37 protein-coding genes, 1 pseudogene and 2 riboswitches (1 of these 40 cut by a window edge) are annotated in these 41,412 nt (G+C 73.0%); of the genes and pseudogenes, 12 read left to right on the top strand and 26 right to left on the bottom strand.

The features are described from left to right. Positions 1 to 94 precede the first annotated feature (94 nt). Complete coding sequence (gene mnmA, locus ACFWMZ_RS15130; RefSeq protein ID WP_383176176.1) at positions 95 to 1,240, bottom strand: tRNA 2-thiouridine(34) synthase MnmA; 1,146 nt, start codon at positions 1,238 to 1,240, stop codon at positions 95 to 97. Between the two features lie 61 nt (positions 1,241 to 1,301). Here mnmA and ACFWMZ_RS15125 point away from each other — a divergent pair, with 61 nt between their 5' ends. After that, positions 1,302 to 2,024: an N-acetylmuramoyl-L-alanine amidase gene (locus ACFWMZ_RS15125; protein WP_383176173.1), complete on the top strand. Its 723-nt coding sequence runs from the start codon at positions 1,302 to 1,304 to the stop codon at positions 2,022 to 2,024. Between the two features lie 19 nt (positions 2,025 to 2,043). On the opposite strand, the gene ACFWMZ_RS15120 is transcribed toward ACFWMZ_RS15125, so the two are convergent. The 12 genes and pseudogenes from ACFWMZ_RS15120 to ACFWMZ_RS15065 all read right to left on the bottom strand — a co-directional run bounded on the left by ACFWMZ_RS15120 (position 2,044) and on the right by ACFWMZ_RS15065 (position 15,854). Next, positions 2,044 to 3,213 carry a cysteine desulfurase family protein gene (locus ACFWMZ_RS15120; protein ID WP_383176170.1) on the bottom strand — a complete coding sequence of 390 codons (1,170 nt, stop codon included), beginning with the start codon at positions 3,211 to 3,213 and terminating at the stop codon, positions 2,044 to 2,046. A 103-nt stretch (positions 3,214 to 3,316) separates the two neighbouring features. Further along, a complete protein-coding gene (locus ACFWMZ_RS15115) occupies positions 3,317 to 4,168 on the bottom strand; it encodes a thioesterase family protein (RefSeq protein ID WP_383176167.1) in 852 nt (283 codons plus the stop codon). Positions 4,169 to 4,321: 153 nt separating this feature from the next. Continuing rightward, positions 4,322 to 5,086 carry a D-Ala-D-Ala carboxypeptidase family metallohydrolase gene (locus ACFWMZ_RS15110; protein ID WP_383176165.1) on the bottom strand — a complete coding sequence of 255 codons (765 nt, stop codon included), beginning with the start codon at positions 5,084 to 5,086 and terminating at the stop codon, positions 4,322 to 4,324. A 126-nt stretch (positions 5,087 to 5,212) separates the two neighbouring features. Continuing rightward, a complete protein-coding gene (locus ACFWMZ_RS15105; protein ID WP_383176162.1) occupies positions 5,213 to 5,884 on the bottom strand; it encodes a trimeric intracellular cation channel family protein in 672 nt (223 codons plus the stop codon). 119 nt (positions 5,885 to 6,003) lie between these two features. Beyond that, positions 6,004 to 7,077 carry an ABC transporter ATP-binding protein gene (locus ACFWMZ_RS15100; protein ID WP_383201858.1) on the bottom strand — a complete coding sequence of 358 codons (1,074 nt, stop codon included), beginning with the start codon at positions 7,075 to 7,077 and terminating at the stop codon, positions 6,004 to 6,006. Positions 7,078 to 7,409: 332 nt separating this feature from the next. After that, positions 7,410 to 8,393: pseudogene (locus tag ACFWMZ_RS15095) on the bottom strand (ABC transporter ATP-binding protein); the annotation flags it as partial. A gap of 2 nt (positions 8,394 to 8,395) precedes the next feature. After that, complete coding sequence (locus ACFWMZ_RS15090; protein WP_383176156.1) at positions 8,396 to 9,349, bottom strand: ABC transporter permease; 954 nt, start codon at positions 9,347 to 9,349, stop codon at positions 8,396 to 8,398. A gap of 1 nt (position 9,350) precedes the next feature. After that, positions 9,351 to 10,355 (bottom strand): ABC transporter permease, encoded by a 1,005-nt coding sequence (locus tag ACFWMZ_RS15085; protein ID WP_383176153.1) that lies wholly within the window; start codon positions 10,353 to 10,355, stop codon positions 9,351 to 9,353. Positions 10,356 to 10,568: 213 nt separating this feature from the next. Next, positions 10,569 to 12,248 (bottom strand): ABC transporter substrate-binding protein, encoded by a 1,680-nt coding sequence (locus tag ACFWMZ_RS15080; RefSeq protein ID WP_383201855.1) that lies wholly within the window; start codon positions 12,246 to 12,248, stop codon positions 10,569 to 10,571. Positions 12,249 to 13,265: 1,017 nt separating this feature from the next. Next, the gene (locus tag ACFWMZ_RS15075; RefSeq protein WP_383176147.1) at positions 13,266 to 14,048 is read right to left on the bottom strand and encodes an enhanced serine sensitivity protein SseB C-terminal domain-containing protein; all 783 of its coding nucleotides are present in this window, start codon (positions 14,046 to 14,048) and stop codon (positions 13,266 to 13,268) included. Positions 14,049 to 14,226: 178 nt separating this feature from the next. Beyond that, positions 14,227 to 14,994: an enhanced serine sensitivity protein SseB gene (locus ACFWMZ_RS15070; protein ID WP_383176144.1), complete on the bottom strand. Its 768-nt coding sequence runs from the start codon at positions 14,992 to 14,994 to the stop codon at positions 14,227 to 14,229. A 125-nt stretch (positions 14,995 to 15,119) separates the two neighbouring features. Beyond that, positions 15,120 to 15,854: an AAA family ATPase gene (locus ACFWMZ_RS15065; RefSeq protein WP_383176190.1), complete on the bottom strand. Its 735-nt coding sequence runs from the start codon at positions 15,852 to 15,854 to the stop codon at positions 15,120 to 15,122. A 422-nt stretch (positions 15,855 to 16,276) separates the two neighbouring features. Continuing rightward, positions 16,277 to 16,384, top strand: a riboswitch (glycine riboswitch). Between the two features lie 157 nt (positions 16,385 to 16,541). On the opposite strand from ACFWMZ_RS15065, the gene gcvT reads away from it, so the two are divergent. The 4 genes from gcvT (at position 16,542) to ACFWMZ_RS15045 (ending at position 21,005) form a co-directional block, all read left to right on the top strand. Then, positions 16,542 to 17,654 carry a glycine cleavage system aminomethyltransferase GcvT gene (gene gcvT, locus ACFWMZ_RS15060; protein ID WP_383201852.1) on the top strand — a complete coding sequence of 371 codons (1,113 nt, stop codon included), beginning with the start codon at positions 16,542 to 16,544 and terminating at the stop codon, positions 17,652 to 17,654. Positions 17,655 to 17,787: 133 nt separating this feature from the next. Continuing rightward, positions 17,788 to 18,165: a glycine cleavage system protein GcvH gene (gcvH, locus tag ACFWMZ_RS15055; RefSeq protein WP_047467119.1), complete on the top strand. Its 378-nt coding sequence runs from the start codon at positions 17,788 to 17,790 to the stop codon at positions 18,163 to 18,165. Between the two features lie 19 nt (positions 18,166 to 18,184). After that, positions 18,185 to 19,453, top strand: a complete 1,269-nt coding sequence (glyA, locus tag ACFWMZ_RS15050) for a serine hydroxymethyltransferase (RefSeq protein WP_383176138.1) — start codon at positions 18,185 to 18,187, stop codon at positions 19,451 to 19,453. A gap of 169 nt (positions 19,454 to 19,622) precedes the next feature. Beyond that, positions 19,623 to 21,005, top strand: coding sequence for an L-serine ammonia-lyase (locus ACFWMZ_RS15045; RefSeq protein ID WP_383176136.1), 1,383 nt, complete (start codon positions 19,623 to 19,625; stop codon positions 21,003 to 21,005). A gap of 40 nt (positions 21,006 to 21,045) precedes the next feature. On the opposite strand, the gene ACFWMZ_RS15040 is transcribed toward ACFWMZ_RS15045, so the two are convergent. Beyond that, positions 21,046 to 22,299, bottom strand: a complete 1,254-nt coding sequence (locus ACFWMZ_RS15040; RefSeq protein WP_383201850.1) for an MFS transporter — start codon at positions 22,297 to 22,299, stop codon at positions 21,046 to 21,048. A 58-nt stretch (positions 22,300 to 22,357) separates the two neighbouring features. Then, complete coding sequence (locus ACFWMZ_RS15035; protein WP_383201848.1) at positions 22,358 to 22,762, bottom strand: phosphopantetheine-binding protein; 405 nt, start codon at positions 22,760 to 22,762, stop codon at positions 22,358 to 22,360. 1,453 nt (positions 22,763 to 24,215) lie between these two features. Here ACFWMZ_RS15035 and ACFWMZ_RS15030 point away from each other — a divergent pair. Both ACFWMZ_RS15030 and ACFWMZ_RS15025 read left to right on the top strand, forming a co-directional pair. Then, entirely contained in the window at positions 24,216 to 24,554 is a 339-nt protein-coding gene (locus ACFWMZ_RS15030; protein WP_383201845.1) for a hypothetical protein, read from the top strand. 10 nt (positions 24,555 to 24,564) lie between these two features. Next, positions 24,565 to 25,014: an Asp23/Gls24 family envelope stress response protein gene (locus tag ACFWMZ_RS15025; protein WP_383176125.1), complete on the top strand. Its 450-nt coding sequence runs from the start codon at positions 24,565 to 24,567 to the stop codon at positions 25,012 to 25,014. A 126-nt stretch (positions 25,015 to 25,140) separates the two neighbouring features. Here ACFWMZ_RS15025 and ACFWMZ_RS15020 read toward each other — a convergent pair whose 3' ends face one another. Beyond that, positions 25,141 to 25,905, bottom strand: coding sequence for a CbtA family protein (locus ACFWMZ_RS15020; RefSeq protein ID WP_383176122.1), 765 nt, complete (start codon positions 25,903 to 25,905; stop codon positions 25,141 to 25,143). Between the two features lie 21 nt (positions 25,906 to 25,926). Further along, positions 25,927 to 26,145 carry a CbtB-domain containing protein gene (locus ACFWMZ_RS15015; protein ID WP_383176119.1) on the bottom strand — a complete coding sequence of 73 codons (219 nt, stop codon included), beginning with the start codon at positions 26,143 to 26,145 and terminating at the stop codon, positions 25,927 to 25,929. Positions 26,146 to 26,197: 52 nt separating this feature from the next. Further along, positions 26,198 to 26,296, bottom strand: a riboswitch (cobalamin riboswitch). Between the two features lie 166 nt (positions 26,297 to 26,462). On the opposite strand from ACFWMZ_RS15015, the gene ACFWMZ_RS15010 reads away from it, so the two are divergent. Further along, positions 26,463 to 27,089, top strand: coding sequence for a histidine phosphatase family protein (locus ACFWMZ_RS15010; protein ID WP_383201861.1), 627 nt, complete (start codon positions 26,463 to 26,465; stop codon positions 27,087 to 27,089). A gap of 57 nt (positions 27,090 to 27,146) precedes the next feature. Here ACFWMZ_RS15010 and ACFWMZ_RS15005 read toward each other — a convergent pair whose 3' ends face one another. Then, positions 27,147 to 27,890: an NADPH-dependent F420 reductase gene (locus tag ACFWMZ_RS15005; protein WP_383201842.1), complete on the bottom strand. Its 744-nt coding sequence runs from the start codon at positions 27,888 to 27,890 to the stop codon at positions 27,147 to 27,149. A 172-nt stretch (positions 27,891 to 28,062) separates the two neighbouring features. Here ACFWMZ_RS15005 and ACFWMZ_RS15000 point away from each other — a divergent pair, with 172 nt between their 5' ends. Together ACFWMZ_RS15000 and ACFWMZ_RS14995 are read left to right on the top strand one after the other, a co-directional pair. Further along, positions 28,063 to 28,617 carry a glycoside hydrolase family 25 protein gene (locus tag ACFWMZ_RS15000; RefSeq protein ID WP_383176113.1) on the top strand — a complete coding sequence of 185 codons (555 nt, stop codon included), beginning with the start codon at positions 28,063 to 28,065 and terminating at the stop codon, positions 28,615 to 28,617. A 64-nt stretch (positions 28,618 to 28,681) separates the two neighbouring features. After that, positions 28,682 to 29,374 carry a GNAT family N-acetyltransferase gene (locus ACFWMZ_RS14995; protein WP_383176110.1) on the top strand — a complete coding sequence of 231 codons (693 nt, stop codon included), beginning with the start codon at positions 28,682 to 28,684 and terminating at the stop codon, positions 29,372 to 29,374. 26 nt (positions 29,375 to 29,400) lie between these two features. Here ACFWMZ_RS14995 and ACFWMZ_RS14990 read toward each other — a convergent pair whose 3' ends face one another. From ACFWMZ_RS14990 to ACFWMZ_RS14965, 6 genes are all read right to left on the bottom strand, one after another. Then, positions 29,401 to 30,015: an ADP-ribosyltransferase gene (locus ACFWMZ_RS14990; protein ID WP_383176185.1), complete on the bottom strand. Its 615-nt coding sequence runs from the start codon at positions 30,013 to 30,015 to the stop codon at positions 29,401 to 29,403. Positions 30,016 to 30,104: 89 nt separating this feature from the next. Further along, positions 30,105 to 30,863 (bottom strand): polysaccharide deacetylase family protein, encoded by a 759-nt coding sequence (locus tag ACFWMZ_RS14985; RefSeq protein ID WP_383201839.1) that lies wholly within the window; start codon positions 30,861 to 30,863, stop codon positions 30,105 to 30,107. A 471-nt stretch (positions 30,864 to 31,334) separates the two neighbouring features. Beyond that, on the bottom strand, positions 31,335 to 31,793 hold the full coding sequence (locus ACFWMZ_RS14980; RefSeq protein ID WP_383176182.1) for an ATP-binding protein: 459 nt from the start codon (positions 31,791 to 31,793) through the stop codon (positions 31,335 to 31,337). A gap of 850 nt (positions 31,794 to 32,643) precedes the next feature. Next, positions 32,644 to 33,411: an enoyl-CoA hydratase/isomerase family protein gene (locus ACFWMZ_RS14975; protein WP_383201836.1), complete on the bottom strand. Its 768-nt coding sequence runs from the start codon at positions 33,409 to 33,411 to the stop codon at positions 32,644 to 32,646. Between the two features lie 98 nt (positions 33,412 to 33,509). Then, entirely contained in the window at positions 33,510 to 34,766 is a 1,257-nt protein-coding gene (locus tag ACFWMZ_RS14970; protein ID WP_383176102.1) for an Ig-like domain-containing protein, read from the bottom strand. A 198-nt stretch (positions 34,767 to 34,964) separates the two neighbouring features. Then, positions 34,965 to 36,164 carry an Ig-like domain-containing protein gene (locus tag ACFWMZ_RS14965; RefSeq protein ID WP_383201833.1) on the bottom strand — a complete coding sequence of 400 codons (1,200 nt, stop codon included), beginning with the start codon at positions 36,162 to 36,164 and terminating at the stop codon, positions 34,965 to 34,967. 226 nt (positions 36,165 to 36,390) lie between these two features. Here ACFWMZ_RS14965 and glgX point away from each other — a divergent pair, with 226 nt between their 5' ends. After that, on the top strand, positions 36,391 to 38,667 hold the full coding sequence (glgX, locus tag ACFWMZ_RS14960; protein WP_383201830.1) for a glycogen debranching protein GlgX: 2,277 nt from the start codon (positions 36,391 to 36,393) through the stop codon (positions 38,665 to 38,667). Between the two features lie 24 nt (positions 38,668 to 38,691). Here the strand turns inward: glgX and ACFWMZ_RS14955 are convergent, their stop codons facing one another. Further along, positions 38,692 to 39,462 carry an ABC transporter permease gene (locus tag ACFWMZ_RS14955; RefSeq protein ID WP_383176093.1) on the bottom strand — a complete coding sequence of 257 codons (771 nt, stop codon included), beginning with the start codon at positions 39,460 to 39,462 and terminating at the stop codon, positions 38,692 to 38,694. Next, complete coding sequence (locus tag ACFWMZ_RS14950) at positions 39,459 to 40,361, bottom strand: ABC transporter ATP-binding protein (protein ID WP_383176090.1); 903 nt, start codon at positions 40,359 to 40,361, stop codon at positions 39,459 to 39,461. The genes ACFWMZ_RS14955 and ACFWMZ_RS14950 overlap by 4 nt, the downstream gene beginning before the upstream one ends. Positions 40,362 to 40,537: 176 nt before the next feature. On the opposite strand from ACFWMZ_RS14950, the gene ACFWMZ_RS14945 reads away from it, so the two are divergent. After that, positions 40,538 to 41,412, top strand: the 5' end (the start) of a protein-coding gene (locus tag ACFWMZ_RS14945; RefSeq protein WP_383201827.1) for an ABC transporter ATP-binding protein. It continues 1,018 nt past the right edge of the window; the window shows 875 of its 1,893 coding nt (coding positions 1–875); the start codon lies at positions 40,538 to 40,540; its stop codon lies beyond the right edge, outside the window.

Here is a 41,412-nt window from a genome sequence, read left to right as displayed (position 1 = left end):
GCGGGAGTTCCGAGACCCACCCGCTCGCGGCCGCGCCGTACGACGCGGCCCCGGACGGGCCCGCCGCACCCCTGCCCCAGCCTGCTCGAGAGACTCAGGCCGCCGAGGCGGCCCCGGCGCGCCGGGTGGCGGCGATGGTGGCGGAGCCGACGACGCGGCTGCCGTCGTAGAGGACGACGGCCTGGCCGGGGGCGACGCCGCGGACCGGGGTGTCGAAGTCGACGGTCAGCTCGCCGTCGCGCACCTCGGCCGTGACGGGGGTCTCCTCGCCGTGGGCGCGCAGCTGGGCGGTGTAGCGGCCGCTGCCCTCGGGCGGGGTGCCGCACCAGCGGGGGCGGATCGCGGTGAGCCCGGTGACGTCGAGGGCGGCGGCGGGGCCGACGGTGACGGTGTTGTCGACCGGGGAGATGTCCAGGACGTAGCGCGGCTTGCCGTCGGGGGCCGGGGTGCCGATGCGCAGCCCCTTGCGCTGGCCGATGGTGTAGCCGTACGCCCCCTCATGGGTGCCGACCTTCGCTCCGGCCTCGTCCACGATGTCGCCCTCGGCGGTGCCGAGGCGCCCGGCGAGGAAGCCGCGGGTGTCGCCGTCGGCGATGAAGCAGATGTCGTGGCTGTCGGGCTTCTTGGCGACGGCGAGGCCGCGCCGCTCGGCCTCGGCGCGGATCTCGTCCTTGGTGGTGAGGGTGTCGCCGAGCGGGAAGAGGGCGTGGGCGAGCTGCCGCTCGTCGAGGACGCCGAGGACGTAGCTCTGGTCCTTGGCCATGTCGGAGGCGCGGTGCAGCTCGCGGGAGCCGTCCTCGCGGGTGACGACGGTGGCGTAGTGGCCGGTGCAGACGGCGTCGAAGCCGAGGGCGAGCGCCTTGTCGAGGAGGGCGGCGAACTTGATCTTCTCGTTGCACCGCAGGCACGGGTTGGGGGTGCGCCCGGCCTCGTACTCGGCGACGAAGTCCTCCACCACGTCCTCGCGGAAGCGCTCGGCGAGGTCCCAGACGTAGAAGGGGATGCCGATCACGTCGGCGGCGCGGCGGGCGTCGCGGGAGTCCTCGATGGTGCAGCAGCCGCGCGCGCCGGTCCTGAACGATTGCGGGTTGGCGGAGAGCGCCAGGTGGACGCCGGTCACGTCGTGGCCTGCTTCGGCGGCGCGGGCGGCGGCGACGGCGGAGTCCACACCGCCGGACATCGCGGCGAGCACCCTCAGGGGGCGCGGCGGGTTCTCGGTGCGCGGGGAGGTCTCAGTCATAGCCCGACCAGGGTACGGGGGCGCGGGAACGAATGTCCCTCGCGTAGGCGTTGGGGCAGGCGTGGGCAACGGGAATCACAGCCAAGGCGCCGGTCAGGGCGCGGACGACGGATCGGGCGAGCGACGCCGCAAGCTCCGCCGGCGCTCCGTGCTGATCGGGGCCGGGGTGGCCGCGGCGACCGGCGGGGTGCTGGCGCGGGAACAGCTGGGGCGCCTGTGGTGGCAGGTGCCCGGGGTGGAGAAGCCCCGGGTGGAGGGGGCGGTGGACTACGCGCGGGCGGAGTGGGTGGCGGCCTCGGAGGCGAACTGGCGGCGCGCGGACCGTCCGGACGACTTCACCGTGGACCGCGTGATCATCCATGTGGTGCAGGGCAGCTACGCGGTGGCGCTCAAGGTCTTCCAGGACCCCTCGCACCGCGCGGCCACGCACTACGTGGTCCGCAAGGACGGGCACGTGGCGCAGTTGATCCGCGAGCTGGACGTGGGGTACCACGCGGGGAACCGGGAGTACAACGAGCGCAGCGTCGGCATCGAGCACGAGGGGTACGTCGACCGCCCGCAGGACTTCACCGGCCCGATGTACGAGAGCTCCGCGCGGCTGACCGCGGACATCTGCCTGCGCCACGGGATACCCGTCGACCGGACGCACGTCATCGGCCACATCGAGGTGCCGGGCGCCGACCACACCGACCCGGGGCCGCACTGGGACTGGGACCGCTATCTGCGGCTGGTCCGGACGGCCAAGAAGGAGCTGGAGCGGCAGCGCGAGCGCGGGCGGGCGTGACCCGCCGGGGCGGGCGCGGTCAGCTCAGTCCGGCGGTGCGGGCCCGCTCCACGGCCGGGCCGATCGCCCGGGCGACGGCGTCCACGTCGGCGCGGGTCGAGGTGTGGCCGAGCGAGAAGCGCAGCGTGCCGCGAGCCAGGTCGGGCGGGGTGCCGGTGGCGAGGAGGACGTGACTGGGCTGAGCGACCCCGGCGGTGCAGGCGGAGCCGGTGGAGCACTCGATGCCCTGGGCGTCCAGGAGCAGCAGCAGGGAGTCGCCCTCGCAGCCGGGGAAGGTGAAGTGGGCGTTGGCGGGGAGCCGCCCTGCGGGGTCGGGGTCGCCGCCGAGGATCGCGTCCGGGACGGCGTCCCGGACGGCCGCGACCAGGGCGTCGCGGAGCGCGCCGATCTCCTCGGCGAAGCGGGGGCGGCGCTCGGCGGCGAGCTGCCCGGCGACGGCGAAGGAGGCGATGGCGGGCACGTCGAGGGTGCCGGAGCGGACGTGCCGCTCCTGCCCGCCGCCGTGCAGGACGGGGACGGGCGTGTACTGGCGGCCGAGCAGCAGGGCGCCGATGCCGTACGGCCCGCCGATCTTGTGGCCGCTGACGGTGGCGGCGGCGAGGCCCGAGGCACCGAAGTCCAGCGGGAGCTGGCCGAAGGCCTGGACGGCGTCGGCGTGCAGCGGGACCTCGTACTCGGCGGCGACGGCGGCCAGTTCGGCGACGGGCTGGACGGTGCCGATCTCGTTGTTGGCCCACATGACGGTGGCCAGGGCGACGTCGTGCGGGTTCCGGGCGAGCGCCTCACGCAGGGCGTCCGGGTGGACCCGGCCGAGGGTGTCGACGGGCAGGTACTCGACCGTGGCGCCCTCGTGCTCGCCGAGCCAGTGCACCGCGTCGAGGACGGCGTGGTGCTCGACGGGGCTGGCCAGGACGCGGGTGCGGCGCGGGTCGGCGGCGCGGCGGGCCCAGTACAGGCCCTTGACGGCGAGGTTGTCGGCCTCCGTGCCGCCCGCGGTGAGGACCACCTCGCTGGGGCGGGCGCCGAGCGCCTCGGCGAGGGCTTCGCGGGCCTCCTCGGCGGTGCGGCGGGCCCGGCGGCCCGCGGCGTGCAGCGAGGAGGCGTTGCCGGTGCGGACGAGCTGGGCGGACAGCGCCTCGACGGCTTCGGGGAGCATCGGGGTCGTCGCGGCGTGGTCGAGGTAGGCCATGGTGGGCTCGATTCTACGAGCCCGTGCGGGCCGGTCCGCAGTCAGGCGTCGCGGCCCGGCCGTACCCGGGGGCGTACGGCCTCCCGGGCACGGGCGCGGCCGGTCAGCTCAGGCGGGCGCGGGCCAGCTGGCGGGACTGGGCGACGAGCCGGTCGGCGCTGTCCCAGACCTCGGCGTCCTCCTCCAGGAAGCCGCCGGCGAGGTTGCGGGTGGTGATGGCGACGCGCAGCGGTCCGGGGGCCGGGCGGCAGCGGATGTGGACGGTCAGCTCGACGGTGGGGACCCACCCCTTGAGCCCCATCTCGAAGGCGGTGGGCGGCAGCGCGTCCACGGCGAGGAGGAGGGAGAGCGGATCGGCGTCGCGGCCGTCGGCGAGGCCGAACCAGGAGCGCATCTCGCCCTTGCCGGTGGGCGCGCCGAGCGCCCAGCCGAGGGTGGCGGGGTCGATCTTCAGCCAGAGCCGGTCGGTGATGGCGGAACTGCCCTCGACGGGCCGGTGCTCGGGGGCGTCCTGCGGGCCGAAGCAGTGCTCGACCGGCGGGAAGCCGGGCGGCGTGGCGGTGGTGCGCACGTCGTCGGGGAGGGTGTCGAGGTCGCCGTAGGAGGCGAGGACGCGGATGCGCTCGACCTCGTTGCCGTCGGCGTCCGTCTGGTAGAGGGAGGCCTGGCCGGTGGAGAGGGTGCGGCCGGTGCGGACGGTCTCGGTGCGGATGACGGCCGGGCCCGCCTGGGAGGCCGTCAGGTAGTACGCGGAGATCGTGAACGGGTCCGGGTGCGGCAGGGCGTCGGCCAGGGCGCGGCCGAGGGTCGCCAGCAGGTAACCGCCGTTGACCGCGGAGATGATCGTCCAGCCCGCGGAGAGTTCCGTGTCGTAGACGCCGGGGGCGCGGAGGGTGACGGCCGTGTCGCGGTCGAACTCGCTGTCACCGATGGTTGCCTGTGCTGCCTGAGCCATGACGGCCACGCTACACAAAGAGGCTACTGAGCGGTAGCTTTCCGGTGTGACATCTGTGTGACGTGCACCGACCCGGGCGCGGGCCGGGCACGGCACGGCGCCCTCCACGGTCGAGGTGACCGCGAGGGCGCCGGATTCGGGGAGCCGGACGGCTCAGATGCCGCAGCTCGGGGCCGACCAGAAGCGGCCGTCGCCACCCGCGACGTGCGTGTGGTCGTCGTGGCCGGGGTAGCCCGGACCGAGGATCTCGGTGAAGCCGTGGTTGCGGGCGGCCTGGGCCAGCGCGCAGAAGCCCTGCGAACCGGCGCCGAGGTCGGCCGCGTGGCCGTACAGGTGGCGGCTGTTGGCCGCGCCGCCGACGTTGCTGTTGCAGGTGACGCTGCGGAAGCCGCCGTTGACGGTGATCGGCTTGTCGCCCATGGCGTGCCGCATGGCCTGGAGCTTCCACATGGTGACCAGGGCGTTGGCGCGGGCGGTGGCGGCGGAGACCTTGCCGCCGGACCAGTCCGAGTTGCAGCGGTTCAGCTCGGCGTAGGTGAAGTTGACGGGCGTGCAGTCGTCGTCCTGGAGCTGGTAGATCTTGTTGAAGGTCGCCGATCCGGCGACGCCGTCGGCGGCGAGGCCGTAGGCCGACTGGAAGCGCTGCACGGCTGCCTTGGTGGCCGGGCCGAACTGGCCGTCGATGGCGAGCTGGCTGCCGCTCCCGGGGTATCCGGCGACGCGGATCTGGAGCTGCCGCACCGCCTCGCCGGAGGAGCCCTCGCTGAGGGTCCCGCTCCAGGTGTAGCAGCCGTCGGCGGCGCCGACGTCGGCGGTGGGGGCCGTCGCGGTGGGGGCGGCGACGGCGGAGACGGGGGTGAACGCGAGGCCGGCCCCCATGAGGGCCGACAGCAGAAGTCTGATGGGGCGTGAGCGCATGGGGGGCCACCTTTTCTTGATCCGTGGTGCCGGACGAGCTCACGAGACTGTCCGCACCCCTCTCGATTGTCAAGAACGCGTCAAATTTTGGGCCCGGCGGCGACCCCCGGGCCCACGCCGGGCCCATCAGGCCGACGCCTCGTCCACCTCCACCCCGGCCGAGCGCCGGTTCCAGGCCCGCGGCGCCCGCCAGTGGTAGCGCATCGCCAGCAGCCGCAGCAGGAAGGCGGTCAGGACGGCGACCCCGGCCGTGAACGGGTTGAGCGAGTCGAAGCGGATGCAGAGCACCACCAGGGCGGCGCCGACCATGGCCGGTACGGCGTACAGGTCGCGGTCCCAGCGCAGCAGTGAGGGCACCTCGTTGGCGAGGACGTCGCGCAGGACTCCCCCGCCGACCGCCGTGGCGAGGCCGAGCGCGGCGGAGGCGGTGAGCCCGAGCCCGTAGGTGTACGCCTTGGTGGTGCCGGTCACGCAGAACAGCCCGAGCCCCGCCGCGTCGAAGACGTTGACCGCGCTCTGGATGCGTTCGACGTGCGGATGGAGGAAGAAGACCAGCAGGGCGGCGCCGAGCGGGGTGATGAAGTAGCCGAGGTCGGTGAAGGCGGCCGGGGGCAGCGCGCCGATGACCACGTCCCGGAAGAGCCCGCCGCCGAGCGCCGTCACCTCGGCCAGCATCGCGATGCCGAAGATGTCGAAGTTCTTCCGGACGGCGAGCAGCGCACCCGAGATCGCGAAGACGAAGATCCCGATGAGGTCGAGGGTGTGCTGGACGGTCGGGGTGAAGAATTGCTGGAACACCCTGTATTTCTACTGGGTCCCCGCGGGGCGCTCGCGACCCGGTCACGGAAGGCAGCGTGGCGCCGCCCCCGCCCGGTGGGGGCGGGGACGGCGCCACGGGTCGCGCGGACCGCCAGGGGTTACCCGGCCGGGGTCTCGACGACCCGGTCGGTCATCTCCTCACGGGTGGCGGGCACCACCGAGGCGGCGGTGCGCTCCACGGTGCCGGCCGCGATCTCCGCGGCGAAGTGGCAGGCCACCTTGTGGCCGCCGCCGACGTCCTTGAGCGCCGGGCGCTCGGTGGTGCAGAGCGTCTCCTGCGCCCACGGGCAGCGGGTGTGGAACCGGCAGCCCGCCGGGGGGTTGGCGGGCGAGGGCAGGTCGCCGGTGAGCAGGATGCGCTCGCGGCGGTCCTCCACCTCCGGGTCGGGCACCGGAACGGCCGACATGAGGGCCTTGGTGTACGGGTGCTTCGGCTCGGCGTAGAGGGCGTCGCTGGGCGCCTCCTCGACCAGGGAGCCGAGGTACATCACGCCGATGACGTCCGAGATGTGCCGGACCACGGCGAGGTCGTGGGCGATCACCAGGTAGGTGAGGCCCAGCGACTCCTGGAGCTCCTCCAGCAGGTTGATGACCTGCGCCTGGATGGAGACGTCCAGCGCCGAGACGGGCTCGTCGCAGATGATGACGTCGGGCTCCAGGACCAGCGCGCGGGCGATCCCGATGCGCTGGCGCTGACCGCCGGAGAACTCGTGCGGGTAGCGCGAGAGGGCGTTGGCCGGCAGGCCGACCTTGGCGAGGATGGACCGGATCTTCTCGCGCCGCTCCTCGCGGGTGCCGCCGATGCCGTGCGCGGCCATGCCCTCGGAGAGGATCGACTCGATGTTCTGCCGGGGGTTGAGGCTTCCCAGCGGGTCCTGGAAGACCATCTGGAGGCGCCGGCGGTAGGTCCGCATCTCCTCGGCGGGCAGCTTCGCGAGGTCGGTGCCGTCGAAGTTGACCGAGCCGTCGGTGATGTCGACCAGCCGCAGCACGGCGCGGCCCAGCGTGGTCTTGCCGCAGCCGGACTCGCCGACCAGGCCGTAGGTCTGGCCCTCCTCGACCGAGAGGGAGACGCCGTCGACCGCGTAGACGTGGCCGACGGTCCGGTCGAAGACCAAGCCCTTCTTGACCGGGAAGTGGACCTTCACATCGTCCAGTTCGAGCAGGCTCATGACGCGTCCTTCTTCTTCTCGGCCTCGGGCTTCGCCTCGGGCGCGGGCTGCGCCTCCGGCGCGGTAGCGGCCCCCTCGGTCTCCGCCGCCTCTTCCGCCCCGTCAGCCGCGGCGGACTGCTCGGCCGGTTCGGCGGCGGGTTCCGGCTCCTGCTCGGCCGACCCGGCCTGCGCGGGGACCTTCGCCCCGGCGGGCCCGGCGGCCGGCTCGGGCTTCTCCGCCGCCTCGGGCGCGGCCTGCGCCGGCGCCTCCGGCACCTCCGGCTCGGCGGGCTCGGGCGCCGTCGCCGCCTCGTCGTCCACGGCCTGTTCGGCCGGTACGCCGAGGCTCTTGACCTCGACGCCGGTCAGCACCGGGTTGACGCACCGTACGCCGTGGCCCGCGCCGACCGGCTCGGTCAGCCGCGGCGTACCGCTGAGGCACTCCAGGGTGTAGTGGTCGCAGCGGGGCGCGAAGGCGCAGCCGTCGGCCCAGTCGATCCGGTCGTTGATGGAGCCCCGGATCGGGCGCAGCGGCTCGCCCCGGGGGGCGTCCAGACGCGGGATCGAGCCGAGCAGGCCGTGCGCGTACGGGTGGGTGGGCTGCGCGAAGAGCTCGCGCCGCCCGGCCGACTCGACGGCCTTGCCCGCGTACAGGACGTTGACCTGGTCGCAGAGGCCGGCGACCACGCCGAGGTCGTGGGTGATCATCAGCAGCGCGGTGCCCTGCTGGTCGACGAGTTCCTTGAGGAGTTCGAGGATCTGCGCCTGGATGGTGACGTCGAGCGCGGTGGTCGGCTCGTCCGCGATCAGCATGCGGGGCGCGCACGCCACCGCCATGGCGATCAGCGCGCGCTGGCGCATACCGCCGGAGAGCTGGTGCGGGTACTCCTTGAGGCGCCGGGTCGGGTCGGGGATGCCGACACGGTCCAGCAGGTCGGCGGCCTCCTTGCGGGCGGCGGCGCCCTTCATGCCGCGGTGCCGCTCCAGGATCTCGGTGACCTGGAGGCCGACCGGGATGACCGGGTTCAGCGAGGAGAGCGGGTCCTGGAAGATCATCGCCAGGTGCTTGCCCCGCATGTCGCGCATGGCGTTCGGGGAGAGCGTCAGCAGGTCCTTGCCGTCGTACTCGGCACGGCCGCCCAGCTTGACGCCCTTCTTGGGCAGCAGGCCCATCAGGGCGAGCGAGGTCACGGACTTGCCGCAGCCGGACTCGCCGACCAGGCCCACGACCTGGCCCTGGTCGACGTCGAAGGAGACGCCGTCCACGGCCCGCACGTCACGCCGGCCGCGGCCGGTGAAGGTGATGGACAGTTCGTCCACGGAGAGCAGGGGCATGGTCAACCTCGCAGCTTCGGGTCGAGGGCTTCGCGCATCGCCTCGCCGAGCAGGGTGAAGCCGAGTGCCGTGATGATGATGGCCAGGGCCGGGTAGACCGCCATCATCGGCGCGGAGTCGGCGTAGTTCTGCGCCTGGGTGAGCATGACGCCCCATTCGGGGTTCTTGGCGCTGTCCGGGTTGCCGAGGCCCAGGAAGGACAGGGCGGCCGCCTCGATGATGGCGGTGGCCAGCGACAGGGTGGCCTGCACGATCACCGGGCTCAGCGAGTTCGGCATGATCTGGGTGAGCACGATGCGGCGCTTGCGGATGCCCAGCGAGTGGGCGGCCAGCACGTAGTCGGAACCGCCCTGGACCAGCATCGCGCCGCGCAGCAGGCGGGCGAAGACCGGGATCTGGACGACGCCGATGGCGATCATCACCGTGGTCATGGACTGGCCCAGCACGGCGGCCACCGAGACGGCGAGCAGCAGCGAGGGCAGCGCCAGCATGATGTCGATGCAGCGCATGATGAAGGAGTCGATGCGCTGGCCGACGCGGCCGCCGAGGGTGGCGCAGGCGCCGGAGAGGCTGCCGATGACGGCGCCGATGCTGAGGCCGATCAGGGTGGAGACGACGCCGAGGAGCAGGGTCTGCCGGGCGCCGACGAGCATCCGCGAGAAGATGTCGCGGCCGAGGTGGTCCAGACCGAACCAGTTCCCGGCGCGGGCGCCGACGAACTCGGCGCGGTTGACGAAGACCTCACCGCGCCACTGCTGCCCGGGGGCGTAGGGCGCGAACCAGGGGCCGACGATGGCCAGGAGCAGGAAGACGCCGATGATGCCGGCCCCGACCAGCGCCATCTTGCTGGCCCGGAGCCGCTTGAGGGCTTCCTTCCAGAGGCTGGCTCCGCTGGAGCTCTCCTGCTGGGCCGTGAGTTCCGCGAGGCGGTCGATCTTGTCCGTCTTGGTGCTCATGTCAGTGCACCCGCACTCTCGGGTCGATCAGGCTGTAGGCGAGGTCGACCAGGAGGTTGATCAGGACGTACGCCATCGCGATGAACATGATGAAGCCGACGAGGACCGGATAGTCCCGGCCGTCGATCGCGGTCCGGATGAAGGAGCCGATGCCGCCGAAGGTGAAGACCGACTCGGTGAGCACCGCGCCCGACAGGAGGGAGCCGGTGAGCAGGCCGACCGAGGTGATGACGGGCAGCAGCGCGTTGCGCAGGACGTGGCGGGTGCGGACGACGCCCTTGCGCAGGCCCTTGGACTCGGCGGTGCGGACATAGTCCTCGCCGAGCACCTCCAGGACGCTGGCCCGGGTCATGCGCACGATGACCGCCACCGGGATGGAGGCGAGGGCGATGGCGGGCAGGATCAGGTGGGTGAGCGCGTCCCAGGTCGCGTCGAACTCGCCGGTGAGCAAGCCGTCCAGGACGGCCAGTCCGGTCACCTCCGTGGCGTCGATCCCGGTGGTCAGCCGCCCGTAGCTGGGGAACCAGCCGAGGTTGACCGAGAAGATCGTCCGCAGCATGAAGGCGAGGAAGAAGACCGGGATGCAGATGCCGACCAGGGAGCTGGAGACGGCGGCCACGTCGAGCCAGCCGCCGCGCCGCTTGGCGGCGAAGTAGCCGAGCGGGACGCCGACGGCGATCGCGAGGAGGATGGCCATCAGCGACAGCTCGACCGTGGCGGGGAATCGCAGGAGGAACTCGTCCATGACCGGCTGGCCGGTCTGGGTGGACGTGCCGAGGTCGCCCTCGATCAGCCGCTTGATGAAGCGGCCGTACTGCACGTACACCGGCTGGTCGAGCCCCAGAGCCCGGTTGATACGTGCCACCTCGGCCTCGGTCGCTTTCTCTCCGAGAATCGCCGAGGCGGGTCCGCCGGGCAGCCGGTTCAGCCAGATGAAGAGCAGAACCGACAGGCCGAGCAGGGTGGGTATGAGTTGAAGCAGTCTTCGTACGACGAAACGCAACACCCCGCGATGCCCCTTTCTTGCGTAGTTCGTGGTGCGCCTGTGTTCGGACCGGGTCGCGGCCGGGCGCGTGGGGGGTGGTGGGAGGGGGCGGCCGGCGGTGGTGACCGCGGGCCGCCCCAGCCGTTCACACGGCGGGTCCGCCCGGCCGCGAACGTGCCGTGGCCGAGCGGACCCTGACGCACCGTGAGGTGCTGCTTCCGCGTGGTGCGGTGGTTACTTCTTGAACGTGACCTCGGCGAAGTTCTCCTGCGTCAGCGGGGAGACCAGCGGCGGGTTGACGTCCTTGGCGAAGGCGATCGCCGGCGGGGACGAGGAGACCGGGACGCCGGGCAGGAAGTCCATGACGACCTCGTTGGCGTGCTGGTAGAGCTTGACGCGCTTGGCGTGGTCGACCTCGGCGGAGGCCTCCTCCATCGCTTCGAAGACCTTCTTGTTCTTGAAGCCCCACTGCTTGTCGTACTCGGCGAACCAGGTACCGATGAAGTTGTAGGCGTCGTTGAAGTCACCGGTCCAGCCGAGCAGGTACAGCTCGCAGCCGCCGCCCTCGGTGGCGTCCAGGTAGTCCGGGGCCCACTTCATCGGCCGCGGCTTGACGTTGACACCGACCTTCTCCAGGTCGGCCTTCATCAGCTCGAACAGGTCGCCCGGGGACGGCATGTAGGGGCGGCTGACCTCGGTCGGGTAGCAGAAGTCGACCGTCAGCTTCTCCTTGCCCGCCTTCTTCAGCAGGCTCTTGGACTTCGCCGGGTCGTAGGCGTACTTCTCGACCTTGTCGGAGTAGCCCTCGACGGTGTCGGGGATGAACTGCGTGGCCGCGACGCCGCCCTCGGGCAGCTGGGTCTTGACCAGGTTGTCCTTGTCGATCGCGTGCGCGATGGCGGCGCGGACGTCCTTGTCCTCTAGCGCCTTGTTCTTCTCCTGGGTGAAGCCCAGGTAGAAGATGTTGAAGACGTCGCGGGCCGGGACCTGGAAGCCGGCCTTCTCCAGGGTCTTCACGTCGGCGGGCGAGACGAGGTCGTAGCCGTCGATGTCACCGGCCTGGAGGGCCGAACGGCGGCCTTCCTCGGTGTCGATGGTGCGGAAGACGAGGTTCTTGACCCCGGCCTTCTTGCCCCAGTAGTCGTCGAAGCGCTCCAGGGCGACTTCCTTGTTGCCCTTGTTCCACTTGGTGATCTTGTACGGGCCGGTGCCGGCGACCGTGCCGGCCTGCTGGCTGTACTTGGGGTAGGTGATCGCGTCGCCCTTGGCCGACGCGTCCTCCTTCTTGTACTCCTCCAGCGCCTTCGGCGAGTGGATCGCCAGGGCCTGGAGGGAGAAGCCGCCGGGGAGGCTGGCGGAGGCCTTGTTCACCTCGATGACGGCGGTGTTCTCGTCCTTCGCCGTGCAGGACTTGTAGTTCGCCTTCGGGGCGTCCTTGTCCTCGTTCTTGGCGAAGCCGCCCATGATGGACTGCCAGTAGTACGAGACCGCGGCCGACTGGTAGGCGCCCTTCCAGTTGAACCAGTGGTCGTAGTTGGCGCAGACCGCCTCGGCGTCCATCGTCTCGCCGTCGTGGAACTTGACGCCCTTGCGCAGGTTGAAGGTCCAGACGGTGCCTTCGTCGTTCGAGTCCCACTTCTCGGCGAGACCACCGACGAGCTTCGAGCCGCCGGGCTCGTGCTCCAGCAGGGCCTCGAAGGCCTGGCGGGTGACGCGGAAGGTCTCACCGTCGGACGCCAGCGCCGGGTCGAGGGAACCGGGGTCGCCGGCGCCACCGAACACGAAGGTGTCCTTGGCGCCGTCCTTGCCCTTCCCTTCCGTCGTGTCTCGCTCACTGGAGCACCCGGTGACGATCAGCGCGGTCGCAGCCGCGACCGTGATCGCCCGAGTGACTCGGGACTTGAAAATGCGCATGGGCCCACCCCGGTTCAGCATTCATACAGAGGTCTTGACCGGCTGAACACTACCCACCTCTCTCACCGGGGAGAATGATCCGCATAGCGGTGATACCGACCTGAGACCCGGACAGACAACAAACCGCGCATATCCAGGACATCACTCCTTCCGTCACCGTTTACCGGACAGAAGCGCTCCTTCAGGGGCGCCCGGAAGACGTTTCCGCACCATTCGCTGCCGTACGAACACGCTGCGCTACACCGGACTTTCACGCCCCGTCAGCCGAACCTGCGCACCCCTTCGCCCCATTGGCCGGGCGAGCCCCTTATGTCCCCTCGCGGCGGTGGGCGGCCACGGCGGGACGATCTCGAATGCTGGACGGCGAAAATCGGTGGGCCCTCATTCCGCTCGCCTCATTCGTGTCCACCGGAAGGGCCCACAAACCTCTGGCCAGCGGAAGTGCCGACAGAATTCCCGGCGCCCGGATCAGAAAGGGAGCAGGCGGGGAGCGAAAGGGGACCGAAAGGCGCGAAAAGGGGCGCCTGACGAATGATGCGCAGAATTCAGGGTGGTGTACGCCCCGGCGGGAGAGGCGCCGGGAAGGGCCGGACGGGTACGGAACCGGGACGGCCGGGGTACGGGACGAGCACGCGCCCCCGGCCGCGGGGAACCCGGTCACCCGACGGCGCGGGGCCGGCGCCCAGGGAGGCGGCCCGGCCCGTCCGCGGGCCACCCGGGCGCCATCGCCAGGTGGATGACACACAGACGGCCGGGGCCCGCGGCCTCCCCTCTCCCTGCATCGCCTTCGGCTGGAACGAGCGGCTGAAGGGTCGAGTGCGGGGCAACCGGTACCCCCCGCTGCGCGAGGGAAGGTGGGCGGCGGCGAGGACCGGGGTCGCGTCAACAGCGGGGGCGACGTCCCGGGTCAGGCGCGGGCGGAGGCCGTCGGCCGCACCGTCGAGGGGAGCTGCCTGCCGGGCCTCGTCGGCCACTGAGCACCGGCCGGCGGGGCAGGCGGGCGCGGGAGCGCGCCGGTCAGTGCCCGTAGGGCTGGGGGTAGCCGTATCCCGAGGCGGGCGGGGCGGCGTGGGCGTCGCGGTCGTAGAAGGGGCGGGCGTGGGCGCGCAGCCAGAGGGCGACGGGGTCGTACGGGTCGGACATGGCGACGGTGGAGACGGCGAGGCCGTCGGGGACGGCGCCGACCGACTGGCGCATCATCGCGCGCACCGACTCGACGGCCTGGGCTCCCGGGTCGTACACGTCGAGGCCGATCGCGAGGTACGGCACGCCGAGGGCGGGCTGCACCCAGGCGCGGCGCAGCGAGCGGAGCGCGGGGGTGCGGTGCGCGTTCTGCGCCAGCAGGGCGTAGAACTGCGGGAGTTCGATGACCGGTTCGGAGATCCGCAGGGGGCCGGGCGGCTGGGCGTCGAGGCCGACGGCGAGGCGGCGCAGATCCGCCCAGGGGACGCCGACACCGCCGCCGGGGGCGTGCGGGTTGATCCAGAGGCCGACCTGGTCCTGGTAGAGCCCGGCGGCGGCCTCGCGGGTGGCGACCACCTCGTGGGCGCGGGTCCAGCCGCTGGCCGCCAGCTCCTGGGCGGAGGTGACGCAGGGGGCGTAGCCGAGGCCGTCGACCTCCATGGCGGCGTACTGCGCGTCGGGGGAGCCGGCCTGGCCGTGCCAGAGCAGCATCCACACCTGCCCGCCGGGGTCGGCGAGCGCCCGGAGCAGCCCCTCGTAGGCGTCGTACCGCCCGGGGGTCACCTGGCGCAGCATGTGCTCGACCTGCCCGGCCGCGGCCGTGCCCGACGCACTCACCTGTTGACCGCCCCTTCGTCACTTCGTCCCCCGGGGCCTGCCCCCGTCATGCCGGGACCGGCTCCGCGTGACGCGGAACCGGCCAGGTCATGAAACCAGCTTAGGCCCTGTCCGGCCGATCAGGGCGGGTCGGGCCGTGGCGCCGGGCGCGGTGCGCGCGGCGGTGGCCGAACGCCCCTTACGGCTCACGGCGGTAGAAGGGGCGCAGCTTGCCCGCCATCCAGCGGGCGACCAGGTCCTCGGTGGCGTCCAGGAGAACGAGGTTGACCGGCCAGGGGACCGGGGCCCTGCCCAGGGCGCGGCCGAGGGCGTCCATGGCGCGCTGGGCCGCGTCGTCGTCGCGGCGGTTCAGCTCCACGCCGATGAAGAGGACCGGGTCGTCGCCCTCGACGCTGGCCAGGCAGCGGCGGGCGGAGGCGACCACGCCCGCCTCCTCGAACTCCCCGGCGGCGACGCCGAGGAAGTCCACCGGGTCCTCCTGCCAGTCGGGCTCGTAGGTGCGCACCCGGCCGCCGGTGGCGGGCCCGTCGAGCGGGGAGCGGCCGGTGCGGCAGAGTTCGGCCACGGCGGGCGGCGGCAGCGGTACGCCGACGGTGCCGCCCGGGTTGACGGCGATGCCCAGCTGCGGGGGCAGGCCGCGGGCGAACTCGGTGGCGGGGGCGACGGCGAAGGCCAGGTGGCCGCCGACGCAACTGCGGAACTGCTGCTCGGAGCTGAACACCGGGACGTACGCGCCGCCGTCGATGTCCAGGGTCGGCAGGTCAAGGGAGCCGCTGTCGGGGCCGCCGCCGTTGGGCAGCGGGACCCAGACGCTGCTGCGGCCGAGGACCTCCACCAGCCGTCCACCCGCCGCCTCGGCGCCGAGGGAGGCCGCCAGGGCCTCCTCCAGTTCGTTGCCTGGCCATCCGCCGTAGAGCCCGTGGGGGGCCTGGGCCGGGATGCTCATCTGCTCACCGCCTGATCACACATACCTCGTCTGCGCCCCGACCCTACCCGCGACGGGACCCGCGCGGGGTCCGGGGCGACCGGGAGCCCGGACCGGCACCCGGCCCGTGGCGGGCGGGAGTTGGCTCAGGCGCGGAAAACGAGACTACGCAGCCGGTCGGCGGCGGCGCGGTCGAGCAGGGTGGCGGCGCCGCAGCCGGGCGGCGGGGTGCCCGCGTCGAGGGCGGTGCGGAGGCGGGCGACGGCGCGGCGGTGGCGCAGGAAGGCGTACCGGCTGACACCCCTGCCCCGGGCCCGCTGGCCGTCGAGGGCGGTGTCCGGGTCGACGTCGAGGAGGAGCAGGTGCAGGGTGCGGCCCCGGCGGCGGGCCTCCCGGGCGAGCCAGTGGCGGACCCAGCTCTGGGTGCCGCAGTCGTGGACGACGACGCTGCGGCCGGAGCGGAGCAGGCGGCGCAGGGCGGCGTAGTGGGCGAGGCGGGCGAGGGGGCGGTACAGGGCGTAGGGCAGGGCGGCGGGGAGGCGGGCCTCCCACTGCTCGCGGGTGTCCTGCGAGTCGGCGCGGGCGGCGCGGACGGTGCGGCGGATCAGGGTGGACTTGCCGCTGCCGGGCAGGCCCGAGATCACGACCAGGTCGCCCTGGTCGAAAGTGAGGGTGTCGGGGCCGGGGCGGGTGTCCGAGGCCCGCAGGTCGCGGACGGTGGCCGGGGCCTGGCGGGTGCCCGGCTGTGCGGGCAGGGCCGACAGGGTTTCGCCCGGCGCCTGGGCGGGCCCTCCGCGGGTCTCTGCGGCGGTCTCGGCCTGAGCGGTCATCGGTGGGCCGCTGCTGCTCTGCACCGTGGTCGGCTCCCCCCGTGCGGTCACGTGTGTCATCTCCCCCGAGTGTAAAGAGAAGGTAATGCGGCACAAGCCGATTACCGGTCCTGTCGGGGGGCGTGGCGGTTGCCTCCCGGCGGGTCCTGTGGCTGGTCACGCCGGGCGGGTGCGGCTTGGTTCCACCTTCGGCGGGGGTGGGGCGGGCTTGGCCGGAAGCCGCCGTCCGGGCGGTGCCCTGATCGGCCTCGCGTGCCGGGGCCGCCGGGAGTCGGCCGGCTGCCGGGCCGTGGTCACGTCCGTCCCCGATGGCCTCAACCGCCGGCCGGGCTGGAGTTGGCCGGGGATCGGCTGGGCTTCGTGGGGTGTCTCCGGGCCGCACGCGCCCGAGGGCGCCGAGGACAGCGGTGGGCAGGGGTTCTGTGGGGCGGGGGTGCGTGCAATGATGGGCGGCGAACTGCATACCGGCCGCTTGAATCCGCGCGGGAGAGTTCTGGTCGAGGCCCCTGGGGGCGTGGCCGGGACGCCGAAGGAGCAAGTCCCTCCCTTGAATCTCTCAGGCCCCGTACCGCGCGGGCGAGGCACATCTGAAAAGCGGGCCGCCCCGGCGGTCCCACCCAAGGTGCAAGTCATGTCCGCTCCGGCCCCGTGCCCGGGTGGCCGCGGCGAACCTCTCAGGTTTCGATGACAGATGGGGAGGATCGATTCCCCTCGCCGTCATGCCCTGGGAGCGCCCGGATGAGCCAGACCCCCCGTACGACCGCACTCGACGCCACGCACCGTGCGCTCGGTGCCACGATGACCGACTTCGCCGGCTGGGACATGCCGCTGCGGTACGGCAGTGAGCGCGACGAGCACCAGGCGGTGCGGACCCGCGCCGGGCTGTTCGACCTCTCCCACATGGGTGAGATCACCGTCGTGGGCCCGGACGCCACCCGCTTCCTCGCGTACGCCTTGGTGGGCAACATCGCCACGATCGGCCCCGGCCGCGCCCGCTACACGATGATCTGCCGCGAGGACGGCGGCATCCTCGACGACCTGATCGTCTACCGGCGCGGCCCCGTCGAGGCCCCCGAGTTCATGGTCGTCGCCAACGCGGGCAACGCCCAGGTGGTGCTGGACACGCTGACCGAGCGGGCCGCCGGGTTCGACGTCGAGGTCCGCGACGACCGCGGCGCGTACGCGCTGATCGCCGTGCAGGGCCCGGCCTCCCCCGCCATCCTCGCCTCGGTCACCGACGCCGACCTGGACGGCCTCAAGTACTACGCGGGGCTGCCCGGCACCGTGGCCGGTGCGGAGGCGCTGATCGCGCGCACCGGCTACACCGGCGAGGACGGCTTCGAGCTCTTCGTGGCGCCCGCCGACGCGGTGGCCCTCTGGGAGGCGCTGACCGCCGCCGGGGCCGAAGCCGGGCTGGTGCCGTGCGGGCTCTCCTGCCGCGACACGCTGCGGCTGGAGGCGGGCATGCCGCTCTACGGGCACGAGCTGACGACGGCGCTCACGCCGTTCGACGCCGGGCTCGGCCGGGTGGTGAAGTTCGAGAAGGACGGCGACTTCGTCGGCCGAGCCGCGCTGGAGAAGGCGGCCGAGCGGGCGCCGCGCACCCTGGTGGGCCTGGTCGCCGAGGGCCGCCGCGTGCCGCGCGCGGGCTACCCGGTGGTCGCGGACGGCCAGGTGATCGGCGAGGTCACCTCCGGCGCCCCCTCCCCCACCCTCGGCAAGCCGATCGCCATGGCGTACGTCGACGCGGCCCACGCCGCGCCCGGCACGCCCGGCGTCGGCGTCGACATCCGGGGCAGCCACGAGCCGTACGAGGTCGTGGCACTCCCCTTCTACAAGCGCCAGAAGTAGCGCGCCTCCCCGCGTCCCCGGCGGGCCCCGGCCTCGCGCCGGACCCGCAACGTGACGCGACGCACCCGGTCCGTCCCGGATCGCGAGACCTTCCGTTCACCAGCACACCCCCGCGTACAGGAGAATTCACCCCATGAGCAACCCCCAGCAGCTGCGCTACAGCAAGGAGCACGAGTGGCTGTCGGCCGCCGAGGACGGCGTGTCGACGATCGGCATCACCGAGTACGCGGCAGGCGCGCTCGGTGACGTCGTCTACGCCCAGCTCCCGGAGGTCGGCGAAACGGTCACCGCGGGCGAGACCTGCGGCGAGCTGGAGTCGACCAAGTCGGTCAGCGACCTGTACTCCCCCGTCTCCGGTGAGGTCACCGAGATCAACGAGGACGTCGTGAACGACCCGTCGCTGGTGAACACCGCCCCCTTCGAGGGCGGCTGGCTGTTCAAGGTGCGCGTCAGCGAGGAGCCGGACGATCTGCTCTCGGCCGACGCGTACACCGAGTTCTCCGGCAACTGAGACCACCCCAGGGACTGTGATGTCTTCGAAGTCGCTTCTGAACACCCCCCTCCACGAGCTCGACCCCGACGTCGCCGCCGCCGTCGACGCCGAGCTGCTCCGTCAGCAGTCCACCCTCGAGATGATCGCCTCGGAGAACTTCGCTCCGGTCGCCGTCATGGAGGCACAGGGCTCCGTCCTCACCAACAAGTACGCCGAGGGCTACCCGGGCCGCCGCTACTACGGCGGCTGTGAGCACGTCGACGTGATCGAGCGGATCGCGATCGACCGCATCAAGGAGCTGTTCGGCGCCGAGGCGGCCAACGTCCAGCCGCACTCCGGTGCGCAGGCCAACGCCGCCGCGATGTTCGCGCTGCTGAAGCCGGGCGACACGATCATGGGCCTGGACCTGGCCCACGGCGGTCACCTGACCCACGGCATGAAGATCAACTTCTCCGGCAAGCTCTACAACGTCGTCGCGTACCACGTCGACGCCGAGAGCGGCCAGGTCGACATGGCCGAGGTCGAGCGGCTCGCCAAGGAGTCCCGCCCGAAGCTGATCGTGGCCGGCTGGTCGGCCTACCCGCGTCAGCTGGACTTCGCCGCCTTCCGGCGGATCGCGGACGAGGTCGGCGCGTACCTGATGGTCGACATGGCGCACTTCGCCGGGCTGGTCGCGGCCGGGCTGCACCCCTCGCCGGTGCCGCACGCGCACGTCGTCACCACCACCACGCACAAGACGCTGGGCGGCCCGCGCGGTGGCGTGATCCTCTCCACCGCCGAGCTGGCCAAGAAGATCAACTCCGCGGTCTTCCCCGGTCAGCAGGGCGGTCCGCTGGAGCACGTGGTGGCCGCCAAGGCCGTCGCGTTCAAGGTCGCGGCCTCCGAGGAGTTCAAGGAGCGCCAGCGGCGCACCGTCGAGGGGGCCCGCATCCTCGCCGAGCGCCTGGTCCAGCCCGACGTCACCGACCACGGCGTCTCGGTCCTCTCCGGCGGCACCGACGTCCACCTGGTCCTGGTCGACCTGCGCGAGAGCGAGCTCGACGGGCAGCAGGCGGAGGACCGCCTCCACGAGGTCGGCATCACCGTCAACCGCAACGCCGTCCCGAACGACCCGCGGCCCCCGATGGTGACCTCGGGTCTGCGGATCGGCACCCCGGCGCTGGCCACCCGCGGCTTCGAGGCCGAGGACTTCGCCGAGGTCGCCGACATCATCGCCGAGGCCCTCAAGCCCTCGTACGAGGCCGAGGCGCTGAAGGCGCGGGTCACCGCCCTCGCCGAGAAGCACCCGCTGTACACCGGGCTGTAGCAGCCCTGACCCCGGCGATCCACCTCCGCCGGGGCCGCACCGCGCACACTGGAGGGTGCGGGTCAGCTCCATCGGCCCGCACCCTCCACCGCGCCCGGGACCTTCGTACCCGGTGCCCCCCTGCCCCTTCGGCGGACAGCGCCGTCCGCCAGCCGCTAGGAGTTCCCCCGTGGCCATCTCGGTCTTCGACCTGTTCTCGGTCGGCATCGGTCCGTCCAGCTCGCACACGGTCGGCCCGATGCGGGCCGCCCGGATGTTCGCCCGCCGCCTCAAGAACGAGGGCCTGCTCGTCCACACCACCTCGCTCCGCGCCGAGCTGTTCGGCTCGCTCGGCGCGACCGGTCACGGCCACGGCACGCCCAAGGCCGTCCTGCTGGGCCTGGAGGGCGAGTCGCCCCGTACCGTCGACGTCGAGAGCGCCGACGCCCGGATCGAGGAGATCCGCACCACCGGCCGCCTCAACGTGCTGGGCGTCCACGAGATCGCCTTCGACGCCGACGAGGAGCTGGTCCTGCACCGGCGCCGGGCGCTGCCGTACCACGCCAACGGCATGACGCTGTGGGCCTTCGACCACACCGGCGCGACGCTGCTGGAGAAGACGTACTACTCGGTCGGCGGCGGCTTCGTCGTGGACGAGGACGCGGTGGGCGAGGACCGCATCAAGCTGGACGACACCGTGCTGACCCACCCCTTCCGCACCGGCGACGAGCTGCTGCGGCTGGCCGGTGACACCGGCCTGTCGATCTCCGCGCTGATGCTGGAGAACGAGAAGGCATGGCGCTCCGAGGCCGAGATCCGCGCCGGGCTGCTGGAGATCTGGGAGGTCATGCGGGCCTGCGTCAGCCGGGGCATGAGCCGCGAGGGGCTGCTTCCCGGCGGCCTGAAGGTCCGCCGCCGCGCCGCCCACTCCGCCCGCCAGCTGCGGGCCGAGGGCGACCCGGCGGCGCTCGCCATGGAGTGGATCACCCTCTACGCGATGGCCGTCAACGAGGAGAACGCGGCGGGCGGCCGCGTGGTGACCGCCCCGACCAACGGCGCCGCCGGGATCATCCCCGCCGTCCTGCACTACTACGTGAACTTCGCCGCCGGGTCGGCCACCGAGGCCGAGAAGGAGGACGCCGTGGTGCGCTTCCTGCTGGCGGCGGGCGCCATCGGCATGCTCTTCAAGGAGAACGCCTCGATCTCCGGAGCCGAGGTCGGCTGCCAGGGCGAGGTCGGCTCGGCCTGCTCGATGGCGGCCGGCGCGCTGGCCGAGGTCCTCGGCGGCACCCCGGAGCAGGTGGAGAACGCCGCCGAGATCGGCATGGAGCACAACCTCGGCCTGACCTGCGACCCGGTCGGCGGCCTGGTCCAGATCCCCTGTATCGAGCGGAACGGCATGGCCGCCGTCAAGGCCGTCACCGCCGCCCGGATGGCGCTGCGCGGCGACGGCTCGCACAAGGTCTCCCTCGACAAGGTCATCAAGACCATGAAGGAGACCGGCGCGGACATGAGCGTCAAGTACAAGGAAACCGCCCGTGGGGGTCTCGCGGTGAACATCATCGAGTGCTAGGGAACCCTCCCTGAACAACGCGTTCCTCACCGCACCGGCGTCAACCCGGGAGGTCACCGGCAGGGCGAGAGCGTTCGCGGCCTCGTCGGCGGCGCAGCGCCAGGCCGGCGGCGAGGGCCGCCGGCAGCGGGAGGGCCGCCGCCAGCAGGGCGGCGGGCACCGACAGGTGCTCGACCAGGAGTCCGGCTGTCAGAGCACCGAGAGCCGTGCCCACCGCGTTGGTGGACATGAAGAGGGCGAAGGCTTCGCTGTGCCGGCCGGACGGGACGAGTCGTGGAACGAGAGCGAAGGTGAAACTGATGGCGGGGCCGAGGAAGCAGCCCGCCACCATCACCAGGGTCAGCACGCCGGCGTAAGGCGGAAGCGCGACCAGGGCCAGAAACGCCAGCCCGTAGCAGGCGTGGCACACCACCGACCTGCGGGCGTCGGCATCCTGGGCCAGAAAGCGCTCTGCCACCGGCGCGGTCAAGAGCAGCACGGTGGCGGCGCTGGTCAGCGACAACGCCGCGATGAGCAGTCCACTGCCTGCGGGCGCCGTGCCGCGGCTGTGCAGCAGGGCGGGCAGAGAGACGTCGAGGGTGCCCAGATTCACCCCCACGCTGAGGTTGAGCACCAGCAGAGGCAGGAGGGCGCGCAGCAGCCTTCCGGTGCCTTGGCGTAGCTCCGGGGCCGTCTCGGGTGTCCGACGGCCGGGGATACGGCGCACCAGGAGGGAGGCCGCCGCCCAGAAGAGCGCGGCGCAGGCAATGGGGGCGGTGGTGCCGAGTCCGGCGGCCAGAGCGGCGGTGAGGGCGGGCCCGGCGACCCAGGTGATCTCGGTGATGGCGGAGTCCCCGGCGAAGGCGCGGGTGGAGGTGCGTTCGCCCCACAGCACGGGCAGCAGACTGCGCATGCCTCCCGGCACTCCGGACATGGCCACGGCGGCGGCTGCCGCCAGCACGGTCAGCAGGGCCACGGGCACCTGGGTGGCCAGGCCGACGGTGAGGCCGGCCAGCAGAAGGGCACCGCTGACCAGGGGGAGGGTCAGTCCCTCGGGCAAGGTGGTGCGATCGAGCCGCCGGCCGCGCCAAGGGGCGGTCAGAGCCGCCGCGGCGGCGTAGGCCCCGGCCAGTACGCTGCCGGCCATGAAGGAGCCGGTCGCGGAGTGCCCTGCCAGCACCAGGCCCAGCGGCAGCATGGTGGCGGGCAGGCGTGAAGCCGCCGCGGCGAGGGTGTAGAGCAGCCAGCGCCGGTCGGTCCACAGCCGCTCCGTACCCGGCGATCGCTCGATGTGTCCGGTGGACCTGGCGTGCATCGTGCATTCTTCCCTTCGGTGACCGTCTTGTTCTCCTCCGCTCGCTGCGCCCGTGCTTTCAGCCTCGCGTTCCGGGCGCATCCGAGCGCCCGCGTTCGACGAGCGTGGCCAGGTGCGCGACGGTGGGCTCGGCGAGGAAGTCCCGCAGGGCGACGTCGGTGTCCAGTTCCCTGCGGACAAGAGAGACGAAGCGGGCGGCGCTCAGCGAGGTCCCGCCCAGGTCGAAGAAATCCGTCTCCGGTGCCGGTACCCCGGCACCGAGGACGCGTGCGGCGAGTTCGGCGAGCCGTCCGGCCACCGTGCCCTCCGCGCCTTCGACGGGCCCGCCAGGGGCGGCTCGGGCGGCTCGGGCCCGGGCCAGCAGCGCACGGCCGTCCCGCTTGCCGTTGGTGTTGCGTGGGATGGCATCCACGATCACGAGCTGGGAGGGGACCATGTACGGCGGGAGCGTGGGCGCGGACAAGCGGCACCTCGAAGTACCGGCGGGGTCCGGTGTCCCCCTCCACGAACATGTAGTAGGGGACACACCGAGCCTCACCTCCGCGTTCCAGAGCCGTGCGAGCCCGGACAGCGCCGACCGCCTTGCCCATGTCAGGGGAACGGCTCCTGCTCAGCTGCCGCATCCGCGCCAGGTCTGCCGGGTCGAGCAGCCTCCGCCTTCGACCGGGTGGTGCCTCTGTCCTGCCGAGGGATCGCACGCGCGTCCGGGGACACGGACAGCGCTCCCGCCGGCCTCACCACGGCCTGCGGCAGTCAGTCCGCTCGAGCGCGGCCGGGTGGGGCCATGGTGCGGGCGGCGGAGTCGGGCGGAGGGGGCGACGGTGCGGCGTGGGTGACGTGGGTGAAGCGCGGGCGTGGCCGCGCAGAACGGTAATCGCATGCGTCTCCCGGGTTCGGGGCTGCGAGTGAAGGGCCTCCTACGTCCGCACGGGCGCGCGATTCGCAGGGCCGTTTCCCCACCGGCTTGGCGCCGGTGGCCGGCCCGGGCGCGTGCACCGCATGCGACAGGCACCAGGGCTAAGGATGTCGAAACGTCCGGCATCCGCATGTGCTGTGAAGTGGGCTACACGATATGAACGGCCGATCGAGAGTGTCAATTGGCGATTCGACCTTCGCAGGAACGGGCTGAAATCACCCGCCCGTCAATCTGGCTTCTCGCCTCTTCGAACAGCACCGCGACAGCTCACCGTGAAAGCGTCGAGAGAGATTACAGCAAGCAGAAGCGCGAGGGACTTCACACACATTTCACACTTCCGCGAGAGTCTCTGCTGCCTGACCCGTGGCAGTGCATTTCCAGCAGTGACGCGGCTTGTGCTCACTCGCGTTTTCCGCCTTTCCGTTTACTCGCACGACCAACGGGCACACGCCGCGGTTTCCTTCCTCCCGGCCCGGCTCCCGGCCCGGCTCCCGGCCGGGCGTGCCGACGGCCTCGCGCCGAGGGCGATGGCGCAGCCCCGGCGGGAGTTGGCCATGGCGGAAAACCAGTGGGTATTCGTCGAGGCCGCGCCCTGAACGGCGCAGGAACCACTCACGCGTGGCGAGGCGAGTGTCGTATCGCATTCCGGACCTGGTTCAGTGGGTGCACGACCAGGGAATGACCCCAGGCAGCCAGCCTCTTACCTGGGAGAAATCAAGCAAAGAAACAGATCGGTCCGGGACGAAAAACCGGTCCGGACGCCGTTCTCGACTCGACATCGATCACGCACACCATCCTCAGGGAGAGCCGCCGCACGGTCGGCTGCACGGAAGGCCGATGGCTGAAGCAGCGGCCCGACAAACAGCCCGGTAAGCCTGAGAGCACCGCCCCGCGGAAAGGGCCTGCGATACCGCAAAGACATCTCCGGCACTCAGGACCGCTCGCCGGCCACCAGCGAGGACGCCGGGCAGAGGGCGGCTTCCGGCCTGGCGCGGGCACCGTGACGGAGATCGACGCCGTGGCGAGGAACGCGCGGGCCGTCGACCGCGACGACGAACCGCTGACGCTGCCGTACGACCGCCTGGTCCTGGCCACCGGAAGCCGGACCTCACGGACACCGGTGCGCGTGCGCGGCGCCGAGGACATCCACGACCTCGGCACCCTGGGAGCCGCGGCCACCCAGGCCCAGCGGCCACCTGACCCCTCACTCGAATGGCGGGCCGCCGCACCCCGTCGCAGACTGGGAGGGAAGCGCGCAGAAGGCCGCTTTCGTGACATCCGCGGGCGATCCGCCCGAGGGCGGGTCTCCGGGTGGAGCGTGACCGCGCGAGCGCAGTGAGGACAGCCGTATGGCCGACAACTCCGGGTCCGCCACCTCAACCGGTGGTGCGGGCCGCAACGGTTCCGTCAAGGGCAGGACCACCATCGCCGACTCGGTGGTGGCCACGATCGCCGGCATCGCGGCCCGGGAGACTCCCGGGGTGCACGCTATGGGTGGCGGCATGAGCCGCGCGCTGGGGGCCGTGCGGAACAAGGTGTCCAGTGGGGGCGACGACCCGGCGCGAGGCGTCAAGGTCGAGGTGGGCGAGAAGCAGGCCGCCGCCGACCTGGACGTGGTCGTCGAGTACGGGGAGTCGATCTCCGACGTGGCGGAGCAGATCCGCTCCAACGTCGCCCGGGCCATCCAGCAGATGACGGCGCTGGAGGTGGTGGAGATCAACATCTCGGTCGGTGACGTGCACATCGAGGGCGAGGACGACGACGAGGACGAAGGCCAGTCCGCGTCCCGCGTCCAGTGACCGGCCCACCGGGCACTGCCTCGACAAGGTCCGCCGCGCCCGCCCCGGGTGCGGCGGTGGAGCGGACGGCGTACGCGGCGGGGCCCTTGCCGGGACCGGGTCGGCAGGGCCCCGCCGTCGCGCGCGTCAGGCGGCGGCGGTGGCCGCCGGTTCCGGGCGCGGGGCGGTCGGCGGCGTGAGCAGCCGCTGGGCCAGGGTGCCGAAGACCAGGCCGAAGACGGCCCAGAGGGTCGCCTGGACGGCCAGGGTGGCGAGGCGGAACTGCCACAGGAGCTGGCCCGGGAAGTCCGGCCCGACCTCGTTGTAGGAGGGCAGGAAGACGTAGGCCAGGGTGACCGCGAGCAGGAAGGCGGCGCCCGCGGCGACGGTGGCGTTCCAGTTGCCGAGGCGCGGGGCGAGCCGCCGCCCGAGGAGCACGGCGCCGATCGTCAGCAGCACGCTGAGCAGCACCAGCAGGAAGAAGAGCGCGGTGCGCTCACCGATGGTGTCGCCGTCGCCGACGGCCGGCGGGTTGGCCGGGTACTTGAGGAACGGCACGACGTAGACCGCGATCAGGCCGCCGAGGGCGACGAAGGCGGCGGTGGCGCGCGGGCCGAAGCGGCCGATCCGGCCGAGGGCGACGCAGAAGGCGATGGCGGCGATGCCGCCGACGGCGACGCCGAAGACCAGCACGCCGGTGGCGAGGCCGCCGGTGGCCTGCAGGGCGCGGCTGACGAGTTCCTCCTCGCCGCCGTGGTCGTGGTGGCCGCCGGCCGCGTGCTCCTCCAGGGCGATGGCGGCGTCCACCCGGGACTCACCGAGGAAGTAGGCGACGAGCAGGGCGGCGACACCGGCCGCGAGGCCCGCGAGCATGCCGCGGACCAGCAGGGCGCGGACCGAGAGGGAGTTCATGGGTACGGGTTCCCCTCGTGGTCAGTGGCAGGGGAAGCCGAGGAGGTGGCGTCCGTCGTGGACCCACTCGTGGACCCACTCGCCGGAGACCAGGGCGGTGGCGCCCTGCTCGGCGCCGACGAAGTAGAGCAGGACCAGGGCGAGGAGGCCGATGAAGACCGCCCACGGGGCGATGGCCTTCAGCGAGAGAGGGGTGATCGCGGGTATGCCCGCGTCGGTGGGGGCGACTGAATGCGCCATGACAGCTCCTGTGGGAACACGCGTCCCGATCGTGGTGCCTCGGACGACCGGGGGCGGGTCTGACTTCCCGCGGTTTCGCGGGTACACAGTGGCGCGACCGTGCCGGGTTCCCACCGGCTTCCGTCCACCCGTCGTCATGAACGAGGGGACCATACCGCGCACCCGCCGCCACCGCTACGACCTCTCGCGCACTGGACCCCTCTGGCCAGGCGTGATGTGGTGCACATGACGAAACCGAGGTGCCCGGGGCGGCCCCGCGCGGGCTGCCCCGCCACCGGACGGGAGCACTGACGGTGACAGCGCCGACCCTGCGGGTGATGCTGGTCTCACCCGCCCTCAACCCGGCCCTGCGCGAGGCCCGCTTCGACGGGGACGCCTCGCTCGACGCGGCCGGAGCCCGGGCCGCCCGGGCCGCGGCGCCGCACCTTCCGGCGGCGGACCGTTACGCGGTCGGGGCCTCCGCCCGCTGCGCCGCCACCGCCCGCGAGCTGGGCCTCCCGGGCGCGGAATCCCCCGAAGCGGCGCCCGCCGGCTGGGCGTTGGGGCGCTGGGCAGGGCTGCGGCTGGACGAGGTGGCGGCGGCCGAGCCGGAGGCGCTGGCCGCGTGGACCACCGACCCGGAGGCGGCCCCGCACGGCGGGGAGAGTTTGCGCGGGCTGCTGGGGCGGGTCGGGAGCTGGCTGGACGCGGAGGCCTGGGCCGCGGACGGCCCCGGAGGCGAGGGGCCCGGGGCGCGGCGACGCCCGCTGCGGCTGCTGGCGGTGGTGGAACCGGCGGTGGTCCGCGCCGCCGCGACCCACGCGCTGGGCCTGCCGCCCGCGGTCTTCTGGCGGCTGGACGTGGGCCCGCTGACCCTGACCGCGCTCACCGGACGCCCGGGCCGCTGGAACCTGGCGACCGGTCACCCACTGGCCCCGGCAGGAGCGGTGCGGGGCGAGGGCTGACCGCCGGCGGTCCCGCGCGGGCCACCCCGGTACGGCGTGGCCCGCGCGGTCACCCCGTCAGGCGCGGAACTCGGCCGGCCGCTCCGGCTGGGCCTCGTCCAGCAGGCGGCGGACCTCCTCGGCGTCACCCCGGCTGTCGTAGACCGGGGTGCCGGGCTGCTGCCGCCAGGAGTCGTCGAGGGAGCCCGTGTCGACGGTGTCGAAGCCGAGGGCGTCGATGAGGTCCCGGACGACCTGCTTGGCGGCCGGGTCGTCGCCCGCGACGGGCAGGGCGTGGCGGTGCGGGGTGCCGGGCGGGGTGGGGCGGTCCAGGAGGTCCTGGGCGTAGGTGCAGTTGAACGCCTTGACCACCGGGTGGCCGATCTGCGCCGAGACCCAGCGGCTCTCGGGCAGCCCGTCCTCGATGGCGTCGATGCGGCCGTCGCGCTGCTGCGGGTAGTAGTTGTTGGTGTCGATGACGACGGCGCCGGGGTCCGCCCCTTCGAGGAAGCCCTTGGGCAGGTCGGGGACGTTCTTCAGAGGGACGGTGACGATGACGAGTTCGGCGCCGTCGGCCGCGTGCGCCGCCTCGGCCGCGGTGGCGCCGGTCTCCTCGGTGAGGGCACTGAGCGTCTCGGGCGAGCGGGAGTTGGCGACGGTGACCTGGTGGCCGAGGGCGGTGAGGCGGCGGGTGAGGTTGCCGCCGATGTTGCCCGCTCCGATGATGCCGATCCTCATGTCAGACCTTCCGACGGTGCTGCGGTGGGCGGACACCCGCGCGGCGTCCGCCCGGGGCCCCGGTCGGGGCCCTTGACAGACCATCAACAGGCGGCCTTCGCGTCGCTATTCCCTCCATCTCAGGAATCATCACTCTTTTGAGGGGCGTGAGCAGCGCATTGGGCGCGTCGAGGCGGCGTGCGCGCGTCGGCCCTGCGGTCACGGGGCAGGCCGTGGGAACGAGAGAGCGCACCGGCGAACACAGGAGGCAGGGACCGTGCTGCACGGCATCGACATCAGCTCCCACCAGAAGTCGTTCGAGACCGACGGCGTCGACTTCGTCTTCATCAAGGCGACCGAGGGCCGGTCGTACGTCAGCCCGCAGTTGGCCGACCAGACCAAGCGGGCCCGCGACGCCGGGTGCACGGTCGGCTTCTACCATTTCCTCTGGCCGGACAACATCAAGGCCCAGGCGGAGTATTTCCTCTCCAAGACCGAGGAGCGCGAAGGCGATCTGCTGGCCCTGGACTGGGAGCGCACCGGTGACGGCTCCGCGGCGAGCAGCAAGGAGAAGGACACCTTCCTGCGCGAGGTGAAGCGGCTCCGCCCGGACCACCGCGTCCTGCTCTACTGCAACCGCGACTTCTGGCTCAACCGGGACACCAGTTCCTACGCGGGCGACGGCCTGTGGATCGCGGACTACGTGAAGAAGGGCAAGCCCCGCATCAAGGCCGAGTGGTGCATTCACCAGTACACGGACCGTCCGCTGGACAAGAACGTCGCCAACTTCGACGGGCAGGAGGAGCTCACGGCCTGGGCCCGGCGCGAATGAGGCGCCGACGCCCGCCTCCGGGAGGTAGGTTGCCCCTCTCAGCCGGGACGAGGGGGCAGTGCGCATGGGGGCGACGGAGCAGGCCGAACCGTGGTGGGGCGAGGAGCGCGGCGCGGCGGCGCCGGGAGCGGTGCTGCGGGCAGCCGCACGCGGCGTCTTCCCGCCCGCCGACGGCGGCACGACGGTCCTGGCGCAGCCGGACACCCGGCACGCCGGGGTCTGGGCCTTCACCGCCCACTCGGTGGTCTTCCTCGACGAGGATCCGGCGTGGGTGCTGCGCGCCCTGCACGGGGTCGACGCGGACCCGCTGGCCGCCTCGATGAACCCGTTCTTCCTCGCCGAGCTGGCCCGCCGCACCGGCCGGCACGTCGAGACGGTCGACCTGGTCACGGCCGCCACCAGGCTGCCGGGTCCGCCGCCGCTCCCTCTGCGCCGGGCGGACGACTCGGACCACCCCCGGGTCGCCTCCGCCCGCAAGCGCCGCGAGGAGGTACGCGCCTGGGCCACCGAGGACGGCGCGGGCGTCCTGGTCCTCGGGCGGGGACCGGCCGGGCGCTGGGAGATCGGGCTGGAGGTGGGCGAGGCGGCCCGGCACGCGGGGCTGGGGCGGCAACTCGCGCGCTCCGCCCGCCACCTGGTCCCGGACGGAGAGGCGGTCTGGGCACAGCAGGCCGCCGGGAACACCCGCAGCATCCGGGCGTTCCAGGCGGCCGGTCACCGGCCCGTCGCCGCGGAGGCGCTGCTCGTCGCGGGCTGAGGGGCCGGGGCCCGGGGCGGTACCCGTCAGCGGCGCCGCCACGGCCGGTAGTCCGGGTTGTCGACGCACTCGGACATGACCTCCTGCTTGGCCGTGCGGTCGACCGGGCACGCCCCGACGATGAACTCGCTGCGGATCCCCCCGGCGAACGCCACCTCGCGCTGCTCGGCCCAGCGGTGGGTCTCCCCGATGGTGCGGTTGACGTCGATGCCGCCGGGCGCGTCGATGTAGTAGTTCCAGTCACTCCTCCACTGCTTGTACAGGTCGTGGTCGTAGGAGGTGGAGACGTACGGCGAGGGCTGGTTGACGAGGACGTAGGCCTCCAGGTCGTACTGGCCGTCCACGGTGTCCTTCGGCAGGAAGCCCTCGTCGAAGATGACGGCGGGCGGGCGGCCGTCGGCCCGGTAGAGCTGGGCGCAGTTGTCGCGGAAGGCCGGCTCGGGGGTGATGCGGCCGGCGTCCACCCGGGGGTCGGCGGCGGCCATCAGCGGGTCAGCGACGACCGGGCAGGCCGCGGCGGCGCGGGGCGCGGCCGGTGCGGGGGCGGCGGGCTCCGCGGCCGAGACGGCGGGGGCGGCGAGCAGCGCGGACAGGGAGAGGGTGAGCGCGGCGGCACGGCGGCGCAGGCGGGTCATGATCACGCGGGCACCCTCGGGGACGACCCGGCCCGCGAACGGGACCCTCACCTGATGGTGGTGTGTCGCGGACGCGGAGCTGACGCCGGACCGACTCAGGCGAGCAGCCGGGAGGCGGTCACCGGGCGCAGCCCCCGGCGGGCCAGTTCCTCGGCGATGAGCGGCAGCGCCTCGGCGGTACGCGGGTGGCCGAGCGGCAGCGCGATCACCGAACCGGGGCGGCAGGGGCCGATGGCGGCGCGGACCAGGGCGGCCGTCCCGCGGTCGGCGGCGGCGCAGGCGTCGACGTCCTGGCCGAGCAGGTGCGGGTACCCGGCGGCGCGGGCCGCCGCGACGACGCCGGGCGTGGCGTGCCCGTCACCCGGCGCCCGGAACCAGGCGCCCGGGGACCCGGTCAGCCGCCGCAGCCGCTCCGCGCACCCCGCGATCTCGGCACGGGCCCGCTCCTGGGGCAGCCGGTCGAGCGGCCGCCCGTGCCAGCCGTGGTTGCCCAGCTCGTGCCCCGCGGCCAGCGCCTGCCGGGCCCGGCCCGGCTCCCGCTCCAACCAGACCCCGGTGACCAGCAGGGTCAACGGCGTGGCGGCCCGGCCGGCGGCCTCCAGCAGCGGTTCCGCGTCCGGGTGCGGCGAGCCGCCGTGGCAGGTGAGGGCGACACGGTCGCGGTCCCGGGGGCCGTGGGCGATCCGCACGGGCAGCCCGGCAAGGTTCCGGGGACCCGGCGCGGCCGCGTCGGCGCCCCGCCCGTCCGGAACCGGGCGGGCGCATGCCGCCACGAGCCCCGCCACGGCGAGGGGCGCGGCACCGAGCAGGGCCCGGCGCGTGGTCGTTCCGGCGGGGGTACGGGGTCGGGTCACGGGGCCCATTCAAAGGGCGCGGCCCCTCCGGGCGCGGGAGGCCGGGCGGGCCCTGCGGGGACGGCACCCGTTGGGGGCAAGGCCGGGGGTACGGCTCGGGGCGGACCCGGCCTGGGCGGGCCGGCCTGAGGCGGACCCGGAACGATGGTCCCCCGCCTGCCGAGGGCGCCCCGCCACGATCATGCCAATCGGCAGGTTTTCCTGCCTCACGCCTGCCTTTCTTGCAGCGCGTGGCCGATCTCACCATAGATTCTCGAAGCAGTGCCCTGTTACGTCCACATTCGCCCCCTTCGACTCTTTGGCCGCGAGGACACCTCTCTGCCATAGTCGGAGACACGGCCCCCATTGACCCGGGCGAGGCTGTCCTCGACGTCGCGGACCACACCCCTTTGTCCGCGGCGTTCCCAGAAACCCCCGCAGCGCCTCACCGACGGCGACAGGGGGTTTCTGCGTATCCGGGCCCGGCGGGCCTCAGCGGTCGACGACCCGCAGCTCGAACCAGACGTACTTGCCGACGGGCAGCAGGTCCGCGCCCCAGCGGTCGGAGAGTTTGTCCACGAGGAAGAGGCCGCGACCGCCGATGTCGGCGGGCTGCACCGGCAGCATGCAGGGCAGGCCGCGCGAGGGGTCGCGTAACTCGACCTTGATCCGGCCGCGGGTGCGGGTGATGCGCAGGCCGAACCCCCGGGCGCCGGTGTGCAGGACGGCGTTGCCGACCAGTTCGGAGGCGAGCAGGACGGCCACCTCGCTCAGCTGCGGGGTCAGGCCCCACTGGTGGACCACGACGAGCCGGGTCAGTCGCCGGACCGTCCGGGCGGCGTCCGGTTCGGAGTGGATGAACACCTCGCCGTCGGCCGGACTGCCGTACCGCGCCAGCGCCTCGCGCGCCTGTTCGTCCTCCACGGCCGGCCCTCGCCGGTCCGCGACCATGCCGCCTCGTCGCTGCGGCTGCTCGATGCCCTCCAACCCCGCCATGCGCACCATCATGGCGGCCGACAGGGCCGTTCGGGCCCGTTCCAGTGGAATAGGACCCGCGTATTGGCGCGGGTCCTCGTGACGATGGGCATATGCCTTCGGCATAGCAGGGGTGGGTGCAGGAGGGCTGACCTGTACTTACGCACCGTTTTGGCATCGTCACCCGAGGTCATGCCTGCGGCGCTCGGGGGTGGGGGGTGTGCCTCCGGGCGGGGGCCTTGGGTCCTGGTTCACCCCTGGGGTGGTCAACTCCGCGCCACTCCACGCGAGTTGACCTGACCCCGACATGCCTCGGCCGGGGCGGCCTCAGGCGCCGGCCGGGCTGGAGAATGGCCTCAATCGCCGACCGGGCTGAAAAGACGGCCTCAACCGCCGGCCGGGCTGGGTGTGGCCTCAACCGCCGGCCGGGCTGGGTGTGGCCTCAAGCGCCGGCCCGGCTCAGTGGCCTCAAGCGCCGGCCCGGCTCAGTGGCCTCAAGCGCCGGCCCGGCTGGAAAGATGGCCTCAAACGCCGGCCGGGCTCGAATTGGCCTCAAGCGCCGGCCGGGCTGGTTCTGCCCGACTGGGCACTTGAGGCCACCACCCCTTCAGCCGGTGGGCGCCAACGCCACCTCGGCCATCTCCAGCCCGGCCGGCACTTGAGGCCACCACCCTCAGCCCGACGAGAGCCGAGACCGCCCCCACAACCCCTCAGCCCGGCCGGCGCTTGAGGCCACACCCAGCCCGGCCGGCGCTTGAGGCCACACTCCGCCCGGCCGGCGCTTGAGGCCAGGGAGCCCGGCCGGCGGGTGAGGCCAAGGCTCGGGTCAGAGGAAGTTGGCCTTGCCGGGCCCGTCCTCGACGAAGCTGCGCATCCCCCGTTCGCGGTCCTCCGTGGCGAACAGCCCGGCGAACCAGGTGCGTTCGATGGTCAGCCCGGTGTCGATGTCGGCCTCCAGCCCGGCATCGACCGCCTCCTTGGCCGCGCGCAGCGCGATCGCGGGGCCCTTGGCCAGCCGCCCGGCCCAGGCGCGGGCCGCCTCGTACACCTCGGCGGCCGGCACCACCTGGTCGGCGAGGCCGATCCGCAGGGCCTCGTCCGCGCGGACCTGGCGCCCGGTGAAGATGAGGTCCTTCGCCTTGGCGGGACCGATCAGCCGCGGCAGCCGCTGGGTGCCGCCCGCCCCCGGGATCAGGCCGAGCAGGATCTCGGGCTGCCCGAACTTGGCGTTGTCGGCGGCGATCCGGTGGTCGGCGCAGAGCGCCAGCTCGCACCCGCCGCCGAGCGCGTACCCGGTGACGGCCGCGACGACCGGCTTCGGGATGCGGGCGATGGCGGTGAACGCCTCCTGGAGGCCGCGGGAGCGCGCGACCATCGCCGCGTGGTCCATCTCCCGCATCTCCTTGATGTCGGCGCCGGCCGCGAAGACCTTCTCGCCGCCGTAGAGGATCACGGAGCGGACGTCGTCGCGGTGGGTCACCTCCTCGGCGAGGGCCTTGAGCCGGTCCTGGACGGCGATGTCCAGGGCGTTCATCGGGGGACGGTCGAGCCGGATGGTGCCGATGCCGTCGGCGACGTCGAGATGCACAGTCATGGCGGGCAGGCTATCGGCCGCCCCGCCCGGCACGGCCGCGCCCCGGGAACGCGCGCGGGCCCCGGCCTGGTCCGGCCGGGCCCGCGGGGCGGAACGGGTCAGCCCTTGGGCTGCGGGTTCCACTTGTCCCAGTCGAGGTTCCAGGCGTTGAGCCCGTTCCACCACTGGATCTTCTTGTCGTCGGAGTTCTTGACCACGACCACGTCGCCGATCATCGAGTTGTCGTAGAACCAGGCGCCGGGCGCCTTCTTGTCCCAGCCGCCGCGGGTGTCGCGCAGGCCGACGCAGCCGTGGCTGGCGTTGTAGTTGCCGAAGGCGCCGCCGGACCAGTAGTTGCCGTGGATGAAGGTGCCGGAGGTGGAGAGCCGCATGGCGTGCGGCACGTCCTTGATGTCGTACTCGCCGCCGAAGCCGACGGTCTCCCCGTTCATGCGGGTGACCTCGTGCTTCTCGGTGATGACCATCTGGCCGTTGTAGGTGGTGGTGCCGGGGGCGCCCGCCGTGATCGGGATGGTCTTGAGGAGCTTGCCGTCCCGCTCCACCTTCATCGTCTTCTTCTTTGCGTCCACCGTGGAGACCTGCGAGCGGCCGACGGTGAAGGAGACCTTCTTGGCCTGCTCGCCGTAGACACCGGGCCGCCCCTCGACGCCGTCGAGGTTGAGCTTGACGGTGACCTTGGTGCCCGGCTTCCAGTACTTCTCGGGCCGGAAGTCGAGCCGGTCGTTGCCGTACCACTGGGAGCGGATCTCCACCGCGGGCTCGGCGGTGACGGTGACCGCCCGCTCGACCGCCTCCGGCGCGGTGATGCCGCGGGTGAAGCGGAGCGAGACCGGCATGCCGACGCCGACCTCGGAGCCGTCCTCCGGGGTGAAGTGCCCGACGAAGGTGTTCTCCGGGACCAGCGTGGTGAAGGTCTGGTCCTTGGCCGACTCGCGGCCCTCGGCGTCCTCGGCCACCGCGTGCACCCGGTACTCGGTCGCCGCCGCCAGGTGGTGGGCCGGCTTCCAGGAGGCGCCGTCCTTGGCGACGGTGCCCTTGATCTCGTTGCCCTTGGTGTCGGTGACCTTCACCGACGACAGCTCGCCCTGCTCGGCGGTGACCTTCAGCGCGCCGCTGGTCGCCACCGACTCGGCGCCGTCCTTCGGCGCGATCGAGACGACCGCCTTCGACGGCACCGCCTTCTCCGCCGCCGCCGGCTTCCCCGCAGCCGCCTTGTCGTCCTCCGCCTTGCCTTCCCCGCCGGAGCCGCAGGCGGTCAGCGCCACCAGCATCGCCCCCAGCACCAGGCTCGTCGCGCCCCGCGCACGCCCGGTGCGTGCACCAACCGACGCCCCCGATATCGGTCGCCCGTTCACAGTCTGTCTCCCCTCGCACGGCCTGCCCCCAGGCCCGCACTTGTGGCGCCTGATCCGCGCCCGCCCAGCGCCGCTCCCGGATCGGTCACGGGGCGGCACTGGGTAGATAACCACACAGCTCAGGGGGGTGACCCGGGAGGGATGTCACCGTTCGGTCCCAACTGGCGGGCGGGGACGCGCGGGTGCGCCGGAGAGGGGTCAGCCGAGCGCCGAACCGGCCCGCCACTCCCGCCAGTCGAGGTTCCAGCCGCCCAGCCCGTTGTCGGGCGCCACGGTCCGGTCGTCGGAGTTGACCACCTCGACCACGTCCCCGATCAGGCTCCGGTCGAAGAACCAGCCGGCCGGCGTCGAGGGGCCGCCGCCCCTCACGTCGCGCAGCCCGACGCAGCCGTGGCTGACGTTGCTGCTGCCGAAGACCGAGGCGCCCGCCCAGTAGTTTCCGTGGAGGAAGGTGCCCGAGCGGGTCAGCCGCATCGCGTGCGGCACGTCCGGGATGTCGTACTCGCCGCCGAAGCCGACGGTGGACCCGTCCATCCGGGTGATCTCCAGCATCTCGGTCACCACCATCTTGCCGTTGTACGTGGTGGTGCCCGGCGCCCCCGCGGTGACCGGCACCGTCACCGGTTCCTCGCCCGCGCGGACCACCCGCAGGGTGTGCGCGGCCGCGTCCACCGTGCTGACCTGGCTACGGCCGACGGTGAAGGTGAACGCCTTGCGCTGGAGGCCGAAGACCCCGGGCGCGCCCTCCACGTCCCGCAGCCGCAGGTCGACGGTGACCTCGGTGCCGGGTTCCCAGTACTCCTCGGGCCGGAAGTCGAGCCGGTCACGGCCGAACCAGTGTGCGGCGACCGGCACTTCGGGGTCGGCCGTGACCCGCACCGCGCGCTCCACCGCCGCCCGGTCGCTGATCTCCCGGTTGAACTCCAGCGAGACGATCATGCCGGTGCCGACCGTGGCGCGGTTCTCCGGCGTCACGTAGCCGATGAACCGCTCCTGGGGCACCAGGGTGGTGAAGGTGGCGTGCCGCGCCGCCCGGCGCTCGCCGTCCGAGGCGACGGCGTCCACGGTGTACTTGGCGGCCAGCGCCAGGGAGCCGTCGACGGGCCGCCAGCGCCGGCCGTCGCCGGAGAGTTCCCCGGGGACCGGCTCGTCGCGGGCGTCCTGGGTGCGGACCACCTTCACCGACTCCAGCCGCCCCCGGTCCACCCGCACCTCCAGCTCCTGGCCGGGGCCGACCTCGACGCTGCCGTCCGAGGGGGTGATGGTGATCAGCACCGGACGGCCGGGGCCGCCGCCCGCTCCGTCGTCGCCCAGGCCGGGGCCGCTCCCCGCCCCGCATCCGGCGAGGGCGGCCACCAGGGCCAGCACCGCCGCCGCTCCCGCTACTGCGCGCCGCACGCGCGTCCTGTCGTTGTTCACGACGGATGCAACGACGGGCCCCCACCCCGGGAAACGTCACCCCGCCGCGCGCCGCCACTTCGGCGTAAGGGGTGTCTTCACCGGCCTGGAGGCAGTACGAACGGTCCGCCCTGGGCAGTAAGAGAGGAGAAGGACCTACGTGCGGGCGGCGGCCGGGACTCCGCAGGCTCCGTGCCGGTCCGCCGGAGCCGCGGGAGGCCGACAGGTGTCGAGCGCAGCCGAACAGCGAACCGTCCAGCACGGCGCGGGCGGGGCCGGACCCCCCGCGCCCGCGCCGCAGCCGACCGACCGGCGCCGCGGCCCCGGGGCGCCGGGCGCGCCCGTCTGGCCGGGCGCCCCGCACCCCTTGGGCGCCCGGCACCGCACCGGGCCCGACGGGGTCACCGGCACCAACTTCGCCCTGTGGGCGGGCGGCGCCGAGGCCGTAGAGGTCTGCCTCTTCGACGCCTCGGGCGCGGAGACCCGCTGCCCGCTGCCGGAGTTCACGCACGGCATCTGGCACGGCTTCCTGCCCGGCGTCGGCCCGGGCCAGCGGTACGGCTACCGGGTGCACGGCCCGTGGGACCCGTGGACCGGCGCCCGCTTCAACCCGGCCAAGCTCCTCCTCGACCCCTACGCCCGCGCCGTCGACGCGCCGCGCGGCGCCGACTACCGGCGGCTGCCGCCGGAGGTGTACGGCCACGTCCGCGACTGGCCGCAGCAGGAGTACGCCGACACCGTCCGCGACGACCGGGACTCGGCGCCGTACGTCCCCAAGGGCGTCGTCGTCCACGACGACGGGCCGGACGTGTGGGCCGACGACGTGCGCCCGAAGACGCCGTGGGCCGACACCGTCATCTACGAGCTGCACGTGCGCGGCTTCACCATGCGCCACCCGGACATCCCCGAGGAGCTGCGCGGCACCTACGCGGGGCTCGCCCACCCGGCGGCCATCGCCCATCTGGTGGAGCTGGGGGTGACGGCGGTCGAGCTGCTGCCGGTGCACCAGTTCGCCCACGAGGACCACCTGCTGCGGCGCGGGCTCGGGAACTACTGGGGGTACAACTCGCTGGGCTGGTTCGCACCGCACGCCGCGTACGCCGCGGGCGGCACCACCGGGCAGCAGGTGGGCGAGTTCCGCGCGATGGTCAAGGCGCTGCACGCGGCGGGCATCGAGGTCGTCCTCGACGTGGTCTACAACCACACCGCCGAGGCCGGGGAGCTGGGCCCCACCCTCAGCCTCAAGGGCATCGACAACGCCGGGTACTACCGCCTCCAGTCCGACGCCCGCCGCTACGCCGACTACACCGGCTGCGGCAACACCCCGCACGTGGTCCAGCCGCACGTGCTGCGGCTCATCACCGACTCGCTGCGGTACTGGGTGACGGAGATGGGCGTGGACGGCTTCCGTTTCGACCTGGCGGCGGCGCTGGCCCGCTCCTTCCACGACGTGGACATGCTCTCGCCGTTCCTCGCGGTGATCGCCCAGGACCCGGTGCTGCGCCGGGTCAAGCTGATCGCCGAGCCGTGGGACGTGGGCATGGGCGGCTACCAGGTGGGCGCCTTCCCGCCGCTGTGGACCGAGTGGAACGACCGCTACCGCGACGCCGTCCGCGACTTCTGGCGCGGCGCCCTGCCCGACGTGCGCGACCTGGGCTACCGGCTCTCCGGCTCCAGCGACCTCTACGCCTGGGGCGGCCGCCGCCCGCACGCCTCCGTCAACTTCGTGACCGCCCACGACGGCTTCACCCTGCGCGACCTGGTCAGCTACGAGCGCAAGCACAACGAGGCCAACGGCGAGGCCAACCGCGACGGCACCGACGACAACCGCTCCTGGAACTGCGGTGCCGAGGGCGAGAGCGACGACCCGGCGGTGACCGCCCTGCGCCACCGCCAGCTCCGCAACCTGCTGACCACCCTGCTGCTCTCCACCGGCGTCCCGATGCTCACCGCGGGGGACGAGATGGGCCGCACCCAGGGCGGCAACAACAACGCCTACTGCCAGGACGACGGGACGAGCTGGGTCGACTGGTCGCTGCGCGACGACCCCGCCTGGGCCGACCTGCTGGCCCTCACCCGGCGGCTGATCGGGCTGCGCCGCGCCCACCCCGTGCTGCGCAGCCGCTCCTTCTTCGCCGGGCGGGCGCAGGCCGAGGACGGGCTGCGGGACCTGGCGTGGTTCACCGCGCACGGGCGGGAGATGACGGAGGGCGACTGGTACGCCCCCACCGACACCCTCGCCCTCTACCTCTCCGGCCGCGACATCCCCGACCAGGACGAACGCGGTACGCCGGTCACTGACGCCAGCTTCCACATCGTGCTGCACGCCGGGCACGCCCCCGTCGAGGTCACCCTGCCGGGCGCCCCCTGGGCCGAGGCGTACGAGGTGGCCGTCGACACCGCCGCCGAGCGGCAGGCGGCCAAGCCGGGCACCGTCCACACCGGCGGCGCCACCGTCACCGTGCCGGGGCGCTCGGTGCTGGTGCTGCGGGTCCGCGAGTGAGCCGGGCGGGCGCCCCTGGCCCGCTCACTCCCAGCGGAACCAGCGGACGGCGCCCAGCGACAGCAGCAGCCCCCACAGCGCGGCCACGCCCAGGTGCGACCAGGACGGCCAGTCACCGGCGGCGGCCTGGTCGAGCGCCTGCACGGACGCGCCGAACGGGGTGAGGGAGACGATCCGGGCCAACAGGTCGGGCATGGCCTGCACCGGGAACCACACCCCGGCCGTGAACATCGACGGGAAGAAGACCACCGAGCCGACGGCGGTGGCGATCTTGGTGGTGGGCGCGAGCGCCGAGATGAACGCCCCCAGCGCCAGCGCGCAGACGATGGCGAGGAGCAGCGCCAGCAGGTAGCCGCCGGCCTGCCGGGGCAGCGCCACGTCGAAGACGGCCCGGCCGACCACGATCACCAGCAGAGCGGAGACCAGCGCGGCCAGCCCGTGCAGCCCCATCTGGGCGCCGAGCACCGACTGCGGGCGGACCGGGGTGACCGACATCCGGCGCAGGATGCCGCGCTCCCGGTAGCCGGTGATGACGGGGGGCATCGCCTGGAGCCCGGACATGATCATCGCGAGCACCACGGAGATCGGCACGTACAGCTCGATGATCCGCTGCCCGCCGTTCTCCGGGTCGGGTTCGCGGAAGCCGGGGATGGCACCCAGGATCACCAGGAGCAGCACGGGGAAGCCGAGGATCCAGAAGAGGCTGCCCGGCTCCCGCAGGAAGAGGCGGGTCTCGGTACGCAGCACGGCGCGGCCGGGCGACGCCGTGCGGGCGGGGGCGGCGGCGCTGCTCATGCGGCTTCTCCTGTCAGGTCGAGGAAGGCGTCGTCGAGGGTGGCGTCGGCGATCCGCAGCCGGTGCGGGGTGACGCCGGTGCGGCCGAGGAGGGCGAGCAGGGCCGCCACCGTCTCGTCGGTGCCGGTGAGGGTGGTCACCCCGTCGCGCTCCTCGGCGGAGGCGAGTGCGGGAAGCGCGGCCACCTCGGCGGCGGGCAGCGGGCCGGAGGGGGCGAAGGAGATGACGACCGCACCGGCGGCGCGGCTGACCAGGCCCGCCGGGGTGTCGAGGGCGGCGAGGCGGCCGCCGTCGATGACGGCGATCCGGTCGCAGAGCCGCTGGGCCTCCTCCATGAAGTGGGTGACCAGCAGGACGGTGACGCCGCTGTCGCGGACCTCCTCGATGAGCGACCAGGTCTCCCGGCGGGCGCGCGGGTCGAGGCCGGTGGTCAGCTCGTCCAGGACGACGACACGCGGGTTGCCGATCAGCGCCAGCGCGATGAACAGCCGCTGCTTCTGGCCGCCGGAGAGTTTGGCGAAGCGGGTGCCCAGCTTCTCGGTCAGGCCGAGGCGCTCGGCGAGGGCGCGCCAGTCGGCGGGGTCCGGGTAGCAGGCGGCGTAGAGCTGCAGGGCCTCCTGGACGGTCAGTTTCGGCTGGAGCTCACTCTCCTGGAGCTGGGCGCCGAGCACCCGGGTGACGCCGTCCCGGTCGCGGACGGGGTCGAGTCCGGCGACGCGGACCGTCCCCGCGTCGGGGCGGCGCAGTCCCTCGACGCACTCCACGGTGGTGGTCTTCCCGGCGCCGTTGGGGCCGAGAACGCCGAAGATCTCGCCTTCCTCGACGGTGAACGAGATGCCGTCCACGACGGTGCGGCCGCCGTACGCCTTGCGTACTCCGCTGACTTCGATGATGGGCATGGACGGGAGTATCCCGACCGGGGTGTGACGCCCGCCTCATCCGATCGGATGAGGTGTGGCCCGCAGCGGACCCCGACGAGCGGGGGCCGAGGTGTCAGGGGCAGGTCCCGGGGCCGAGCCCGGCTGGGTCAAAAGTCACTGGTCGGTGTCGTTGGCGAACCGTACGCTCACTGCTGATGTCTGACTCTCCTTCGCCCCCCGAGGCCGCCCCTGAGGCCGCCCCCGACGCCTCGCCCGACGGGGCCGAGCCGTCGGCGGTGCGCTCGCTGCTGCGGCTGTGGCCGTACGTCCGTCCGGTGCGGGCGCGGCTGCTCGCCGCCGTCCTCGTCGCCGTCGTCGCCTCGTGCGTCAGCCTGGTGATCCCGCTGGTCCTCAAGTGGATCGTGGACGGCCCGGTGGCCGGGGGCGACCCCGGCGGGGTCTGGCTGGGCGCCTTCGTGCTGCTCGGCATCGGGGTCGCGGAGGCGCTGCTCTTCGGCTTCCGCCGGTGGCTGGTGGCGCGTCCGCTGGCCCGGGTGGAGGCGACGATGCGCGGGGACCTCTTCTCCCACATCCAGCGGCTGCCGGTCGCCTTCCACGACCGCTGGGCCTCGGGCCAGTTGCTGTCGCGCGGCACCACCGACCTGATGATGCTGCGGATGTTCCTCGCCTTCCCGCTGACCTTCCTGGTGGTCAACGGCGCGACGATCCTCGTCGGCATGGCCGTCCTGCTCGTGCAGGAGTGGACGCTGGGGCTGGTGCTGCTGCTCCCCGTGCTGCCGCTGATCGCGGTCTGCTCACTCTTCGAGTCGCGGTACGCGCGGGTGGCCCGGCGCGCCCAGGACCAGTTGGGCGACCTGACCACGGTGGTCGAGGAGAGCGTGCTCGGCATCCGGGTCGTCAAGGGGTTCGGCCGCCACCGCAGCCAGGCCCGGGCCTTCCGGGAACAGTCCCGCGGGGTGCGCGCCACCGAGCTGGCCAAGGCCCGGCTGCTCGCCGCGATCTGGGCGGTCATCGTGATCCTGCCGGAGCTGGCGCTCGGTGCGGCGCTGGTCCTCGGCGTCGTCCAGGT

The sequence above is a fragment of the Streptomyces sp. NPDC058373 genome, assembly GCF_042723275.1.
Lineage (GTDB): Bacteria > Actinomycetota > Actinomycetes > Streptomycetales > Streptomycetaceae > Streptomyces.
Note: the sequence above shows the minus strand (reverse complement) of the source record. Positions and strands in the feature narration are given on the sequence as shown.

What these genes read in the sequence shown, in the direction of transcription:
- ACFWMZ_RS15080 (WP_383201855.1), bottom strand. Translation starts at nt 12,248, where the DNA reads ATGCGCATTTTCAAGTCCCGAGTCACTCGGGCGATCACGGTCGCGGCT.
- mnmA (WP_383176176.1), bottom strand. Translation starts at nt 1,240, where the DNA reads ATGACTGAGACCTCCCCGCGCACCGAGAACCCGCCGCGCCCCCTGAGG.
- ACFWMZ_RS15120 (WP_383176170.1), bottom strand. Translation starts at nt 3,213, where the DNA reads ATGGCCTACCTCGACCACGCCGCGACGACCCCGATGCTCCCCGAAGCC.
- ACFWMZ_RS15040 (WP_383201850.1), bottom strand. Translation starts at nt 22,299, where the DNA reads ATGCACGCCAGGTCCACCGGACACATCGAGCGATCGCCGGGTACGGAG.
- ACFWMZ_RS15070 (WP_383176144.1), bottom strand. Translation starts at nt 14,994, where the DNA reads ATGAGCATCCCGGCCCAGGCCCCCCACGGGCTCTACGGCGGATGGCCA.
- ACFWMZ_RS14950 (WP_383176090.1), bottom strand. Translation starts at nt 40,361, where the DNA reads ATGCCCATCATCGAAGTCAGCGGAGTACGCAAGGCGTACGGCGGCCGC.
- ACFWMZ_RS14955 (WP_383176093.1), bottom strand. Translation starts at nt 39,462, where the DNA reads ATGAGCAGCGCCGCCGCCCCCGCCCGCACGGCGTCGCCCGGCCGCGCC.
- ACFWMZ_RS14995 (WP_383176110.1), top strand. Translation starts at nt 28,682, where the DNA reads ATGGGGGCGACGGAGCAGGCCGAACCGTGGTGGGGCGAGGAGCGCGGC.
- ACFWMZ_RS15110 (WP_383176165.1), bottom strand. Translation starts at nt 5,086, where the DNA reads ATGCGCTCACGCCCCATCAGACTTCTGCTGTCGGCCCTCATGGGGGCC.
- gcvT (WP_383201852.1), top strand. Translation starts at nt 16,542, where the DNA reads ATGAGCCAGACCCCCCGTACGACCGCACTCGACGCCACGCACCGTGCG.
- ACFWMZ_RS15100 (WP_383201858.1), bottom strand. Translation starts at nt 7,077, where the DNA reads ATGAGCCTGCTCGAACTGGACGATGTGAAGGTCCACTTCCCGGTCAAG.
- ACFWMZ_RS14975 (WP_383201836.1), bottom strand. Translation starts at nt 33,411, where the DNA reads ATGACTGTGCATCTCGACGTCGCCGACGGCATCGGCACCATCCGGCTC.
- ACFWMZ_RS15020 (WP_383176122.1), bottom strand. Translation starts at nt 25,905, where the DNA reads ATGAACTCCCTCTCGGTCCGCGCCCTGCTGGTCCGCGGCATGCTCGCG.
- glyA (WP_383176138.1), top strand. Translation starts at nt 18,185, where the DNA reads ATGTCTTCGAAGTCGCTTCTGAACACCCCCCTCCACGAGCTCGACCCC.
- ACFWMZ_RS15015 (WP_383176119.1), bottom strand. Translation starts at nt 26,145, where the DNA reads ATGGCGCATTCAGTCGCCCCCACCGACGCGGGCATACCCGCGATCACC.
- ACFWMZ_RS15090 (WP_383176156.1), bottom strand. Translation starts at nt 9,349, where the DNA reads ATGAGCACCAAGACGGACAAGATCGACCGCCTCGCGGAACTCACGGCC.
- ACFWMZ_RS15025 (WP_383176125.1), top strand. Translation starts at nt 24,565, where the DNA reads ATGGCCGACAACTCCGGGTCCGCCACCTCAACCGGTGGTGCGGGCCGC.
- ACFWMZ_RS15005 (WP_383201842.1), bottom strand. Translation starts at nt 27,890, where the DNA reads ATGGTCTGTCAAGGGCCCCGACCGGGGCCCCGGGCGGACGCCGCGCGG.
- ACFWMZ_RS15010 (WP_383201861.1), top strand. Translation starts at nt 26,463, where the DNA reads ATGCTGGTCTCACCCGCCCTCAACCCGGCCCTGCGCGAGGCCCGCTTC.
- gcvH (WP_047467119.1), top strand. Translation starts at nt 17,788, where the DNA reads ATGAGCAACCCCCAGCAGCTGCGCTACAGCAAGGAGCACGAGTGGCTG.
- ACFWMZ_RS15115 (WP_383176167.1), bottom strand. Translation starts at nt 4,168, where the DNA reads ATGGCTCAGGCAGCACAGGCAACCATCGGTGACAGCGAGTTCGACCGC.
- ACFWMZ_RS14980 (WP_383176182.1), bottom strand. Translation starts at nt 31,793, where the DNA reads ATGGTCGCGGACCGGCGAGGGCCGGCCGTGGAGGACGAACAGGCGCGC.